The organism is Azospirillum mesophilum (genome assembly GCF_053470405.2).
This window is the reverse complement of the sequence record NZ_JBPXMQ020000008.1, coordinates 1-57,671: the sequence shown is the minus strand read 5'-3', so window position 1 is coordinate 57,671 and position 57,671 is coordinate 1. Positions and strand designations below refer to the sequence as shown.

25 protein-coding genes (1 of these 25 running past the window's edge) are annotated in these 57,671 nt (G+C 69.1%); 4 read left to right on the top strand and 21 right to left on the bottom strand.

The genetic code is table 11. The annotated features are described in order from the left end of the window. The 3 genes from ACSVC7_RS10710 to ACSVC7_RS10700 all read right to left on the bottom strand — a co-directional run. Positions 1 to 23,315 carry the 5' portion of an Ig-like domain-containing protein gene (locus ACSVC7_RS10710; RefSeq protein ID WP_483508265.1) on the bottom strand. 22,954 nt of this gene lie to the left of the window's left edge, so 23,315 of the gene's 46,269 nt are visible here — the first part of the coding sequence; the start codon lies at positions 23,313 to 23,315; the stop codon falls past the left edge of the window. A 358-nt stretch (positions 23,316 to 23,673) separates the two neighbouring features. Next, entirely contained in the window at positions 23,674 to 24,879 is a 1,206-nt protein-coding gene (locus ACSVC7_RS10705) for a DNA polymerase IV (RefSeq protein ID WP_448204290.1), read from the bottom strand. Between the two features lie 111 nt (positions 24,880 to 24,990). Next, a complete protein-coding gene (locus ACSVC7_RS10700; protein ID WP_448204291.1) occupies positions 24,991 to 25,653 on the bottom strand; it encodes a ChrR family anti-sigma-E factor in 663 nt (220 codons plus the stop codon). Positions 25,654 to 25,841: 188 nt separating this feature from the next. Here ACSVC7_RS10700 and ACSVC7_RS10695 point away from each other — a divergent pair, with 188 nt between their 5' ends. Further along, a complete protein-coding gene (locus tag ACSVC7_RS10695; RefSeq protein WP_448204292.1) occupies positions 25,842 to 27,290 on the top strand; it encodes a sigma-54 interaction domain-containing protein in 1,449 nt (482 codons plus the stop codon). 108 nt (positions 27,291 to 27,398) lie between these two features. Here the strand turns inward: ACSVC7_RS10695 and pflB are convergent, their stop codons facing one another. The 8 genes from pflB to ACSVC7_RS10655 form a co-directional block, all read right to left on the bottom strand. Continuing rightward, positions 27,399 to 29,681, bottom strand: coding sequence for a formate C-acetyltransferase (pflB, locus tag ACSVC7_RS10690; RefSeq protein ID WP_448204293.1), 2,283 nt, complete (start codon positions 29,679 to 29,681; stop codon positions 27,399 to 27,401). 291 nt (positions 29,682 to 29,972) lie between these two features. After that, positions 29,973 to 30,563 (bottom strand): PqiC family protein, encoded by a 591-nt coding sequence (locus ACSVC7_RS10685; protein WP_448204294.1) that lies wholly within the window; start codon positions 30,561 to 30,563, stop codon positions 29,973 to 29,975. Positions 30,564 to 30,574: 11 nt separating this feature from the next. Then, positions 30,575 to 32,278, bottom strand: coding sequence for a PqiB family protein (locus tag ACSVC7_RS10680; protein WP_448204295.1), 1,704 nt, complete (start codon positions 32,276 to 32,278; stop codon positions 30,575 to 30,577). Then, a complete protein-coding gene (locus ACSVC7_RS10675; RefSeq protein ID WP_483508261.1) occupies positions 32,271 to 33,524 on the bottom strand; it encodes a PqiA/YebS family transporter subunit in 1,254 nt (417 codons plus the stop codon). Before ACSVC7_RS10675 ends, ACSVC7_RS10680 begins: the two co-directional genes overlap by 8 nt. Positions 33,525 to 33,639: 115 nt before the next feature. Then, positions 33,640 to 34,341 (bottom strand): hypothetical protein, encoded by a 702-nt coding sequence (locus tag ACSVC7_RS10670; protein WP_448204297.1) that lies wholly within the window; start codon positions 34,339 to 34,341, stop codon positions 33,640 to 33,642. A 73-nt stretch (positions 34,342 to 34,414) separates the two neighbouring features. Beyond that, complete coding sequence (locus ACSVC7_RS10665; RefSeq protein WP_448204298.1) at positions 34,415 to 36,109, bottom strand: tetratricopeptide repeat protein; 1,695 nt, start codon at positions 36,107 to 36,109, stop codon at positions 34,415 to 34,417. Positions 36,110 to 36,234: 125 nt separating this feature from the next. After that, positions 36,235 to 38,553: an NADP-dependent malic enzyme gene (locus ACSVC7_RS10660; RefSeq protein ID WP_448204299.1), complete on the bottom strand. Its 2,319-nt coding sequence runs from the start codon at positions 38,551 to 38,553 to the stop codon at positions 36,235 to 36,237. 306 nt (positions 38,554 to 38,859) lie between these two features. Beyond that, entirely contained in the window at positions 38,860 to 40,161 is a 1,302-nt protein-coding gene (locus tag ACSVC7_RS10655; protein ID WP_448204300.1) for a dicarboxylate/amino acid:cation symporter, read from the bottom strand. 275 nt (positions 40,162 to 40,436) lie between these two features. Here ACSVC7_RS10655 and ACSVC7_RS10650 point away from each other — a divergent pair, with 275 nt between their 5' ends. Both ACSVC7_RS10650 and ACSVC7_RS10645 read left to right on the top strand, forming a co-directional pair. Next, complete coding sequence (locus ACSVC7_RS10650) at positions 40,437 to 42,272, top strand: sensor histidine kinase (protein ID WP_448204301.1); 1,836 nt, start codon at positions 40,437 to 40,439, stop codon at positions 42,270 to 42,272. Next, positions 42,269 to 43,627: a sigma-54-dependent transcriptional regulator gene (locus tag ACSVC7_RS10645; protein ID WP_448204302.1), complete on the top strand. Its 1,359-nt coding sequence runs from the start codon at positions 42,269 to 42,271 to the stop codon at positions 43,625 to 43,627. The genes ACSVC7_RS10650 and ACSVC7_RS10645 overlap by 4 nt, the downstream gene beginning before the upstream one ends. Positions 43,628 to 43,806: 179 nt before the next feature. On the opposite strand, the gene ACSVC7_RS10640 is transcribed toward ACSVC7_RS10645, so the two are convergent. The 6 genes from ACSVC7_RS10640 to ACSVC7_RS10615 all read right to left on the bottom strand — a co-directional run bounded on the left by ACSVC7_RS10640 (position 43,807) and on the right by ACSVC7_RS10615 (position 52,277). Next, positions 43,807 to 44,562 (bottom strand): FRG domain-containing protein, encoded by a 756-nt coding sequence (locus ACSVC7_RS10640; protein WP_483508259.1) that lies wholly within the window; start codon positions 44,560 to 44,562, stop codon positions 43,807 to 43,809. Positions 44,563 to 44,847: 285 nt separating this feature from the next. Continuing rightward, complete coding sequence (locus ACSVC7_RS10635) at positions 44,848 to 45,540, bottom strand: DUF2161 domain-containing phosphodiesterase (RefSeq protein ID WP_448204304.1); 693 nt, start codon at positions 45,538 to 45,540, stop codon at positions 44,848 to 44,850. A gap of 207 nt (positions 45,541 to 45,747) precedes the next feature. Further along, entirely contained in the window at positions 45,748 to 47,901 is a 2,154-nt protein-coding gene (scpA, locus tag ACSVC7_RS10630; RefSeq protein ID WP_448204305.1) for a methylmalonyl-CoA mutase, read from the bottom strand. Positions 47,902 to 48,072: 171 nt separating this feature from the next. Then, complete coding sequence (locus ACSVC7_RS10625; protein ID WP_448204306.1) at positions 48,073 to 48,666, bottom strand: biotin transporter BioY; 594 nt, start codon at positions 48,664 to 48,666, stop codon at positions 48,073 to 48,075. Between the two features lie 55 nt (positions 48,667 to 48,721). Further along, positions 48,722 to 50,722 carry an acetyl-CoA carboxylase biotin carboxylase subunit gene (locus ACSVC7_RS10620; RefSeq protein WP_448204338.1) on the bottom strand — a complete coding sequence of 667 codons (2,001 nt, stop codon included), beginning with the start codon at positions 50,720 to 50,722 and terminating at the stop codon, positions 48,722 to 48,724. Positions 50,723 to 50,744: 22 nt separating this feature from the next. Continuing rightward, on the bottom strand, positions 50,745 to 52,277 hold the full coding sequence (locus tag ACSVC7_RS10615; protein ID WP_448204307.1) for an acyl-CoA carboxylase subunit beta: 1,533 nt from the start codon (positions 52,275 to 52,277) through the stop codon (positions 50,745 to 50,747). A gap of 213 nt (positions 52,278 to 52,490) precedes the next feature. On the opposite strand from ACSVC7_RS10615, the gene ACSVC7_RS10610 reads away from it, so the two are divergent. Then, a complete protein-coding gene (locus ACSVC7_RS10610) occupies positions 52,491 to 53,939 on the top strand; it encodes a helix-turn-helix domain-containing protein (protein ID WP_448204308.1) in 1,449 nt (482 codons plus the stop codon). Between the two features lie 47 nt (positions 53,940 to 53,986). On the opposite strand, the gene ACSVC7_RS10605 is transcribed toward ACSVC7_RS10610, so the two are convergent. The 4 genes from ACSVC7_RS10605 to ACSVC7_RS10590 all read right to left on the bottom strand — a co-directional run. Beyond that, positions 53,987 to 54,529 (bottom strand): SRPBCC family protein, encoded by a 543-nt coding sequence (locus tag ACSVC7_RS10605; RefSeq protein WP_448204309.1) that lies wholly within the window; start codon positions 54,527 to 54,529, stop codon positions 53,987 to 53,989. 166 nt (positions 54,530 to 54,695) lie between these two features. Then, on the bottom strand, positions 54,696 to 55,442 hold the full coding sequence (locus ACSVC7_RS10600) for a TlyA family RNA methyltransferase (RefSeq protein ID WP_448204310.1): 747 nt from the start codon (positions 55,440 to 55,442) through the stop codon (positions 54,696 to 54,698). Between the two features lie 13 nt (positions 55,443 to 55,455). Continuing rightward, positions 55,456 to 56,454, bottom strand: a complete 999-nt coding sequence (locus ACSVC7_RS10595; RefSeq protein ID WP_448204311.1) for a histidine kinase dimerization/phosphoacceptor domain -containing protein — start codon at positions 56,452 to 56,454, stop codon at positions 55,456 to 55,458. Positions 56,455 to 56,656: 202 nt separating this feature from the next. Continuing rightward, a partial coding sequence (locus ACSVC7_RS10590; protein WP_483508255.1) for a transketolase C-terminal domain-containing protein occupies positions 56,657 to 57,671 on the bottom strand: 1,015 nt, incomplete at its 5' end.

The window sequence follows — 57,671 nt, the reverse complement described above, 5'->3', positions numbered from 1 at the left end:
ACGAGGAAGGCGTTGATGAGCCCCAGCGGCGTGGCGTCGCCGCCCAGCATGGAGGCGAACTCCATGCCCGGAATCGGCTTGGTCAGGAAGTCGATGAAGGGCTTCACCGGCTCCAGCGTGCCGGCGATCTTCTGCGTGATCGGCAGCAGCAGGTCCTTCACCAGCGACCCGATGTCGATGCGCAGCCGCTCCAGCGACACCTGCGGGGCGCTCGCCTTCTGGCCCAGCGCCCAGTCCCAGTTGATGACGAGGTCGGCGGCCATCTTCGGCACGCCCGGAATGCCCGGTGCGTCGAGCACGAGGCCAAGCCGCAGGTCGGCGTTGACGGTGAAGGAGGCCGCGAACGCCATCTTGAAGATGGGCATGCGGTCGCGGCTGTTGCCCTTGAAGTCGATGCCCAGCGTGGCGAGCACCCCGCCCGGCTGGAAGCCGGCGGCGTTGGGGTCGCTGTCCATGTCGGTGACGCGGGCGCGGAAGAACAGCAGCTTGCCTTCGGCGGCGAAGGGCGTCAGCAGGTTCGGGTCGTTCGGCGCGCCGTCCAGGTAGGCGTGGGCCGTCAGACGGATCTCGGGCGTCGTCCCATGGTTGGTGACGAGGTAGAGCCCCTCCGCCATGGAGATGCCGAAACCGAAGTCGAAGAACCAGTTGATGTCCAGCGCGAAGCCGCCGTTCACGTCCAGCGAGAAGCCGGGCAGGTCCAGCGCCAGCGGAATGTCGATGCCCGTGGCGACCAGCCGCTGGCCGAGCGGCAGCTCGAACTGGATGGAATCGGCGTTCTTCGGCAGGTCCTGCCCGATGATCCAGACGCCCAGGTCGGTGCCGGCCTTGTCGTACCAGTGGATGCGGATGTCGTCGGCGGTGATCCGGCCGTCGTGGTTGCCGTCCAGCAGCATGCCGGCCTTGTCCGGCCCCAGCAGGCCGAACAGCGAATCCCGGATGATCAGGATGGTCGAGCCGTTGGCCGACAGCTTGTGCCGCAGGTCGGCCAGCAGGCCGACGCGGATGTCCTGCGCGAAGTTGCCGACGGTGGCGAGCTTGCTGCCGATGAAGGGGATCGACTGGCTGAGGTTGTCGCCCAGCTTGTCCTGGACGAAGCCCAGCGCGTCGTCCAGACCGTCGAGGATGCGGCTGGGGTTGTTCAGCACGCCGAGCAGCGAGAAGTCGCTGACCATGTCCTGGACGATCTGCTTCACGTCCGGAACCTTGACGTTCAGCACCTTGCCCAGGCTGGCCTTGCCCGCCGCCACGTCCATCAGCGCCTTCACGCCGCCGGACGCGGTGGAGATCGTCAGGTCGCCGACGTTCATGTCGAAGCCGGCCAGTTCCACCCGCAGCGGCAGGTCGACGCCGAAGGCGCCCTCCAGTTCATAGCCGAAGTTGTCCGACAGGCGCTCGCGGCCGATGTAGAAGCGGCCGTCGTCCTTCATCGTGCCGCGAATCTGGTCCAGCTTGACGGTCAGGGTGGCGTAGTCGCTGGTGCTGGCCTTGCCGTCGCGGTCGAAGGCGACCCAGCCCTTGGACACGCCCATCTCGATCGGCCCGGCGTGGAAGCCGAGGTCGAGGTCGCTGCCCTGCACCTGCACGCCCAGCACGGCGCGCGTGCCGCCCGCCTGTTCCGGCGGGACGCTGACGCTGCGCTCCACCGTCACGTCGCGGAAGGTGCGGACGCTGGCCGGGTCGGCCACGGTCAGCTGCTTGCCGGCGAAGAGCTGCACCTCGACGCCGAGGTCGGCGGTGAGGCGCGAGGCCAGCGCCATGATCGCCGCCTGACGGCGTCCGTTCAGCTGCCCGGCGCCGAAATCGGCGTCGCTGTCGGCGGCTTCCGTCGCGGCGTCGATGACGCTGTCCACGGTCGCGCGGACGCGCTGCACGCCGGTGCCGGCGCTCGCCACGGCCGAGCGGAACTGAGTCAGAATCCGGGCGTATTCACTGTCACTGACCGCGCTGCGGTTCTGCGCGAAGCCCACCGCGCCGAAGGCGGCCAGCGCCACTGTCTGGAGGCGCGTGGGGTTGTAGTCGTAGAGGAAGATCTCCGGCTTGCCGTTCGCGAAGCGGATGCCCGCCTCGACCTGAAGGCTCGCCAGCGCCGACAGGGTGATCTTGCCCGACGCGCCCACGTCGAACAGCGACGTGATGAAGTCCAGCCCGTCCAGCCCGCCGCCGGCCATCTGGGCGAGGCTTTCCAGATCCAGGTTGAAGCCGAACTTCTTGGTGAAGACCTCGGTCAGGTTGAAGTGGATGTCCAGCGTGTCGCCGTGCAGCGCCAACGCGAAGATCTGGTCCTCATAACGCTTGGTGTTGTCGTCGTGGATGCCCAGCGCGTTCTCGATGATGCGCTCCACGTCGCCGATGGCGCCGGCCGGATTCTTGGCGGCGTCCTCCAGCTTGCCCAGCAGCGTGTCGACGAACGGGAAGGCGTCGGCCAGCGAGGTGCCGATGACCGGCAGTTCCGTGGTGTAGAAGGGCTGCGTGGACAGCGTGTTGCCGACGAACTCCACGCCCTCGCGCAGGGCGCCGACGATGTCGCCGAAGCTCAGGTTCTTGAAATTGAAGGCGCTGCCGAGATCCGGAAGGATCACGACGATGCTGTTGGACTTGATCGTGCCCGCCTTCAGCAGGGCCTGGAAGTCGGGCGCGAAGCTCGGGTTCTGGTTGATGACGGTGACCGATCCGGGGTGGAACGGATCCATCATGCGGATCGACAGCTCGATGTTCGGGGCCAGCGGAATGTCGCTGCCCACACCCGGATTGACCCGCAGCCCGCGCAGGACCGCGTAGGCCTCCCCGTTGATCGAGAAGCGGATGGCCGAGCCGGAAATCTCGTTGAAGGCGAAACGCCGGTCGAGCGGGTTGTTGGAACCCGGATTGCGATCCAGCGCCACCGTGGCGTTGGCCGCGACATGCACGCCCGACCCGGTGCCGACACCGCCCGCCTTGGCGCCGAGGAAGCCGAGCTGCACCGCGACTTCCAAATCCTTTACGTCCAGGCTGATGCCGCCGCTGAGCGCGACGTTCTCCACGCCCATGGTGAACTTGTTCTGGCGCAGCGTGAACCCGCCCTGCTCCAGCGCCACGGCGGCGTGGTCGAGGCGGACGGTGTGCGCGTCGGCCAGCCCGACGATGGTAAACCTCTCCCCGCCCACCTCAAGCTGGTAGCCCAGCATGGTGGTGTCGAAGAGGAAGGTCCCGTCGGAGAAGAGGTTGGAGCCAACGGCGACCTTGCCCGACTTGCCGAGCAGAGTCCGCCCGTCGAGGTCGAAGAAGAAGCCGAAGCTGCCCTGCACGAAGGCGGTCAGGCTGCCCTGGGCCGAGGTGGACAGGCTGAAGGCGTCGTTGCCCACGTCCAGGTTCAGCGGCAGGGAGACCGGCGTGAAGTCCTGGCGGAAGCTGAGGGGGACGCTGAAGGCGCGCTGGATCGGGTCGAAGGTGATCTGCATGCCCAGCGGCAGCACGCCGGAGCGGTTCACCGCCGCGACGAACTCCTGCAGCGTGGTGATCTGCTCGCGCGCCTTGTGGACAATGGCGGTGACGCCCTTCAGCCCGACGGGCGGGGTGCCCGACAGGACCAGCGACGTGCCGTTCAGCACCGCGCTGACCCCGTAGGTGCCGATGACCACCTCCACGCCGTTGACGCGCGCGGTGAGCGTGACCTGCGCGTCGGCCAGCGCCGCCGCGTCGAAGCCGCCGAACGGGTTGACCAGCACGGCCACCGTGCGGCCGTCGATGGTCGCCGCACCCACGCTGGCCGAGGCGACCGTCATCAGGTCGACGCGCGGCTTGTAGAAGTCGATGCGGTTGTAGACCTGCTGCTGGAAGCCCGTGGCGAAGTCCAGCACCGTGTCCAGGCTGCTGTCCACGAACGGGATCGCGGTCAGGAAGTTGTCGCCCTCCGCGACGCTTTGCAGCGTCTCGACGAACTGCGGGAACATCTGGATCAGGTCGACGACCGACATGCTCTTGAAGTCGGCGAGCTTGTCGAAATTCTCCGTCGTGACCGAGATGCCCTTGCCGGTCAGCGGGTTGCCGCTCATCCGGATGGTCGGCGTCTTGCCGGCGGACAGGTCGAGCCCGGCCAGAGAGGCGTAGACCGGCAGCACCGCCTGCACGCTGTCCTGCGTGGTGGTGTAGGTGAAGCCGCCCGTCGCGGTCTGCGTGACGCTGCCGGCCAGGGTGATGGACAGGCTGCCGGTCTGGCGCGCCTTGTCGCCCAGGCTGACCTCCAGCGGCCCGAGTGCCGCACCCAGGTCGATGTCGTCGACCGCCGCCTTCGCCGTGAAGTTCAGCGTGTCCAGCTTGAAGCTGGCGCTGCCCTTCTTCCAGTCGATGGCGATCTTGAAGCCAAGCTCCGCCGCGACGTTCAGGTTCACGTTCAGCGCGCCGTCGAGCTTCAGGCCGATGGCGTCCACCGACGCGCCGAAATCGACCTTGATGGTGGAGCTGGCGCGCAGCGTGTCGTGGAAGACGATCTCCAGCCCCGTGTCGCTCATCGAGAGCGCCAGCGCACCGGAGCCGACGCCCGGCAGGGTCGGCAGCCAGTTGGCCTGGAGATAGCTCATCAGGCCGCGCAGCGTCGGCGCCTCCGCCGTCGGGGCGGGGGTGCCGGTGCGGATCGTCTGGGTGGCCTTCTCCTCGCCCAGCGCCGCCGAGACCTTCAGACCGACGGGGGTGGAGGCGAGGCCGGCGGCCTGCCGGATCTCGTCCCAGCCGTTGAAGCCGTCGCGCACCGACCCGGCGCGCAGGACAACCTCGCTGCCGTCGGCCAGGATGGCGGTCCAGGTCAGGGTGGTGTTGGGGTTGTCGATGGTGACGCGCACGCCGTCGTCCGCCGCGTCGAACGGGTTGGCGCCGCCGTCGAAGGCCAGACGGACGGAGTGCGCGGCCTGATAGCGCTGAACGTACTGGCCGATGCCCGTCACCTTGTCCAGGCCCAGCATCTCGGTCACCGAGACGTTGAGCACCGGCAGGGCCTTGGCCAGCAGGTTGTCGTTGGTCGGCTGGCCCTGCTGGTCGTAGGCCGGGGTGAGGTCGGCGTGGATGTCGTTGAGCTTGTCGGAAACGCTGTCGATGGCGTTGCCGAGGATGCCCGTCAGCATCGCGTCGAGCTGGCTGAGGTTGAACCGCGGCGCCAGCACGGCCGCACCGTAGTTCAGCGTGATCGGCTGGCCCGACACGATCAGCGTCTGGTTGATCGCCTCGCCCAGCGTGTTGGCCTCGGCGAAGACCTGCCCGGTCATGGTCAGGTTGATCGGCGTGATGACGTTGACCGTGCCCGTGCCGCGCAGGGCGTAGCCGCTCGTGCCGTCGGCCTTGCGCATGACGATGACGGCGATGCGCCCGTCGGTCAGCTGCGCGCCCGCCCCGTCCACGCCGATGAAGGCGGTGACGCCGTCGGCGGCGACGGCGATCTGCTCCCGCCCGCCGACAACGCTCTTCTGCACCAGGAAGTTGCCGGACAGCGTGGCGACCCCGGCGATGCCGAGGTCCGCGTGGCCGCCCAGCGTGATGTTGCCCTGCGCGTCGAAGCTGGCGGCCATGGTGCCGGTCAGCGACAGCGCGTCCAGGCCCGTCACCGTGACCGTGCCCATGATGGAGCCGCTGCGCGCGCTGCCGGGGCCGAGCACCAGCGTGCCGGAGCCGTGCGTCAGGCCGAAGCTGGCGCCCGCGACGGACACGCCGATCTGCACGTCGGTCGCGTGCAGCTCCCACTGGCGGGAGCCGGAAACGTCCTTCAGCGACAGGTCGAAGGCGCCCGACAGCCGGGCGGAGCCAACCTGCACCGTGCCGCTGACCGCCAGATCGGTGACGACCGTGCCGGCGCTCAGCTCGATGGATGTCGCCGGGGTCACCTGGACCGCGCGGCGGGCCGAGGACCAGTCGATGACCGCCGCACCCGTCGGGGCGGCGACGCCGGTCGCCGAGGACAGGGCTTGGTTGAGGTCGAGGCTGGCGGAGTCCAGATCCAGCAGGCGCGTGCCCGCGACCGTGGCGCTGCCCACCGTCGCCTTGCCGGTCAGCCAACGGCGGCGGTCGCCGCCGGTCTCGCCGCTGACGACGATGGCGAGGTTGACCCCCGCCATGACGAGGCCCAGCCCCTCCCCGCCCGCGCGCAGCGCCGCCGCGAGACCGGCGCCGCCCAGGACGAGCTGATTCACGACAGCCGTGCTGCCGTCGGTCAGGGCGACCGTGCGGTTCGTCAGCGCCTCGACGAACAGGTCGCCTTCGGCGGTGATGACGTTGGCGACGTTGGCCGACATATGGCCGCGCAGGCGCGTCTCGTCCGCGACGAGCTTCATGTCGTAGCGGCCGGTCGCCGTGGCGACGCTGGTCTCCACCGCGCCGCCCCAGCGGTTGTAGGCGATTTGCAGTTGGTCGGCCTGGATCGACACGGCGCCGCCCGCATCGAACGCCACCGAGCCTTCGGCCTGCACCGCGTAGCGGGTGGTGATCGCGCCGTCCGCCGCACGCTCGTGCCGCAGGATCAGCGCGCCCTTGCCGGACGCCAGCGTGGCGCCGAGCGCCCCGCCCAGCGTGACGAAGCCGGTGACGTTCTCCAGCCCGATGCGCAGGTCGGTGACGGTGACGCCCGCCTCCACCCGCTGCTCGACCCGCAGGGCGAGCGAACCGGACAGGGTGCCGAGGCCGCTGATGGCGATGTCGCCCTGGCGGATCACCACGTCCTGCACACGGGTGCCGTCGGCGAAGGTGACCTGACGCGGCGGCGTGGTCAGGCCGGTGCGCACGGCGATGTCAATGGCGCGACCCAGCGTGTTGATCTGAATCGTCGCGTCTGCCCGCATCGTCACCGCGCCGTCGAAGCCGCGCAGTTCCGCGATGCCGGAGGCGTAGAGCGCGTAGCCGCGCTCCCCACCCGCCGTGCGCGACAGGACGAGGCCGACCGTGACGTTGCTCAGCGACACGCCCGCCTCGCCGCTGCCCACCGTCGCGTTGACGTTGGCGGCACCGATCAGCAGGTAGGACGGCGGCTGCTCCACCGCCCGCGACAGGCCGAGCGTCAGCGCCGGCACGCCGTTGCCGGCCAGCGCGCCGACGCCGACGATGCGGAACTGCCCCGACGAGCCGGCGACCGCATAGACCGCGACGTTCCCCGCGCCAACGCCCGGAAGCTGCTCCAGCGCGCTTTGCAGCGCGGCCCGCTGCGCCTCCGCCGACAGGCCGGTGAGGGTGGCGGAAAGCGCCCAATCCGCACCGTTGCCGAGGCGCAGGCGCGCCACGTCGGCGACCTTGCCGTCGGCCAGACGCAGATCGACCGTCTGCACGGGCGACAGCGCCAGCGTGGCGATGTCCTTGCCCTTCAGGGCGTTGGTGAAGGTGACGGTCCACAGGCCCGCCGCGTTGCGCGTCACGGTGACGTTGCCGACGCCGATGCCCGGCAGGCCTTCCAGGGCGGTGCGGATCGCGTCGGCGCTGGCGTCCAGCGACAGCGGCGCGGTGGTGGCCGCGCCCAGGCTGATGGCGAAGCTGCCGGACGTCGTGGACCGCAGGTCAAGGCGCTGCACCTCCGACGTGGTGGCGCCGGTGCGGGTGGTGGTGAGGGAGGCCGCCGGCGCGCGCACCGGATCGACCACGCCGTCCATGACCGGGATGGTCTGGCCGAGCGCCGCGCCGCCGAACGCCACGCGCCACTGCTGCGCCGCGCTGTCCAGCGTCACCGTCACGTCGCCGCCGAAGGACGCGAAGCTCTTGCTCGCTGCGTTGGTCGCGTTCAGCAGGGCGCTGCGAACCGTCTCCGGCGCGGCGTGCAGGTCGAAGGCGGCGGTGGTGAAGGTCGCACCCTTGAACTCGAACGCCAGGGTGAAGGTGCCGGACAGCTCCGCGCCGAAGGTGTCGATGCGGTGCACGGCCCCGGTCGCCTGCCCGCCCATGGCGGTCTGGGCAAGGCTGTAGGTGACGTCGTGCTGGCTGCCGCTGTCGATGACGGTCAGCGAGCCCCGCCCTGCCGCGGCGGCGGTCAGCTTGATCGTGTAGCCCTGGATCATCAGGCCGGTGGCCGGGTCGCGCGTGACGGTTGCGCCGTCGCCGACCAGGGTATTCAGGGCCTCCTGGATGTACCGGGTCTGGTTGGTGATGTCGTGCACGTAGCGCACGGCCACCGACTTGCCGCCGAAGCTGAGCGTGAAGAGGTTGCCGCTGCGGTCGGGCTGCGCGACCTGGGCGTTCAGCGTCAGGTAATAGCCGGACGCCGTGGCCTGCGTGCCCTGGCTTTCGACGTGAGTCTGGCCCCAGTCGGTGCGGTCGGCCGGATCGGCGGGCGGGACCATCGTCGGGGCGGCGACGGCCTGCCCGTCCAGCGCGCCGACAAAGCGGATCTCGAATCCCTGCGCGCGGTCGCCGGTGACCTGGACGTTGCCGGCGCCATACAGCGTCTGCAAGCCGGTCTGGAGCGCCGCCGCGAAGTCGGAGTCCGAGCGCGGAATCCCGTTGACGGCCGACGCGACGGTGACGCTGGCGGTCCCGACGGTGAACTTATAGTCGCCCTCGCGGAAGCGCGTGCCGTCGGCGCTCGCCGCCTTCAGCGCGATGGTGGTGCTGGTCTTCACGCCGCCCTGGGTCAGCGTGTCGACCGCGCCGCTCGCCCCCTGCTGCGCGTTGACGGTGACGACCTGCGGCACGACCAGCGGGACCGACTGCTTGGTCACCGCGAACTCGCCCGACAGGCTGGCGAAGCCGTCGATGCCGACGTTCACCGCACCGGCCAGTTCCAGGTTGCCGCTGCTGTCGAAGCGGGTCGCGAGCACGCCGTTCAGGGTCAGCCCCTGCACGCCGGTGACCGACGCCGTGCCGCTGATGCTGCCCGACCGCTGCCCGTTCGGCCCGAGCACGAGGATGCCCGCGCCGTCGGTGATGGCGACGCGCGCCCCTTCCGCCTCCAGCGCCGCGTAGGCGCGGGACGCGGTGACCGTCCAGGTGCGGCTGCCGTCCGCCCCCTGGACCAGCGCGATGTCGAACGCGCCGCCCATCGTTGCCGGGCCGAAGGCCAGCGCGCCGTCCAGCGTGACGTGGAACACCGGCCCGCCGTCGGCCAGCCGAACGGCCTTGGACGCGTTGAGCGTCACGGGCAGATTGCGCGCCGCCCAGTTCACCACCGGGCCGCTGGTGCCGAGCGCGTCGCCCGACACGCCCAGCGCGCGGTTGACCGCCAGGGTCGCGCTGCGGATATCGGCGGTCGCGTAGCCCTGGACCGTGAAGCCGTGCAGATCCGCCATGCTGGACAGCCAGCGCCGGCCGGCGCCGCCGACTTCGCGGCTGATGACCACGGCGATGTCGGCGTCGGTCAGGCTGGCGCCCACGCTGGCCGTACCGACCGCGCCATGCACCCCGGCACCGCCGAAGATCAGCTGGTCGACCGCGACCGTGCTGCCGTCCGTCAGGGTGACCGACTGGCCGGTGCGGCTTTCGATGAACATGTCGCCGCCGACGCTCAGCGCGCCCGCGAGGTCCACCTCCATCCGGCCGCGCAGGCGCGTCTCGTTGTCGATCATGCGCAGCGCGTAGGAGCCGTTGGCCGTCGCCACCGTGGTGTCGAGCGCGCCGCCCCAGCGGTTCCAGGCGATCTGGAGCGTGTCGGCCTTCAGCGTCACGCCGCTGACGCCGTCCAGCGCCACGTTGCCCTCCGCCGCCAGCGCGTAGCGCTTGGTGACGGTGCCGCCCGCCTCCTCGTTGCGCAGGATCAGCGCGCCGCGCCCGCCCGTGACCGTCGCGGCCACGCCGCCGAGGCCGAGCGAACCCGTGACCGTCTCCAGCCCGATGGACAGATCCGTGACGGTGACGCCGTTCTCCACCCGCTTGGTGGAGATCAGACGCAGGCTGCCCGACAGGGTGCCGAGGCCGGCGACGCCCACGTCGCCCTGCGAGATCGTAATGTCGCGGACCTGATCGCCGGTGGCGAAGGTCACCTGACGGTTCGGCGTGGTCAGGCCGGTCTTCACCGACAGATCGACCGCGCGGCCCAGCGTGTTGATGCGGATCGCCGCGTCGGCGTTCAACGTGACGGCGCTGTCAAACCCGTTCAGATGCGCCGTGCCGGTGGCGTAAAGGGCGTAGCCGGCCGCCGGCAACGTCGCCGTGGCGCGCGACAGGACGAGGCCCAGCGCGGCATCGTTGATCGCGACACCGGTCGTCGCCGTGCCCACCGAGGCGTTGACGTTGGCGGCACCGATCAGCAGGTAGGACGGCGGCTGCTCCACCGCCCGCGACAGACCCAGCGTGAAGGCCGGCAGGCTCTTGCCCGCCAACGTCCCCGTGCCCAGCACGCGGAACTGGCCGGGTGCGCCCTCGACCGCCACGACGGCAACGTTGCCGCGCCCGACGCCTGGCAGAGCCTCCAGCGCGTGCAGCAGGGCGGTGCGCTGCTGTTCTGCGGTCAGGCCGGTCAGCGCGACGGTGCCGTTCCAGTCGGTGGAACCCGACGCGCGCAGGCGCAGCTCGTCGGCGGTCTTACCGTCCGCCAGCACCAGATCGACCGTCCGCACCTCCACGGCGCGGAGCGTCGCGACGGCCTTGCCGGCCAGCGCGCCCTGGAAGCGGATGTCCCAGCCGCCGCCCGACAGGGCGGTGACGCGGACGTTGCCGGCGCCGATGCCGGCCAGCCCCTCCAGCGCGGTTTGCAGAGTCCGGGCGGAGAGACCCTCCGCCGACAGCGGGGCGGTCACCTGCGCGCCGAAGGCGATGGCGAAGGCGCCCGTCGCGGCGTCCAGCGTCAGGCGTTGCGCTTCGGAGCTGGTGGCGCCCGTGCGGATCGTGGTCAGGGATGCCGTGGGGGCGGGCACCGGGTCGAAGACCACGGTCATGACCGGGATGGTCTGCCCGACCGCCGCGCCGCCGAACGCGATGCGCCACTGGTTGGTGGTGCCGTCCAGCGTCACGGTGGCCGTCGCGCCGGTCGCGGCGAAGGTGGCGCCGCTGGCATCCACGGCGTTCAGGATGGCCGTCTGCACGGCCTGGGCGCCCGCGTGGAAGTCGATGGCGCCGGTGGTGTAGGTGCCGGCACCGGCGGTCTTGCCCGACACCAGCACCGTCAACCGCGCGGCCGGGGCCAGCAGCGGCGTGACCGTGCGGGTCATCGGCTGGATGGCCTGCCCGACCGCCGCCCCGCCGAAGCTGACGCGCCACTTGCCGAGTGCTGCGTCCAGCACCACCGACACCGTCGCCCCGGTCGCGCCGAAGCGGACGCCGTCCGCCGCCGTCGCCTTCAGAATCGCGGCGGCGAGGTCGGCGGAGGCCGCGTGCAGGTCGATGGCGCCGGTGCGGTAGGCCTTGCCCGCGAAGGCGAAGGACAGGGTGAAGCTGCCCTGCGTGCCTGCGGGGAACGTGTCCACCAGATGGACGGCCCCGGTCGCGGCCGTGCCGCCGGCCGGCGGCTGGGCGGTCAGTGTGTAGGTGACCTCCGCCAGACCGCTGTTGGCGACCGACATGCGGCCCAGCGCCAGCGCCGGATCCTTGAAGCTGATCCGGTAGAGCTGCGCGCTCATCGGCGACGGGATTTCCGTCACCGTGACGTTGCCGATGCCGACGATGGCCTCCAGCGCGTCGCGGATCTGGCGCGGCTGGGAGAACTGGATGTCGACGAACTTCACCTGCGCCGTTCGGGCGCTGTTGGCGAAGGAGAAGGTGAAGGTGTTGAGGTTGCGCGACGCCCCTTCCGGACGCTCGATCAGCAGGACGTAGTCGTTGCTCGGCGCCTCGGCCGACGCCTGCTTCTCCACATAGGTGCCGCCGCTGGTCGCCAGACCGGCCGAGGGATCGGCCGGCGGCGCCATCCAGAGCCCGGCTCCGCCCGCGCTGGCCGCGAGCGGAATGTCGGTGCCGGACAGAGTGCCGACGAACTCGATGGTGTAGCCGGTGGCGCGGTTGCCAGTGACCAGCAGGTTGCCGGTGCCGAACAGCAGGCCCAGCGCGCCGCTCAGCCGGTCGGCGAAGACGGCGTCGGACACCGGCGTTCCGCCAGCGGTCAGGCTGCTGGCGCTCGCCTGCTTGCCGCCGTAGGCGAAGCCGTAGACGCCCTCCCGGAAGCTGCCGTCGCTGCCGGTGGCCGTCAGCCGAAGCTTGGTGTTGGTCTTGACGTTGTAGTCGAAGGACAGGGTGAAGCTGCCCTGCGTCCCGTCGGGGAAGCCGTCCAGCAGATGCACGGCACCGGTGCCGGCGCTCGCCTGCCGCTCCACATAGGCGCTGCCCCAGTCGGCGTTCTCCGCCGGGTCGGCGGGCGGGGTCATGGTCAGGCCGGTAACCGCCTGGCCCGCGAGCGCGCCGGTGAACTCGACATCGAAGCCCGCCGCGCGGCTGCCCGTCACCGTCACGGTGCCCGCGCCGAACAGCAGTTGCAGCGCGTTCTGGAGCTTGAAGGCGAAGGCCTCGTCGGTGCTGTTCTCCGTGCCGTTCAGCGCCTTGGAGCTGACCGTGACGGTCGTGCCGTTGCGGGTGAAGCCGTAGGTGCCCTCGCGGAAGCGGGTGCCGTCCGCACTGGCCCCGGCCAGCCGTACAACCGTGTTGGTCTTGACCCCGCCGGCTGTCGTCTCCGTCACCGTGCCGGACGGGCCGGCGGACGGCGTGCGCGTGACCACGTCGGGCAGCAGGACCACCGGCGCCTGCTTCGACACCGCGAATTCGCCATTCAGCGTGGCGTAGCCGGCCACGTCGATGGCGACGGCGCCCGCCAGTTCCAGGTTGCCGGCGCTGTCGAAGCGGGTGACCAGCGTGCCGGTCAGCGTCAGCCCGTCGACGCCCGTGACCGAACCGGTGCCGGAGATCGTGCCGCTGCGCTGGCCGTTGGGGCCGAGCAGCAGGTTGCCCGCCGCGTTGTCGATGCCGACCCTGGCACCACCGGCTTCCAGCGCGACATGAACGCCGCTGGCGACGACGATCCAGGTCCGGCCGCCGTCGGCCGCCTGATCGAGCTGCACGTCGAAGCTGCCGCCCAGCGAGGCCGGGCCGAACTGCATCGCGCCGTCCACGGCCACCTTGAAGACCGGGCCGGCGTCGTCGATGCGAACGGACTTCGTGGCGTCCAGCGCGATGTCGGCCGCCGCCGCACCGCTCCAGTTCACCACCGGGTCGATCGTGCCCAGCGCGTCGCCGGTGACGCCCAGCGCGCGGTTGACCTCCAGCGTCGCGCTGTGGATGTCGGCCAGCGCGTAGCCCTGGACCGTCGCCCCGCCCAGCGCCGCCTTGGCGGTCAGCCAGCGGCGGGAGCCGTTGGCCTCGCTGCTCAGCACCACGGCGATGTCGGCGTCGGTCAGGTTGGCGCCGACGGAGGCCGTGCCGAGCGCCGCCGAAACCGCCGCGCCGCCGAAGACGAGCTGGTTCACCGCCACGGCACTGCCGTCGGTCAGCATCACCGTGCGGCCGGTCCGGCTTTCGATGAACATCTCGCCGTCGATGGACAGCGCGCCGGCCACGTCGGCGTGCATCTGGCCGCGCAGGCGCGTCTCGTTGTCGATCAGCGACAGGTGGAAGCTGCTGTTTGCCCCCTCGACCACCGTGTCGAGGTCGGAGCCCCAGCGGTTGTAGGCGATTTGCAGGTTGGTCGCGGTCAGCGACACGCCCGACACGCCGGTCAGCGCGACCGAGCCCTCCGCGACCAGCGCGTAGCGCGTGCGGATGCTGCTGTCGGCGGCGATCTCCTGCCGCAGCACGATGGCGCCGCTGCCCTGCGACAGGCTGGCCGCCACGCCGCCCAGGCCCAGCGAGCCGTCCAGCGCGTCGAGCCCGATGCGCAGGTCGGTGACGCGCGTGCCGTTCTCCACCGTCGTGCTGCTGACCAGCTTCAGCCGGCCGGAGACGGTGCCGAGGCCCGCGACCGTCAAGGCACCCTGGTTGACCGTCACCTCGCGCAGCAGGGCGCCGTCGGCGAAGCTGAGGGTGATCGGCGCGCCGCCCGTGGCGATCTGTTGGCTGATCGCCATGCCCAGCGTGTTGATGCGCACGCGCGCGTCGGCGACGAGGCTGATGTCCCCGCCGAAGCCGCGCAGCGCCGCCGTGCCGGCGGCCTCCAGAGCGTAGCCGTTCTCGCCTGCGATGGTCTTCGCCAGGATCAGGCCCAGGCTGCCGTTGGCGATCTCGACACCGGCGGTGCCACCGCCCAGCAGCGCGTTGACGCCCGTCGCCCCGACGAGGATGCGCCCGTTGGCGCCGGCCTCGCGCACCACGCTGAACTGGCCGGACAGCGCGCCAAGGCCCGCCACGGCGAGGCTGGCGGAACCGGTCAGGGTCAGGCCGCCCTGCGCGTCGAAGCTGGTCTGGAAGGTGCCGTCGAAGCCGAGGCCGTCGACGCCGCTGACCAGCGCACGGCCGGTGATCGTGCCGCTGCGGTTGTTGCCCGCCAGCAGCAGCGTGCCGTTGCCCTCCGTCAGCCCGACCTCGACGCCCGCCGCGGCGATGCCGACGCGCGCGTCGTGCGCCGAAACGGCCCAGGCGACCGCACCGTTGGATTCGGTCAGGACGATATCGAAGGCGCCGCCCAGCCGCGCCGGACCCATGGCGATGGCGCCGTCCACCGACAGCGCGAAGGTGACCAGCTTCTGATCCATGACCGCATTGCGGTCCGCCGACAGGGCGACCGCGCGCGCCGCACCGCTCCAGTCGATGACCGCGCCGGACCCGGCCAGCCCGGCGCCGTCGAGCGCGCGGTTGATGGACAGGCTGGCGCTGGCGATGTCGGCCAGGGCGTAGCCGCTGACCGTGGCGCCACCGACCGACGCCTTGCCGGTCAGCCAGCGGCGGCCCGTGCCGCCCCGCTCCGTGCTCAGCACCAGGGCGATGTTGGTGTCGGTCAGGCTGGCCCCGACCGAGCCGTTGCCCAGCAACGCGCCGACCCCGGCGCCGCCGAAGACCAGCTGGTCGACATGGACCGCCGTGCCGTCGCTCAGGCTGACGGTGCTGTCGGTGACCGTCTCCAGGAACAGCTCGCCGTTGACCGACAGGACGCCGGCCACCGCTGCGGTCGCCTGACCGCGCAGGCGCGTCTCGTTGTCGATCAGGGAGACGGTGTAGCTGCCGAGACCCGTGCTGACCGTGGTCGCCTCCACCGCGCGGCCGAGGCGGTTGTAGGCGATCTGCAAGTGCTCGGCGGTCAGGGTGATGGCCCCGGCGCCGGTCAGGCTGACCGAGCCTTCCGCCTGCACGGCGTAGCCGCTGCCCTGCGCGTCCTTGCGCAGCAGGACCGCCCCCTTGCCGCTGGTGAGGCTGGCGCCCATGCCGCCCAGGCCCAGCGTGCCCTGCACGCCCTCCAGCCCGATCTGCATGGTGGTGACCTGCGCCGCACCCGTCCCCGTCGTCTCCGACCGGATGGCGAGGGCGCCGCTGACCGTGCCCAGCCCGGCAACGGTCAGGTCGCCATGGGTGACGCTGACCTCCTGCACCGACGCGCGGTCGGCGAAGCGGATGGCCAGCGGCTGGCCGGCAACGGTGATGCTCTGATCGACCGCGCGGCCCAGCGTGTTGATGCGCACCGTCGCGGCGGCGGACAGGCTGACCCCGCCGAAGCCCTGGAGGCTCGCCGTGCCCGAGGCCACCAGCGCGTAGCCGCTGGTCGTCTCCGTCAGCGCCGCCACATAGAGTCCGAGTGTCGCACCGCCGACGGCGATGCCGGCCCCACCCGCGCCGAAGCTGGCGTTGACGCCCGTCGCCCCGATCAGGATGGAACGGTCGGCCCCACGGGTGACGGCGAAGTTGCCGGACAGCGTGCCGAAGCCGGCGACCGTCAGGTCGACGCCGGTGCCCTCGAAGACAATAGAACCGTCCGCCCCGAAGGACGCGGCGAAGCGCCCGGACAGGCTGAGGCCACCGAGGCCGCCCACCACCGCCGTGCCCGACAGGCTGCCGCCGCGCGCCCCGTTGGGCGCGAGCACGAGGGAACCGCCCGCCCCCTCGATCCCGACAAAGGCCGGGCCGGCTTCCAGTCCAAGCTGGGCGTCGGCGGCGTTGATGGTCCAGGTGCGGGCGCCGGCCCCGTCCTGCGTGACCACGATTTCGAACGCGCCGCCCAACCGCGCCGGGCCGAGCTGAAGGCTGCCGCTGACGGGCAGGGCGAAGCGCGGCCCCGCCATGGACAGCGTCAGGGTCTTCGCGTTCTCCAGCGTGATCGTCTTCGACGCCGCGTCAGCCCACTGGATGGCGACGGCGTTGGCGGTGTTCAGCGCGCCCGACACGGCGTCGAGGGCGCCGTTGATCTCCACCCGCGCGCTGTCCAGGTCCTTCAGCGTGTAGCCGCCGATGGAGGCCGCACCGATGCTCGCCTGCGTGGTCAGCCAGCGGCGCGCCGTGCCGTTGGCCGTACGCTCGCTGTTCAGCACCACGGCGATGTCGATGTCGCCGAACTCGGCCCCAAGCCCGCCGGCACCGCCGCTGATCGCCGCGCGCACGCCCGACCCGCCGAGGATCAGCTGATCCACGCGAACCGCGCTGCCGTCGGTCAGCGTGACCGCCTGGTTGGTGACGCTCTCGATGAACAGGTCGCCATCGACGCTCAGGAGGTTCGCGACCTCCGCGTGGATGGTGCCGGAAAGCCGCGTCTCGTCCTTCAGCAACTTGACCGTGTAGTCGCCGGTCGCCGTCGCGACCGTGCTTTCCACGGCATCGCCCCAACGGTTGACGCCGATGCGCAGATTCGTGGCGTTGAGCGTGATGCCGCTGACGCCGGTCAGCGCGACCGCACCTTCCGCCTGCACCGCGTAGCGGCGCGTGGCGATGCCGTCGCTGGTCAGCTCGCTGCGCAGGACCACGGCACCACGGCCGCCGGCCAGGGCAGCGCCGACGCCGCCCAGCGCCAGGGTGCCCGACACCTCGTCCAGGCCGATGCGCAGATCCGTGACGCTGGTGCCGTTCACCACCTGCACGGTGCTGACCAGCTTCAGCGCGCCGGAGATCGTGCCGACGTTCGCGACGGTCAGGTTGCCCTGGGTGATGGTGACGTCCTGGCGGGCGATGCCATCGGCGAACTCCACCAGCACCGTGCCGGCGGTCAGGCCGGCGCGGACGGGGATCGACACGGCCTCGCCCAGCCTGTTGACGCGGACCAGCGCCGTCGCCGACAGGCTGACCATGCCGTCGAAGCCGGTCAGCGTGCCGGTGCCGCTTGCCACCAGCGCGTAGCCGGTCTGCCCCGCCGCATTGCGCTGGAGCACCAGCCCCAGGCTGCCGTTGGTCAGCGACACGCCCGCAGTGCCGCCGCCGAGCGAGCCGTTGACCTGCGACGCGCCGATCAGGATGCGTTCGCTGCGGACGAGGTCGGTGCGGCTGCTCAGCACCTCCAGCGTGCCGAGGTCGGCGCCGATGAGGGTGTTGGTGAAGTCGATGTCGAAGGTCGAGGGCTGGCCGTCGCGCGCGGTGACCTTGACGTTGCCCTGGCCGAAACCCACCCCCGGCAGCAGCGAGATCAGGCTGGCGAGGTTGCTCGCCACCACGTCCTGACTGCGGCCGGCAACGTTCAGCTCGACGCTCCAGCCGGCAGTGCCGCCGAAGCGCACGGCGACCTCCGTCGGCTCCCGCCCGTCGGCGAGCAGGAGGGAGACGGTCTGCACGCGGCTGACCACCAGCGACGCCACGTCCATCCCGGCCTTGGCGCCCTGGAAGGCGATGTCGAAGCCGCCGCCCGCGGAGGCCGTCACGCGGACGTTGCCGGCGCCGATCTCCGGCAGGGTTTCCAGCGCCGCCTGGAGGCCGGCGGTGGTCAGGCCGGCGGCGGACAGGATGCCGGTCTGCACCGTGCCGTCGCCCACCGACAGGCGGAAGCGCCCGGTGCCGTCCAGGACAAGGCGTTGCGTCTCCGACGTGGTGGCGCCCATCTGCACCCCGGCCAATGCCGCGTCGGGGGCCGTGACGGTGCTGGTGATGCGGCCCTGCATGACCGCGATGTCGGCGGTCGCGGCGGCCCCGCCGAAGACGACCTGCCAGACATGCGTGCCGGCCAGGCCGGCGAGCAGGCTGACCTCGGCGTCCGCGCCCTCAATGCCGAAGACGCTGCCGTCGGCGGCGCGGGCCGACAGCAGGGCGTGCCGCACCTGCGCGGCGCTGGCGTTGAAGGCGATGTCGGCGGTGGTGTAGGTCTTGCCGGCGAAGGTGACGCTCAGTTCGAAGCTGCCTTCGACGCGCTCGTCATAGAGGTTCACCGTCTGGACGGTGCCGCGCGCCGCACTGCCGTCGCGCAGCGTGGCGACGGTCAGGCCGATGCCGGTGCTGGCCGTCCGCGCGACAAGCGTGTCGAGGTTCTGACCGCCCAGCGCTTGCGCAAAGTCGATGACATAGCGCGCGCTGCCGGGGGGGGAGGCGGAATCGTAGCGGACCGACACGCTGCCCGCGCCCAGCGTCGCTTCCAGCGCCGACTGGATGCGGGCCGCCTGATCCTGGACGCTGTAGCCCTGCGTCCCCTGCCGCTCCGTCGCGACCTTGAAGGTGATGGCCGGGTTGTTCGCGGCGACGACAAGCTGGGACAGGTTGATGCCGGCCAGATCGCCCCGGAAATCGACGATGTAGTCGATGGAGTTGTTGCCGGTGTAGGCGGTCTTGTAGGTGACCTTGACGTTGCCGACGCCGACGATGTCTTCCAGCACCGCCTGCATCTTGGCCGCCATGGCGAGCGGGCCGGTGCCGAAGGTGACCTTGGCCGTCGGCTTGCCGCCCAGCGTCATCCAGAACTGGCCGACGGCGTTCGGGTCGCCGGTGACGGTCAGCACCTGCCGCTCGTTCACCGCCGTGCCGTTGGTCAGCACCGGGATTGCCGCCGTGGTCTGCCCGCCCAGCGACAGGGTGAAGGTCGCGCCCGTGACACCGCTGTTCGTCAGGGTCAGGGCTTGGGATTCGTTGACGGAAGCGGTGGCGCGCGCGGTGCGCTCGATCACGCCCCAATCGGACTTGTCCGCCGGGTCGTCGGGCTGGGTCACAGTCAGGCCGACGACCGGCTTGCCGGTCAGGGCGCCGATGAACTCGATGGTGAAACCGTCGGCGCGCGTCCCGGTGACGCGCACATTGCCGTCGCCGATGACGGGAAGCTGCGCCAGCGCCGCCGCCATGTTGGCGGCGAAGGCGGCATCGGACAGCGGAACGGCGGACGCGCCGGTGCCGTCCAGGGACGTGGCGGTGACCGCCTGCCCGTCCAGCGTGAAGGTGTAGACGCCCTCGCGCGCAAGGCGGCCGGTGGCGTCGCTGACGGTCAGCTTCAGGACGGTGTTGGTCGTCTGGCCGCCGCGCACCACCTCGGTGATCGTCCCGGTCGCGCCGGGGGTGGCGAGGTTGACCGTCTCGACCGGCAGCGAAGTCACCGCCGGCTCGCGCAGGATCGCGAACTGGCCGCTGAGCGACCCGAAGCCGTCCACGCCCAGCGCGATGTCGCCGGCCAGCGCCAGCCCGCCGTTGCCGTCGAAGGCGGCGGCGAGCGCGCCGGCCACCGTCAGCCCGTCGATGCCCGTGACCGACCCGACGCCGGAGATCTGCCCGCTGCGCGCCCCGTTCGGCCCGATGAAGAGGGAGCCCGCGCCATTCTCGATCGCGACGCGCGCTGTGCCCGCCGAGAAGGCGACGGTGACGCCGGACGCCTGGAGTTCCCAGCTGCGTGTCCCGTCGGCGGCGCGGTTCAGCACGACCTCGAAGGAGCCGGCGATGGTCGCCTGCCCCAGCGTCACGCTGCCCGTGACCGGCACGGCGAAGCGCGGGCCGACGGCGTCCAGCACCACCGACTTGACGCCGTTCAGCGCCACGGCGCCGACGTTCTTCGACCAGTCGATGACGGCGGCGTTGGCGTTCGCAAGCGCGTCGCCGGCCGTGTCCGCGGCGCTGGCGAGCGCGCGGTTGATGTCGATGCGGGCGCTCGACAGACCGTTGAGGCGGTAACCGGCGACGGTGGCGCCGCCCAGCGTCGCCTCGCTGGTCAGCCAGCGGCGGCTGCCGCCGCGCTCGCTGGACAGGACCACGGCGATGTCCACGTCGCTCAGGGACGTGTCGATGCCGCTGTCCCCGGCGGACAGGACGGCGGACAGGCCGGCGCCGCCGACCACGAGTTGATCGACCGCGACCGTGCTGCCGTCGGACAGGGTGACGCTGCGGTTCGGGACGGATTCGACGAAGATGTCGCCGGCGATCGACAGGACGCCCGCGATCTCCGCGCGCGCGGTGCCGTAGACGCGCGCCTCGTCGGCGATCATGCCGACGCCGTACCAGCCGGCCCCGGTCGCGACCTGGGTGTCGACCGCCACGCCCATCCGGTTCAGCGACACGCGCATGTCGGTGGCGGACAGGGTGATGCCGTTCACCCCGGTCAGGGCGACGTCGCCGTTCGCCTGCACGGCGTAATGGGTGCCGGTCGCGTCCGTGCGCAGCAGCACCGCACCCCGGCCGTTGGTCAGCGCGGCGGCCGCCCCGCCCAGAGTCAGGCTGGCGGAGACGGATTCCAGGCCGATGCTGAGATCCGTCACCTCCGTGTTGCCGCTCATCGAACGCACGGCGTGGATGGCGAGCGAACCGGTGACGGAGCCGGCGCCGTCGATGGACAGCGTGCCGTTGGCGATGCGGATCGCCTCCACCGCGCGGTCGTCGGCGAAGCTCACGCGGAGCGTGGTGCCGCCGACCGTGATCGTTTGGTCGATGGCGGCGCCCAGCCGGTTGACCTCCACCCGTGCGTCGGCCGTCAGGTGGGCCGTGCCGCCGAAGCCGACGAGGCTCGCCGAGCCCGCCGCGACCAGCGCGTAGCCGCCCTGCCCCAGCGCGTCCGTGCCCAGCACGAGGCCGAGCGAGGCGCCGCTGACGCTGACCGCGTTGCCCGGCGCGCCGAAGCGGCCGGACACGTTCGTCGCCCCGATCAGCACGCGCGGCCCTTCGGCCGTCACCTGACGCACGGCGCTGACCTGCGCCGTCAGCGTTCCGAAGGAACCGAGGCCGAGTTCGACCTGACCGGACACCGCCAGCTCGCCGTCCGCGCCGAAGCTCGCCTGCGCGTCACCCGACAGCGACAGGCCGGCCACGCCGCCCACCTCGAACTTGCCGGCCAGCGTGCCGGAGCGGGTGCGGTCGTCCTTCAGCCGCAGCGAGCCGGAGGCGTTGCTCATGCGCAGGAAGGCCGGCCCCGCGGCCAGCAGAAGCTGCGCGTCGGCGGCGGTCAGCGACCAGCCCTTGACGCCGTCCTCTTCGAAGCGGGCCAGTTGCAGGGCACCGGACAGGGTGTTCTGGCCGATCTGGATGCTGCCCTGCACCGGCAGGACCAGCGTGTCGGTCAGCTGGTCCAGCTGCAGGCTGCGCCCGGTGGCGAGCGTGAAGGCCTTCGCCTGCTGCCACGCGATCACCGCGCCGTCGGTGCCCGACACCTCGCGGTTCAGCGACAGGGCGGCGTCCGTCACGTCGGCGAGGCGGTAGCCGGCGACGGTCAGAGCGCCGGGAACGGCCTTCGCGCTGACCCAGGAGCGCGATCCGTCGACCTCGCGCGCGTAGACCAGCGCGATGTCGGTGCCGGACAGGGTGGCCGTGGCGGCCCCGCCGGCGGTCAGGCTGACCATGGCGTTCAGGCCAGTGATGGCAATCTGCCGGACATCGACGGCGTGCCCGTCCGACAGGGTCACCACGCCGCGGTCGAGCGACAGGCGGAAGTCGCCGCTGGCGGTGGCGACACCCGCGATGCTGACCGTGAAGTGGCCTTCGATCTGCGCCGCGCCGGCGCCGAGCACCACGGCAATGGCCTCGCCTTCCGCCGGGACCAGCGCCGACACGGCGTCGGTGCCGCTGTTGATGCGGATGACGACCCGCTGGCCGTTGAGTGACACGGCGGAATCCACCGTGACCGCCACGTCGGCCACCGCCTGCAGGGCGAAGCTGGTGCGCCCGGCCCCGCCCGCGATGGGGGTGCGGGTGGAGAGGACGAGGCCCGCGCTGGCGTTCGTCGCCTGGACGGTCAGGTCGCCGACCGCCAGCCCGGCGGACAGATTCCGGATCCCGACCAGCAGGTCCGACACGCGGTCGGTCCCGTCGACCGTGCTGCGGGTGTCGAAGGCGAAGTCACCGCGCAGCGCGCCCAGCCCCGCCACGTCCAGCAGGGCGTTCGTCGCGGCATAGCGGTGGACCGCCTCCCCCGACGTGAAGCGCAGCGTGTCGCTGACGCCGCCGGCCGAGACGCTCAGGTCCACGGCGTGGCCCAGCGTGTTCGCCTCGTACCGCAGATCGCCGGACAGGCTGGCGCCGCCGAAGCCCTGGAGCAGGCCGGCGCCGTGCGCGCTGATGGCGTAATTGTCGCCCTCCGTCACCATGACGAGGCGACCGGCGCTCAGCGCCAGCGCCGCACCCTCGCCCGGATCGCCCAGCCGCGCGCCGACGTTCGTCGCCGCGATGCGCAGCCCGTTGGTGCCGCTGTCGGCGGACACGGCGAAATCGCCGGAGAGAGCCGCACCGCCCCCAAAATCAAGCTGCCCCTTGCCGCTCAGCGCCACCGCGTAGCGGTCGCCGGTCAGGGCGACGGAGCCGGTCATGCCCGTCAGGCCGCCGCTCACACCACCAACGGTCCAGGTCGCGCTGACGTCCCGCAGGCCGAGCGTGAGGGAGGCCTCTCCGCCCGTCCGGCTGACCGTGATGTCCCATCGTCCGGTCAGGTGCAGGCCCGCCAGATCGGCGGAGGCGTCCAGCGTCACCGTCCCCTGGCCGGTCGGGTTGGACAGCCATGTGAAGGCTTGGTCGAGCTTGGCGACCGCGTCCTGCGTCTGGGTGATCGCGAAATCGACCAAGCCCGGCAGGCGCGCCACGACCAGTTGCAGACGGTCGGCCTGATAGACCGGGAGCCCGTAAAGGCCCTGGCCGAAATACAGCCCCTTGTAGGAGGTGAAGGTGCCGCTGCGCTGCCCCCAGGTCATCACGTCGTAGACCTGACCGGACGTCGGCGTGAAGTTGTCGATCAGCGACAGGTCCAGCGTACCGGCCAGCGTGGCCTGCCCGGCCACCTGCACCTGATCGAACCCGCCGGAGCCGCCGCCCGCCCGGGTGCCGCCGATCTGGATCTGGAGGGTGCCGCCGTCCGTCTGGGTGAAGGCGTTCACCTGCAACAGGCCGGGCGAGTTGCCCGGCGCCACCGTGCCACCGTTGGTCAGGGTGCCGCTGAGCGTGCCATTGCCCGTCAGCGTCTCCGACCCGTCGATGACAACCTGCGGCGCGCCGAGGTCGGTGGCGTCCAGCGTCCGCGCGGCCCCCGTCGGCGAATGGATCGTCAGATCCGGGGTGGTCGTCGGCGCGACCAGATCCGACGACGGAGAAGCAACCGTCGGCTGAGTGGTCGTGGTCGATGCCGCCACATTGATGGTGGCCGTGGTGGTGGCCGCCCCGCTCTGCGCCAGCAACAGGTCTGCCGTCAGCAGAACTCTCGGCTCAAGAGCCTCGATCTTTGCGGCTTTGCGCCGGACTGCGCCCTTAGCTTGCTTCTTTTCGTCAAACGGTGACACGTTGTCACTATCCTTTAGAAAAATCTTATGGCGCAGCCGACTTACCACTTGGGTATAATCGATCGGCCGAATTTATATCCAATTGTAGAAGTTAAGGCACGAACTTTCCTGGTAGCGTAGTACGTGCATAATTCTTTTCAGAAAACGCTAATTATTGTTTTCCGGTTGCAAAAGTTACGGCGCCGGACAGCAAGTAAGCTTCGAAAGTGCGCTTATTGCGAGCATGCAGGCGAAAGACGATCGCCTGACGGGCGGTTCAGCGCAGGGCGCCGTCCTCGTCGCCAAGGCCGTCGAAGAGGCCCGGTTCCGGCTCGTTCTCGGGGTCGAGCAGGTCGGTGCAGCCGATGCCGATCAGGCGGATCGGCCGGCCGTCGGCTTCCGTCTCCAGCATCTCGCAGCCGGTCTGCCAGATCGCCTCCGCCTTGCGGGCGGGAGGATCAACGCGGCGGGACCGGGTGATCGTCTGGAAGTCGGCGGTCTTCAGCTTCAGGACGACGCTGCGCCCCTGAAGGCCGGCGGCGGCGAGGCGGCGCGCGACCGTCTCGCTCAACGGGCGCAAGGCGTCCTTCAGGGCGCCCGCGTCGGCGGTGTCCCAATCGAAGGTCGTCTCCGCCGAAATGCTCTTGCTGGGGGCTTCGGGCTCCACGCGGCGGTCGTCCTGGCCGCGCGCGAAGCGGTGGAGCAGGCGGCCCATCTTTCCGTGGCGGCGGACGAGGTCGATCTCCTGCCAGCCGCGCAGGTCACCCACGGTACGGATGCCGTCCGATTGCAGCTTGCGCTGGAGCACCGGCCCGACGCCCCAGAGGATCGACACCGGTTTCGGCGCCAGGAAATCCAGCGCCTGCGCCCGCCCCACGACCGAGAAGCCGCGCGGCTTTTCCAGGTCCGACGCGATCTTCGCGAACAGCTTGTTGTAGCTGAGCCCCACCGACGCCGTGATGCCCAGCTGGCTTTCGAACCGGCGGACCAGTTCCACCAGCGCCTGCGCCGGGCTGATGCTCAAGCGGTCCCCCACCCCGGAGAGGTCGAGGAAGGCCTCGTCGATGGACAGCGGCTCGACCAGGGGCGTGAAGGCCTGCATCAACGCCCGCGCCTGCCGGCCCACCGCCTTGTACTTCGCCATGTCCGGCGGCAGCACGACGGCGTCCGGGCAGGCCTCCAGCGCCTGCCAGATCGGCATGGCGGACCGCACGCCGGCCATCCGCGCCACGTAGCAGCAGGCCGCGACCACGCCCCGCCGGTCGCCGCCGATGATCAGCGGGCGGCTGACCAGCTCCGGCCGGTCGCGCTTCTCCACCGTGGCGTAGAAGGCGTCGCAGTCGATGTGGCCGATGGGCAGCGCGTGCAGTTCGTCGTGCCGGACCAGCCGCCGGCTGCCGCACTTCGGGCAGCGGGGTTCGGCGCCGCGCAACGCGGCCGCGCAGTCGCGGCACAGAGTCTTGTGGTCGGACAGGGCGAGCATGGCGGCAGTCTAGCAGCCCGTTGCCCACCCCGTCAGCGCACGAAGACGGCGGAATTCGGCCGCGACCAGGCGTGCCCTGTGACAAGCGCGGCGATGACCGACCCGGCCTCTCTAAAACCGGAAACCCCGGTTCAGAAGCCAGCCGAGCGGGCCGGTGAAGACCAGCGGCTTTTCCTGCACCAGCAGGCACAGACACTCCCCATCCCGGTCGGCAACGGCGTGGTGGGGCGAGTGCGCTTCGTAACAGGCCACGTCGCCCACCCGGTATTGGCCGGTCTCGTCCGAAAAGCCGCCCTTCAGGACCAGCAGCATCTCGCTGTCCGTGTGGCGGTGCGCCGGCACGCGGTGGCCGGAGGCCATCCGCAGCAGGCAGGCCGAGGCCGTCCCGGCGCCGATGGCCCAGGCCGAGAGATGGATGCCGGGCACGACGCGCACCCATTCGATGCGGTCCGGATCATCCCCAACGGCGCGCCCCAGCGGGCCGGGCAGCAGGCCGCGCGCCATGGTGGGCGAGGCTTTCGATGCGGGCACCCCGGCGGCTGTTTCCTGGGCCTCGGGCAGCCGCGCCATCACGGCGTCCAGCAGCCCTTCGGACAGCGGCTCGGCCGGAAGCTCGTCCAGCAGGGCGCCGCCGCAGGCTTCCAGTTCCGCCACCTTGCGGCGGCAGTCGGGGCAATAGGGCAGGTGCGAGGCGATCAGGAGCGCCGGCACCTCCCGCAGGCTGCCGGCGGCATAGTCGAGCAGCAGTTCGGGCGAAGGGTGATGGGCCGGCATGGTCACGACAACTGAAAATCGCGTCTATACTTGACCGATACGCTGCGGGAGGGAAGAAGTTTCCGCCCTCGCGCCCGAACGGTCACGGGACCACCGCGTCTTCGCCGTGGCTGGACAGGCCGCGCCGAAAACCCCACCTGTTGCATGGTCCGCCGGCCAAGGAAGGCCGCGGCAAGAAGGAAGAAGGCATGAGCCTCGAACCGAACTTCGAACATCTGCGGGCACGGGCGGTCGAAACGCTGTTCCAGCACCTTGCGGACGCCTGCGTCGGGCTGATCGTCGTCGACAAGGACGCGCGCATCGCCTGGATCGGCGACCGCTACCTGGAATTGCTGAACCATCCCAAGGACCCGCTCGGCAAGCCGGTGGAGGAGGTCATCCCCAACAGCCAGATGCGCCATGTGGTGGAGAGCGGGCAGCCGATGCTGCTCGACCTCATGGAGGTCGGCCGGCGCACCATCGTCGTCACCCGCCTGCCCCTGCGCGACGACGACGGCACGCTGATCGGGGCCATCGGCTTCGCGCTGTTCGACCGGGCGGAGCATCTGCGCCCGCTGATGTCCAAGTATCAGAAGCTCCAGGAGGAGCTGACCCGCGCCCGGCAGGAACTGGCGAACGAGCGGCGCGCCAAATACTCCCTGTCGCAGATGATCGGCAACAGCGACGCGATGCGCGAGGTGAAGCGGCTCGCCCGCCGCGCGGCGCAGATGGACAGCACCGTGCTGCTGCTGGGCGAGACCGGCACCGGCAAGGAGCTGCTGGCCCACGGCATCCACGCCGCCAGCCCGCGCGCCGACCGCGCCTTCGTCGGGGTGAATGTGGCGGCCATCCCGGAAAACCTGCTGGAGGCGGAGCTGTTCGGCGTCGCCCCCGGCGCCTTCACCGGCGCCGACCGGCGGATGCGGGAAGGCAAGTTCCAGCTCGCCAACGGCGGCACGCTGTTCCTGGATGAGATCGGCGACATGCCCCTGCCGCTCCAGGCCAAGCTGCTGCGTGTCTTGCAGGAGCGGGAGTTCGAGGCTGTCGGCTCCAACAAGGTGGTGCGCGTCGATCTGCGCATCATCGCCGCAACCAGCCGCGACCTCGACGCGCTGGTGCGCGACAAGCAGTTCCGGGCCGACCTATACTACCGCCTGAACGTCGTGCCGATCACCCTGCCCCCGTTGCGCGACCGGACGGAGGACATCGGCAGCATCGCCGACCGCATCCTGGACGATCTCGCCATGTCGGCGCTCTCCCCCTCGCGCGAGCTGACGGCGGAGGCCATCGCGGCGCTGGAGGCCTACGACTGGCCGGGCAACGTCCGTGAGTTGCGCAACGTGCTGGAACGGGTCGTGGCGATGACCGACGATTTGGCCCTGACCGCCGCCCATATCCGCGCCGCCCTGCCCCGCGCGCCCCAAGCCGGGCTGGACGCCACGGAGGCCGGTCTGGTCCCCGCCGGCCTTCTGCGCTCCGTCAGCGGCAGCCCCCGCCCCCTCACCGACGTCCTGAAGGACACCGAGCGCGCCGCCATCGTCAGCGCCCTGACCCGCACCGGCGGCGTCAAGGCGCAAGCCGCCAAGCTGCTGGGCATCTCCCGCGCCTCGCTCTACGAGCGCATGCAGGCGTTGGGGATAAGGGAAGAAACGCAATGACAGCAATGCCGTAGGTTGGGTTAAGCGCCAGCGCAACCCAACACACCCCGCCTCGGGAGCATGTTGGGTTGCGCTGGCGCTTAACCCAACCTACGGTTCATCGTCCCATCAATGCGCGCCGTGGAAGGTGCGGTTGATGACGTCCATCTGCTGCTCGCGGGTCAACTTGATGAAGTTCACCGCGTAGCCGGACACCCGGATGGTCAGCTGCGGGTACAGCTCCGGATGGTCCATGGCGTGCAGCAGGGTTTCACGGTCGAAGACGTTGACGTTGATGTGGTGCCCGCCCTGGCCGAAGTAGCCGTCGAGTAGCCCGACCAGATTGTCCACCCGCTCACCCTCCGTCGGGCCGAGCGCGCCGGGCACGATGGTGAAGGTGTAGCTGATCCCGTCCTGCGCGTGCGCATAGGGCAGCTTCGCCACGCTCGCCATCGAGGCCAGGGCCCCCTTCCTGTCGCGGCCGTGCATCGGGTTGGCGCCGGGCGCGAAGGGCTGGCCGGCCTTGCGGCCGTCCGGCGTGTTGCCGGTCTTCTTGCCGTAGACCACGTTCGACGTGATCGTCAGCACTGACTGCGTCGGCACGGCATCCCGGTAAGCCTTCTGCCGGCGCAGCATGCCCATAAAGGTCTCGACCAGCCACACGGCGATGCCGTCCACGCGGTCGTCGTTGTTGCCGAAGGCCGGATACTCGCCCTCGATCGCGAAATCGGTGGCGAGGCCGCGCTCGTCCCGGATGACGTTGACCTTGGCGTGCTTGATCGCCGAAAGGCTGTCCGCGACCACGCTGAGCCCGGCGATGCCGCAGGCCATGGTGCGCAGGATGTCGCGGTCGTGCAGCGCCATTTCCAGCCGCTCGTACATGTACTTGTCGTGCATGTAGTGGATGGCGTTCAGCGTGTTCATGTAGGCCTTGGACAGCCACTCCATCATGGGGAGCAACCGACTGACGACCTCGTCATAGTCCAGCACGTCGCCGGTGACCGGCGCGAAGGCAGGGCCAACCTGTTCGCCCGACACCTCGTCCCGGCCGCCGTTGATGGCGTAGAGCAGCGTCTTGGCGAGGTTGGCGCGGGCGCCGAAGAACTGCATCTGCTTGCCGATGCGCATCGCCGACACGCAGCAGGCGATTCCGTAGTCGTCGCCCCAGAAGGGCCGCATCAGGTCGTCGTTCTCATACTGAACGGAGCAGGTCTTGATGGAGGTCTCCGCGCAGAACTTCTTGAAGCCTTCGGGCAGCTGTTCCGACCACAGCACGGTCAGGTTCGGCTCCGGCGCCGGGCCGAGGTTCACCAGCGTGTGCATCATGCGGAAGCTGTTCTTGGTGACCAGCGTCCGCCCGTCCAGGCTCATGCCGCCGATGCATTCCGTGACCCAGGTCGGGTCGCCAGAGAACAGCTGGTCGTATTCCGGCGTCCGCAGGAAGCGCACCATGCGGAGCTTGATGACGAACTGGTCCATCAACTCCTGCGCTTCCGCCTCGTCGATGCGGCCTTCGCGCAGGTCGCGCTCGATGTAGACGTCCAGGAAGCTGGACACGCGGCCCAGCGACATGGCGGCCCCGTTGGCTTCCTTCACCGCCGCCAGATAGGCGAGGTAGGTCCACTGCACAGCCTCGAAAGCCGTCGCGGCGGGGCGGGTCACGTCGAAGCCGTAGCCGGCAGCCATCGTCACGAGGTCGCGGAGCGCGCGGATCTGCTCCGTGATCTCCTCGCGCAGGCGCAGGGTGTTCTCGTCGATGCGGTCGAGTTCGAGGCTCTTGAACTGGGCCTGCTTGTCCGTGATGAGGATGTCGGCGCCGTAGAGGGCAAGGCGACGGTAGTCGCCGATGATGCGGCCGCGCCCGTAGGCGTCCGGCAGGCCGGTGATGACGCCGGACTTGCGGCAGCGCAGCATCTCCTCGGTGTAGACGTCGAATACGCCGTCGTTGTGCGTCTTGCGCAGCGTCGGGAAGATCTCGTCCAGCTTCGGCGACGGCGTGAACCCGTAGGCCTCCAGCCCCGCCTTGACCATGCGGTAGCCGCCGAAGGGCATGATGGCGCGCTTCAGCGGCTTGTCGGTCTGCAGGCCGACGATGACTTCCAGGTCGCGGTCGATGTAGCCGGGCGCGTGGCTGACGATGGAAGAGAAGACCTCCGTGTCGGCATCCAGCACCCCGCCCTTGGACGCGCGCTCCTCCTTCAGCAGGTCACGGACCTTGCCCCAGAGCTTCGCCGTGCGGTCGCTGGCCGGGGCCAGGAAGGCGCCGTCGCCCTCGTAACCGTGCACGTTCTTGACGAGGAAATCGCGCAGATTGACCTCGGTCCGCCAGGCGCCGGGCGCGAAGCCGCGCCAGGGTTCCAGCGCCGACGCGTCGGTCATCGGGGATTTCGGTTCGATCATCAGGGTGTCCATGACTCGCCTCTTTGCCTTCGGCGGCCGGCCCTGCCCTCCCCGGCGGACCGTGCTGCGGCGTCCGGCGCCAGACCCGACACCGAACTTGCCCACCCAGTAGGCGCCAAATCGACCCTGAAGCTCATTGATCCCGGTCAACCATTCTTTGCGAAAAACGCAAGCCACCCGTCAAATCATCGCAGAGATGTCCAGCGAAGGCGCGGCAATTATTTCGCACCGCATCATTACCTCTTTTGCGCTGCCGTTGAACGAATTTTCAAAATTTGCATTTCCAGATAAACATCATTTCCCTTACCGCAGCACCGCCGCAAGATCGCCAGCCAACCGCGCCAGCGTGCGGCTGAGAGCGTCGGCCACGCTGCCGAGGTCGCCGGGGGTCGCCACCGGTTCCTGCGCCGAGGTGCGCCCCATGCGCTTCAGATGGTCGCCGCCGCGGTCGAAGATGCGCCAGCGCGCCTCCAGCACCGCCGGACCGTTCTCCGCCGCGTCGAAACGGTCCAGCGCGACCTCCACGACCTGATCGAGCGGAAAGTCCCGCGACAGCGGCAGTTCGACCACCTCCATCTGCGGAAGCTGGCCTTCCAGGTCCTGGGCCAGCGTGCGGGTCACCATCTCGTCCATCGGACCGCCCCAGCGGTCGAACTCCTTCACCACCAGCCGGCTGCCGGTCGCGCGCAGCACCATTTCCGGGCGGTCGAGGTAACCGGGGATGCTCACGCTGTCCAACCCCACCACCCGCCGGTTCGCCGTCGCCGCCGGAACGGCGGGCGCCTCGGCCACGGGGACGGCGCTGAGGTGGTAGAAGCGGCTGGGTTGCGTGCCACAGGCGGCGAGCAGGGATAAGGACAGAAGGAGCAGCGGGCGGGTCAGCAGGTGGGTCATGGGGAGGGGCCTCAACCGCGTTTGCCTCGGATCAGGGCTTCGGGGTGTCGTTCCAGATAGTCGGTCAGGCCACGGATCGAGCGGGCCGTGGAGGTCAGCTCGCGCACCAGCGCCTGGAGGTCGTAGGCGACCGGCTTGGTGGTGGCAATCACGCTGTCCGTGGTGCCCAGCGTGCGCCGCGCCTGATCGACGAGGTTGCTGGTGCTCTCCGCCACCTGCCGCAGGGCGCGGATGGTCGGCGCGCCCTCCGTGCCGAGCGCCTGGGTGGTCTTTTCCAGCTCCGACAGGGATCGGTTGAGCGACACCAGCGACTGCGCCACCTCCGGCGAGCCGAGCAGGGCACCGGCCTTCTGGATGGTGTTGCGCAGCTCGCTCACCGTCTCCGCGATGGGGGCGCGGGCCAGCTCCTCCATCAGGTCGGTGGCGGTCTTGGTCGCGGTGTCCAGCACGTTGGGCCGGGACGGAAGCTCCGGATACTCGCCGCTCATGTCGAGCGTCGCCTTCGGCGCCTCGGGGAACAGGTCGAGCGCCACGATCAGCTCCCCCGTCAGCAGGTTGCCGGTGCGCAGCTGCGCCCGCAGGCCCTGCTCCACCATCGCCTTCATCGCGGCGTAGGCCGCATCGGCCTCCGTGGCACCGCCGCGGCCGGCGTCCAGCCGTTCCGGCTCGATGTTCAGCGTCACGGGGATGCGCGCGGCCCCTGTCACCGGGTCCACGTCCAGGCGGATGTCCGTCACCTCGCCCACCCGGATGCCCCGGAACTCCACGGCGGAGCCGTTGTGCAGTCCGCGCACGGACCCGTCGAAATGCACCATGAAGGGAACGCGCCGGGTGAAGCGCGCCTCGCTGGCCGCGCTGCGGCTTTCGTAGAGCGGAAAGTCGGTGCCCTCCGGCGCGGTGGTGCCGGAATCCGACGGGCTGCCGAGCCCCGGCGTCTCGAAGGCGATGCCGCCGGTCGCCAGCGCCTGGAGGGACTCCACGGACAGTGTCGGCCCCTGCGCACCGACCGAAACGGACAGGCCGCTGGCGTTCCAGAAGCGGGTGTTGGGCCGCACGATGCTGTCGTAGGGCGCGTGGATGAAGACGGGCAGGGTCAGGGCCTGCCAGTCCTTGGTGAATTCGTAGCCGACGACCTCGCCCACCTGGATGCCGCGGTAGTAGATCGGCGATCCGGGGCCGAGCCCGCCCAGCCGGTCGGCGCTCAGCGCGAAGCGCCGGCCGGGGGAGCTGGAGCGGATCAGCGGCGGCTCCTCCAGCCCGTGGAACTCGCCCGTCCGGTCGCCCTGGCCGGGGTCCATCCCGATGTAGGCGCCCGACACCAGCGTCCCGAGCCCCGACACCCCGCCAAAGCCGAGCCGCGGCTTCACCACCCAGAAGCGCGTGCCCTGGTTCAGGTAGTTGGCCGCCCCCTTCACCATGCGGACGGTGACGATGACGCCGTTCAGGTCCGGGGCGACCTCCACCCCCTGCACCGTCCCGACGTCCACGTCGCGGTAGCGCACCTTGCTCTTGCCGGCCTCCAGCCCCTCCGCCGTGTCGAAGGTGATGGTGATGCTCGGCCCGCGCTCGCTGAGCGTGCGCCAGGCGAGCCAGCCGCCGATCAGCGCCGCCACCAGCGGCACCAGCCAGACCAGCGGAAGCCCGCGCCGCTTGCGGATCACGGGGGTGGGCGGCTCGCCGTAGGGCGGCTCCGGCAAAGGGCGCTGCTCATCCATGCCGCACCTCCTGCCCCGCAGTGTCCCAGATCAGGCGGGGGTCGAAGGCCTCCGAGGCCAGCATGGTGATGACGACGACGCTGGCGAAGGCGATCGCCCCCAGTTCCGCCTCGACGCTGGCGATGGCGCCGAGTTGGACCAGGGCCGCCAGCAGCGAGATCATGAAGATGTCCACCATCGACCAGCGCCCCACCCCCTCGATCAGGCGGTAGAGCCGCGTGCGGTCGCGCCGCCGCCGGGGGGAGCGCCGCTGCACCGTCACCAGCAGGTAGCCAAGGCCGATCAGCTTCAGCACCGGCACGGTGATGCTGGCGAAGAAGACCAGGATCGCCACCGGCCACATCTCCGCCGCGACCAGCGATTCCACGCCGGACAGGATGGTGTCGGGCTTGCCCGCCCCGAAATAGATCACCGTCATGATCGGCAGCAGGTTGGCCGGAATGTAGAGGATGGTCGCGGAGACGATCAGCGCCCAGCTTCGCCGCACGCTGTCCGGCTTGCGCCGGTGCAGCCCGGCGCCGCAGCGCGGGCAGTCGCCTTCGTCCCCCGCCACGACCTGCTGGCAGTCGTGGCAGGCGGTCAGGCGCGCGTGGCCGACGTGGGCGGGGTTTTCCACGCGGGTCTGCGGGGCCACGCGCTCCCACAGGTCGAAGGGGCTGAGCGTCGCATCGCCCCAGGCCTGGACCAGGATGAAGCCGACCAGCGCCCCCAGCGACGGTCCCGGCGCCAGCGACGCGAGGTCGGACAGCTTCACATAGGCGACGATCAGGCCCAGCAGGAAGACCTCCGCCATCGCCCAGCGGCGCAGGCGGGTGACCATCCGGAGCACCCGGGCCACGCCCGGCGGGCGCCCTCCGAAGGCCAGCGGCATCACCACATAGAGCGTGCCCAGCAACTCCAGCGACGGCGCCGCGAACAGCACGAAGAACACCAGCACGGCCAGCCCTTCGTAGCCCCCCTGCCACAGCGCCAGCGACCCGCTGAGGAGCGACGCGGACTGGGCGCGCCCCTCCAGCTCGAAGGTCAGGATCGGGAACAGGTTGGCGACCACGAACAGGATCAGCGCGGCGATGGTGAGCGCCGCACCACGCTCCAGATCGCCGGAGCGGAAGTGCCGCAGGACGGCGCCGCACCGCGCGCATTCCGCCCGGTGGCCGGGCTTTGGCGGCGGCAAGGCGTGGGGCAGCCCGCAATCGTGGCAGAGAATGAGGGGGCAGAGGATGAGGGGACGGTCTGAAACGGTCATAGCGTTGACTGAACGTTTCCAGACCGGGAAAGGTTCGCGCCCCCAAAGCCATACGAAAAAGCCCTTCCCCCATGCGGAAGGGAAGGGCTTCGATTCTGACCGGTAAGGGGCGCGCTTAGACGAAGAGGTTGAAGCTTCCCATCAGCTTCTGCGTGCCGGACTGACCGAAGGAGATGCTGGCCGCGCTGTTCGCCGCCGAGTTCAACCCGTCGATCATGGTCTGCGTGGCCTGCGACGGGGCATAGGGGGTGTCGCTCTTGCGCGGGGCCTTCGCCACCGTGTCGTAATCCTGGGTGAAGCTGCCCATACTCAACTGGATGGCGTAGTTCTTGGCATCCTTCGGCGACTGGCCCTTTTCACGGGTGAGCCGCAGCGTGTAGTCGCCACGGTCGAGCGTGAAGTCGCCCTGCATCATGCTTTTGAAATTGTCGTAGTCCTTGCCGGCGTCCTTGTTGCTGTCCGCGACGACGGTGCCGAACTTGGACATGACCTGGACGCGCAGCCCCTCGTCGCCGATCTGGCCGAGCGTGACTTCGCCCTTGGTGGTGACGCGGAACTTGTAGAAATCGACCGGGTCGTTGGCGCCCAGAGCGCCGACGACGTTGAGGCGCGTCACGTTCTTGGCCAGCACGCCGATATCGGTGGCAGCGCCGATGGTGTTCGAGGCGGACTTGCGGACGTCCTTGCGGAATTCCTGGGCGTTGGCCGAGGCCGCCTTTTCAGCGTCCTTCTGAGCCTGGAGACGTTCGACGGCAGCGCTGATGGACTTGTTAAGGTCCGACACCATCTGGCCGACGCCGGCCAATGCGTCCGACATGGCACCCTCTCCCCTTAACGGCGCGACTGGTTCTCTGCAAGGTTACGTTACGACATGCAGCGTTAATTGACCATTAATTTTTCGCCGAAAGTTCGGCGAGCTTGCACGCCATCCGGGTGAGCGCACCCTCCAGTTTTTCGCGTCCGCGTGGCTGGAAAAGACGTTGGGTCGGAAACCACGGCCGCACGCCGGTTCCCAACTGCGTCCAGTCGCGGCGGCCAAAGCGCCAGACCGGCACGCCCAGCGCGCCGGCCAGTTCGCTCACCGCCGTGGCCGGCGACAGGACAAGGTCCAGGTTGACCATCAGCGCCGCGATGCCGTCGAAATCATCCTTGAGGTCCAGGTCTTCCCAGCGGTGGATCGGCAGGCCGAAGCGCTCTTCCGCGGCTTCCAGCTCGGCGGCGCAGTCGCCGTACTGCAGGTTCACGAAGGTGATGCCCGGCACGCCGAACACCGCCCCCCACTGGTCGAGCGCCGTGTAGGAGGCCCGGCGCTCCTGGGTAAGGAGCTGGCTGCGCCACGCGATGCCCACCTTCAGGCCCGGACCGAGCGCCGCCACCCGCGCCCGCCAGTCCGCCACCCGCGCGGGGTCGGGGACCAGCCAGCCGGCCCGCGCCGGGAAGTCCCCGAGCGCAGTGCGGAACACCCGCGCCAGGGAGCCCATGGGGGCATGCAGGTCGGCGTCGGTCGCGGGCATCGTCTCCCGCCCCCGCGCATCGACGCTCGGCGCCCGCACGGTTGCGCCCGGAAAGGATCGGGCGAACAGCGGCACCATGCGCCGGTCCACCTCGATCACCACGGCGCGGGCGCGGGCCACGGCCTCCGCGATCAGGGAGGCGAAGAGGATCGTATCCCCCACCCCCTGCTCCGCCCAGATCAGCAGGCGCTTGCCCGTCAGGTCCTCGCCGCGCCACGCCGGCGTGGGTGGCTGCCGCCCCGTGCCCACCCGGCCCGAGGCGAACCGCCAACCATAGCCCGGCCAGCCGCCCGCCAGATCGCCCCGCTCCAGCCGCAGAAGCGCGCGGTTGAAATGGGCCAACGCCAGATCGGGACGAAGCGCCAGCGCGCGCCCGTAGAGACCCTCCGCCTCGTCCATGCGGCCCAGCCGCTGCACGGCAAGCCCCAGGTTGGTCAACGCCTCGGGGTAAGCGGGATCGAGCGCCAGCGCGCGGCGGAAGCAGTGCGCCGCCTCGGCGTGGCGCAACCGCCCTTGCAGCGCGTGTCCGTAGTTGTTGTTGGCCGCCGCCCGCGCCGGGGTCAGCAGCAGGGCGCGCCGGTGCCAGCGTTCGGCCTCCGCGAAGGCTTCCCGGTCACGCAGGGCGTTGCCGAGGTTGGACAGGCTCTCCGCCCGGTCCGGTTCCAGCAGCGCCGCACGCCGCCACGCCGCCAGGGCCTCGTCCGCCCGCCCCTGCGCCTGGACGGCGATGGCGAGGTTGTTCCAGGCCGCCGCAAGGTCGTCCCGCCGGGCCAGCGCCGCGCGGTGGCAGTCTTCCGCCTCCGCCATATGGCCCTGCGCCGCCAGCAGCGCGCCCAGATTGTCGTAGGCTTCAGCGAAGTCCGGCCGGACCGCGAAGGCCGCTTCGAAGCAGGCCGCCGCGTCCCGCGCCCGCCCGAGATCCCGCAGAAGGAGCCCAAAGTCGTTGAGCAGCGCAGGGTTGCGCCCGTCCGTCCGCAGCGCCTCGGCATAAGCGTCGGCCGCGTCGGTCAGGCGCCCGGCGGCGTGCAGCGACGCGGCCCGCGCCCAGGAAAAGGGATCGTCGGAGGTCATCCGTACAGCATTACCCGCAGGGCGGGTTGCGCGCACGCGAAACCCAGCACACCCCACATGGCAAGGTGTGCTGGGTTTCGGCGGCGCTTCAGCCCAACCTACAGACGACGACCAGACGGCTCCGATCAATCCTCCCCGGCCTGCATGACCGGCGGGCGCGGGGCGGCGTTGACCGGGGCGGCGAGCTGGGCGTCCACCACGGCCACCGCCGTCATGTTGACCAGACCGCGCGTGGTCACCGACGGGGTCACGATGTGCACGGGGCGCGCGACCCCCAGCAGCACCGGCCCGACATTCTGCGCGTCGGCCAGGATCTTCAGCATGTTGAAGGCGATGTTCGCGGCGTCCAGGGTCGGCATGACCAGCAGGTTCGCCTCGCCCTTCAGCTTGCTGTCGGGCAGGACGCCCTTGCGCAGCACCTCCGACAGGGCGGCGTCGGCGTGCATCTCGCCGTCGACCTCCAGATCGGGCATCTCGGCGGAGACCAGCTCGTAGGCGGTGCGCATCTTGCGCGCCGACGGCGTGTCGGCCGTGCCGAAGTTGGAATGCGACAGCAGCGCCACCTTCGGCTCGATGCCGAAGCGCTTGACCTCCTCCGCCGCCAGCCGGGCGATCTCGGCCACCTCATCGGCGGTCGGGTCGGGGTTGACGTAGGTGTCGCAGATGAAGTGCGTGCCCTTCTGCGAGATCAGGCCGTTCATCGCGGCGGCGACCTTCACGCCCTTGCGCAGGCCGATCACCCCCAGGATGTGGGCGAAATGGTCGCCGTAGCGGCCGGACGTGCCGCAGACCATCGCGTCGGCCTCGCCCCGGCGGACCATCAGCGCGCCGAAGACGGTCGGCTGGGTGCGCACGATGTTCAGCGCGTTGACCGGCGACACGCCGCGCCGGCCCATCAGCTGCCGGTACAGCTCGGCGTATTTGTGGTAGCGCAGGTCGCGGATGACCTCGATCACCTCCACGTCCTTGCCGGGGCGGATGCGCAGGCTCATCTCCGCGATCAGGCGGTCGATCACCTCGCGCCGGCCGAGCAGGATCGGCTGGGCGATGCCGTCGTCCACCACCACCTGGGCGCAGCGCAGCACGCGCGGGTCCTCGCCCTCGGCGTAGACGACGCGCTTGGGCGCCGCCTTGGCCTTGGTGATGACCGGCTTCATGACGAGGCCAGAGCGGAACACATACTGGCCGAGCTGGTCGCGGTAGGCGCGGAAGTCGGCGATGGGCCGGGTCGCCACACCGGAATCCATGGCCGCCTTGGCCACCGCCGACGACACCTCGATCACGAGGCGCGGGTCGAAGGGCTTGGGCAGGATGTAGTCGGGGCCGAAGCGCAGGTTCTCACCCACATAGGCCGCGGCCACCACGTCCGACGGCTCCGCCTGGGCGAGGCTGGCCATGGCGTGGGTGGCGGCGATCTTCATCGCCTCGTTCACGGTGGTGGCGCCGACGTCCAGCGCGCCGCGGAAGATGAAGGGGAAGCACAGGACGTTGTTGACCTGGTTGGGGAAGTCCGACCGGCCGGTGGCGATGATGGCGTCCGGGCGCGCCTGCCGGGCGAGGTCCGGCATGATCTCCGGCTCCGGGTTGGCGAGCGCCAGGATCAGCGGCTTGTCGGCCATGCGCGCCAGCAGTTCCGGCTTCAGCACCTTGGCGCCCGACAGGCCCAGGAAGATGTCCGCCCCGTCGATCACGTCGGCCAGCACGCGGGCGTCGGTCTCCTGCGCGTAGGCGTCCTTGTAGGGGTTCATCTCCTCGTTGCGGCCCTTGTGGACGACGCCGATGCGGTCCACCAGCCAGACGTTCTCGCGCTTGACGCCCAGGCTGAGCATCAGGTCCAGGCAGGCGATGCCCGCCGCACCGCCGCCGGTGGAGACGACCTTGACCGTGGAGATGTCCTTGCCGACCAGCGCCAAGCCGTTCAGGACGGCCGCACCCACCACGATGGCGGTGCCGTGCTGGTCGTCGTGGAAGACGGGGATCTTCATCCGCTCGCGGCAGCGGCGTTCCACCTCGAAGCAGGCGGGGGCGGCGATGTCTTCCAGATTGATGGCGCCGAAGGTCGGCTCCAGCCGCACGATGGTGTCGACCAGCGCGTCGACGTCCTTCTCGTTCAGCTCCAGGTCGAAGCAGTCGATGCCGGCGAACTTCTTGAAGAGGACGGCCTTGCCCTCCATAACCGGCTTGGCGGCCATCGGACCGATGTCGCCGAGGCCCAGCACCGCCGTGCCGTTGGTGACCACGGCGACGAGGTTGGCGCGCGAGGTCAGCTCGGCCGCCTGGGCCGGGTCGGCGGCGATGGCGGTGGATGCCGCGGCCACGCCCGGCGAATAGGCGAGCGCAAGGTCGCGCTGGTTCGCCATGGGCTTGGTGGCGACGATCGCCAACTTACCGGGCTTCGGGTTCCGGTGGTACTCAAGCGCCATCGCGTCGAAGTCGCCGGACATACGTCCTCTCCCCTTTAACTTGATTTCAGTTAATTTGCCAAGCAATCATTGCCTTCCCCCCGGTTTATACCCGAATTGACCGAGTACCGGAATGGGGAAAGGGGCGGCTCGACGTGAGCCACCCCTTCCTTTTTCAGCAGGTTCGGACCTTGAACCGGTCTCAAACTTGGTAACGGCCGCGACGGCGGCCGCGCGGGCTCGTGCCCGCGAAGCCAAGGTCCGCGGCCCGATCAAAGCCATGGGACCGCCCGGCGTCTGAGGGTACGGAAAGTTCCGACCGAAGGTCGGAACTTTCTGAAAAGAGTCTCAGATGCGGGCGAGCGCCGGTTCCTTGAAGTGCTGCTGATACTCGGCGACGGCCTTGGACTCGTCGAACTCACCTTCCATCTTTGCAACAACGATGGTGGCCACACCGTTGCCGATCAGGTTGGTGATGGCGCGGGCTTCCGACATGAAGCGGTCGACGCCCAGCAGCAGGGCCAGACCCTCGATGGGCAGCTGGCCGGTCGCCGACAGGGTGGCGGCCAGCGTCACGAAGCCGCCGCCGGTCACCGCCGCCGCACCCTTGGAGGTCAGCATCAGCAGGCCGAGGATGGTCAGCTGCTGCCAGATCGTCAGGTCGATGTTGAAGGCCTGGGCGATGAAGATCGCGGCCATCGACAGGTAGATGGAGGTGCCGTCCAGGTTGAAGGAGTAGCCGGTCGGGATGACCAGACCCACGACATGCTTGGAGCAGCCGAACTTCTGCATCTTCTCCATCATGCGCGGCAGCACCGATTCCGACGAGGAGGTGCCGAGCACGATCAGCAGCTCGTCCTTGATGTAGCGCAGGAAGGTCCACAGGCTGAACTTGTACAGCCGCGCGATGGTGCCCAGCACCAGGAAGACGAACAGCGCCATCGTGACGTAGACGGCGGCCATCAGCTGGCCCAGCGAGGTCAGGGACGCCACGCCGTACTTGCCGATGGTGAAGGACATCGCACCGAAGGCACCGAGCGGGGCGACGCGCATCAGGATGCCGATCACGCCGAACAGGGCGTGCGACACCTTCTCGAACACGTCCTCGACCAGCTTGCCCTTCTGGCCCATGGCCGACAGCGCGACGCCGAAGATCACCGCGAAGAACAGGATCTGCAGCATGTCGCCCTTGACGAAGGCGCCGACCACGTTGTCCGGGACGATGTTGGACAGGAACTCCACCGTGGTGTGGTTCTTCGCCTCGGTCGCGTACTTGGCGACGGCGTCGGCCTTCAGCGAGCCGGCCTGGATGTTCATGCCGCCGCCCGGCTTCAGCACGTTGACGACCAGCAGGCCGAGGCCCAGCGCGAAGGTGGTGACGATCTCGAAATACAGGATCGCCTTGCCGCCGACCTTGCCGACCTTCTTCATGTCGCCGATGGACGAGATGCCGGTGACGACCGTCAGGAAGACGATCGGGCCGATGACCATCTTGATCATCTTGATGAAGACGTCGCCCAGCGGCTTCATCTCCACGGCGATGGCCGGATAGAAGTGGCCGAGCAGAATGCCGATCGTGATGGCGGTCAGCACCTGGACGGTCAGGTTCTTGTAGAAAGGCTTCTTTTGGGGTTGCCCGTGGGCGGTCATCTTCGTCTCCTCGCGGCGTTCCTTGGAGGGCGCTCCCGCTCTTTCTCTTTTCGGAAGGTCGGCGGTCGGCCCGGTCATGCCCCCCTTACAGCAATCCGTGTGCCAACGAACGAAGCGAGGATTCGCAGCGCTCTTAAGCCGGCCCTGGGTGAAAATCCGCACGACAAGCCCGGAACCGGTGTGCGAAAATCCGCACACGTCGGTAATCCGCGACCGGTTGTTGCGATGCAGCATGGTTTCAGAGAACGTTGCTTAAGATCGGCCTTCTCCATCGGATGTTTTCCACCGCGCCCGAGCCCCGGACGACGGAGCCTCCCGCTCCCGCCGCTCCCTTTCCGGGGCTGAGCGCGGCGCTGTCCGCGCGGCCGCGCCGGATGATGCTGGTGGCCATCGTGCTGGGCGTGCCGGTCGCCGCCGCGCTGGCGGCCGGCTGGACCGCCTCCGTGGCGCACGAATCCCTGCGCGACCAGGGGCGCGCGCAGCTTGAGCTGTACGAGGCCAGCCTGCGCGCGGAGCTGGAGCGGCACGCCGCCGTCCCCATGGTGATGGCCGGCGACACGGAGGTGGCGGCCCTGCTGGCCTCCCCCACGCCGGACCGCGTGAACCGCATGAACCGCAAGCTGGAGGTGTTCGCGCAGGAGCTGGGCGCCTCCGCGCTCTACGTCATGGACGCCGGCGGCACCACGGTGGCGGCCAGCAACTGGAACAGCGCCGCCAGCTTCGTCGGGCAGAATTTCTCCTACCGCTCCTACTTCCGCGCTGCCATGGAGCGGGGGGAAGGGCATCTCTTCGCGCTCGGCACCACCTCACTCGTCCCCGGCTATTACACCGCGCGGCGGGTCGAGGCGCCCCAGGGTGCGGAAATCCGCACAGGCGGCGCGGCGCTCGGCGCCGTGGTGCTGAAGGTGGGGTTCGAGGCTCTGGAGACCGCCTGGTCGCACGCCCGTGAAAAGGTGCTGGTGACCGATCGCGACGGCGTCGTCTTCATCACAAACACGCCGGCTTGGCGCTACAACGCCCTGCCGCAACGCCTGCCGGTGACCCTGCCCCGCACGCCCGAACCGCCGACCGAGGATGTCCCCACCCTGCCCTGGGCCTTCGGCGGCGCCGGCGACCGCATCGCCCTGCGGGAGGACGGGGAGGAGCGCCGCTTTCTCCTGCAATCGGGCGCCGTGCCCGGCGGCGACTGGACCATCCACGTCCTGACAAACCTGGAGCCGGCCAGCACCCGCGCCCAGCAGGCCGGGCTGCTCGCCGCCGCGGTGGTGGCCCTGACGGCGCTGGCCGGCTACGCGCTGGCGCAGCGGCGGCTGGCGCTGGTCGAGCGGCTGGCAATCCAGGAGGAAGCGCGGGCCGAGTTGGAACGCCGCGTCGCCGAGGCCACCGCCGAGTTGCGCGCCGCCGAAAACGAGCTGACCCAGGCGGCTAAGCTGGCGGCACTGGGCCAGATGTCGGCGGGCATCGCGCACGAGATCAACCAGCCGCTGGCCGCCATCCGCAGCTTCGCCGACAACGCCGTCGTGCTGCTGGAGCGCGACCGGCCCGACGCGGTGCGCGACAATCTGGCGGAAATCGCCGACCTGACCGACCGCATGGCCTCCATCACCCGCCAGTTGAAGGGCTTCGCCCGGCGGGCGTCCGGCACGCTCGGCCCCGTGTCGGTGCAGGCGGCGGTCGGACAGGCGCTCGCCCTGCTGGAGTCGCGCCTGCGCCGGGACGACGTGGCCGTGCAGAGCGACCTGCCGCCGGACCCCGTCTGGGTCATGGGCGAGGACGTGCGGCTTCAGCAGGTGCTGGTCAACCTGATCGGCAACGCCGCCGACGCCATGCGCACCGTGCGCCGCCGCTCGCTGACCATCGCCCTGGCGCTGGAGAGCGAGGACGCCTTGCTGACCGTCCGCGACGTCGGCAGCGGCATCGCGGAGGCCGACCTGCCGCGCCTGTTCGTGCCCTTCTTCACCACCAAGGAGGCCGGCGACGGGCTGGGTCTCGGCCTGTCGATCAGCCACGGCATCGTTGAGGATTTCGGCGGCAGCCTGACCGCCGCCAACCACCCGGACGGCGGCGCCGTCTTCACCATCCGCCTCAAGCGCACGGAGTCCCCCGCATGACGACCGCCGCCGGAACCGTCCTTTTCGTGGATGACGAGCGCGCCGTCCGCCTTGCCGGCCAGCAGGCCCTGGAGCTGGCCGGCTTCGAGGTCACCGCCTGCGACGGGGCGGAGCGCGCCCTGCGGCACCTCGGCCGCGACTGGCCCGGCTGCCTCGTCACCGACGTGCGCATGCCGCAGATGGACGGGCTGGAGCTGATGGAGCGCGCGCTGGCGCTGGACCCGGAGCTGCCGGTCATCCTCATCACCGGCCACGGCGACGTTCCCATGGCGGTGGAAGCGATGCGCCGGGGCGCCTACGATTTCCTGGAAAAGCCCTTCCCGTCCGACCGGCTGGTCGAGGTGGCGCGACGGGCGGTGGAGAAGCGCCGGCTGGTGCTGGAGAACAGGCGCCTGCGCGACCAACTGGCCGGCATTCCCGCGGGCGAGAGCTATCCCATCATCGGTCGCACGCCGGGCATCGAGCGGCTGCGCGCCACCATCGCGACGGTGGCGGACACCGACGCCGACGTGCTGGTGCTGGGCGAGACCGGCACCGGCAAGGAGCTGGTCGCCCGCGCCCTGCACGCCGGCAGCGCGCGCCGCAAGCACCCCTTCGTGGCCCTGAACTGCGGCGCCATGCCCGAATCCATCATCGAGAGCGAGCTGTTCGGCCACGAGGCCGGCGCCTTCACCGGCGCTGCCAAGCGCCGCGTCGGCCGCATCGAGCACGCCAGCGGCGGCACCCTGTTCCTGGACGAGATCGAGAGCATGCCGCTGTCGCTCCAGGTCAAGCTGCTGCGTGTGATCCAGGAACGCGTGGTGGAGCCGCTGGGCTCCAACGAGCTGGTGCCGGTGGACCTGCGCGTCGTCGCCGCGACCAAGGTCGACCTGCGCAAGGCCGCCAGCGCCGGCACCTTCCGCGAAGACCTCTACTACCGCCTGAACGTCGTCGTCGTGACCATCCCGCCCCTGCGCGAGCGCCGCGACGACATCCCCCTGCTGTTCCAGCATTTCGTTTTGCAAGCCGCCGCCCGCTACAACCGCGCCCCACGCGCCCCGACCCCCGCGCAGACCCAACGCCTGATGACCCACGACTGGCCCGGCAACGTCCGCGAACTCCGCAACGCCGCCGACCGCTTCGTCCTGGGCCTGGACGACGCCCTGGCCGTCCCGTCCGGCGGCGCGGCGAGCGGCGGCACCGGCCTGTCGCTGGCCGAGCAGGTGGACCTGTTCGAAAAAAGCCTGATCGAAAGCGAACTCGCCCGCCACAAGGGCAGCGTCAAAGCCACCATCGAAGCGCTGAACGTGCCGAGAAAGACGTTTTACGACAAGTTGAAGCGGTATGGCCTGAGCCGGGAGGACTTTGTGGAGTAGGGAGCGGATGAGACGCTATGAAGCGCTGTGCGACGTGGAAAGGTGTGGTGTTATACGGTTTGCGCGCGAACAAATGGTCGCAAGGACATCAGCAACACGCACCCGAACTTGCCGCGGAATTTCTGACTCCGAATGTTTGGTTCCGACAAGTCAACAAATGACCAGCTACCGACGGTCATTTAGAAATCCGTGATCCGTTCCTGTATATCGCGCGCGAGACCGTCGAGGTCGGCATAAATGAAGGCATCATTGATCCCGAACAGTCGAAGCTCCTGGCGTAGGGATTTTCGGGCTTCGTAAGGGATCACATAACGGCTGCCGCGAAGCGCGAATGACTCGTGTGGCGCCTTTTGGATTGAGAACAGTCCGCCCTGCGCTGGAATCCGCGGCGATAGGTGCGTTGGAAAGAAATAGCCCTCGCTATCAAAGGGGTTGGCGGTGGTCGTGTCTATTGGCGCTTCTTTAACGCGCCAAATATAGAAAGCAGCTGCTCCGGTATAAGCGGGCGTATCAACCTGCTCGCGTTTGAGCCAAGCCTCGTCAGCTTTATCACAGACTGCGAAGTACAGGGCTACAAGCGGGTTGGTCGTCCAGTCCAGAAGTCGCGTGGGTAGAGAGTGGTGTTGGGCCAGCGCCATCCAGTCCCAGTCGTTATCCGGAACCTTGTTCAGAAACGGGAGGGCTGCTGCCTTAAAACGAGCAAGGGCGCCTCGTTCGTCGACGATTTCGCTGCTGTATCGCAGGTTTAAGACGAGCTTCCCGGGCTTGGGGACCTGTGGAGCGGTGGTAATGCGGCCAATCTTTGGAAGCAGCTTCCAATCGTCACGCTTTTCCCCCCTAAAAAAGTAACCACTGTCTGGCATGAACCGACACATGATCTCGCGAAATTGGCTAAAATTTTCGATTGCGCCACCTTCATACAATCTCGCCATCATACATTCCCTTATATCGTTGCCCCACAGGGACTCACACCCCCTTTATAATCTGTAGCATGCTTATACGTCACCAACGACAGTTGCATAAAGTTTCATTTGAAATGCCTATTCCGGCATATCGCCGCACAATATCCCGCCTGAGACGTGTTGAAGCACTGGGCGCGCGGAAAGCGCGATAAAAACAGAACATTGAGGGCGCGTTTTGGTGGCTAAATGAGATCGTACACTCGCCAAGGCGCACATCCGCACTTGACACAAAACAAATTTTTAGAATTGATCAGTCGCTCATTCCGCAGCGAGAGCATGGGCAAAACTCTCCACGCCCTGCCGCCCCTCATCCGTCAGCCCGTAACTCCCCTTCACCACACGCTCGAACCACCCGTACACGTTCCGCTGGAGGATTGCCGCCACATCCCTCGGTGCCCCGGCCGCGCGCATGGCCTTCAGCGTCATCGGGCCGTCCTTCAGCAGGCGGGCGCAGCGCAGGGCGTCCTGGCGGTAGGCGGTGACGATGGGGACGCGGGTGGAGCCGCCGCGGTTGGGGTCGCCTTTGCGCTTTCGGTGTTCGCCGAGCAGGCGGGTGGTACGCTTCTTGTCTTTGCGGGGGGTGTAGGGGGTGGGGTCGAGCAGGACCTCCACCTGATGGCCCTCGACGCGGCCGGGGTCCACGATCAGCAGGCCGACGCCGAGGCGGCGGCAGAGCTTTTTCACGCCGCTGTCGTAGGGGGACGGGCCGGTGGCTTTTCGGCCGGGCTGGGGGACGGCGAGGTAGACGGTGTCGGTGAGGCTGAGCCGGTCCACGCCCTGGAGCAGCAGGTCCAGGGTGAAGCGCTTCTTCAGTTCGACGATCAGCGGCGGCTCGTCGCCGCGCAGGGCGACGATGTCGCAGCCCTGGACTTCGGCTTTGACGTCGTAGCCCTGGGATTCGAGGAAGGCTTTGACGGGGGCGTAGAGGTCGGTTTCGGCGGTAATGGGCACGGGGCTTTGTCGAGTGGGAGAACCCTCACCCGGCGCTTCGCGCCACCCTCTCCCGGGGCGGGAGAGGGGATTGTCCCGAAGGGCCGCGCGATGCCGGACCCCCTCACCCTACCCTCTCCCCAGAGGAAGAGGGGAAAAAAGTGGGGTCCAGGGGCCGTCAGGCCCCTGGCTGGGGGCGCGAGGGGACAGGGTCCCCTCGCTTTACCGTCACGCCGCGGCCTTCTGCTTGCGCAAGATGCCCAGGATGTCCGAGGCGGCCTTGGGGATGTTGGTGCCGGGGCCGTAGATGGCGGCGGCGCCGGCCTTGTAGAGGTAGTCGTAGTCCTGGGGCGGGATGACGCCACCGCAGACGACCAGGATGTCGCCGGCGCCCTGCTTGCGCAGTTCCTCGACGAGCTGCGGGACCAGCGTCTTGTGGCCCGCCGCCTGCGACGACACACCGATGACGTGCACGTCGTTCTCGATGGCCTGGCGGGCGGCTTCCTCCGGGGTCTGGAACAGCGGACCGATGTCCACGTCGAAGCCGATGTCGGCGAAGCTGGTGGCGATCACCTTGGCGCCGCGGTCGTGGCCGTCCTGGCCCATCTTCACGACGAGGATGCGCGGGCGGCGGCCTTCCTCGGCGGCGAAGACGGACACCTCCTCCTGGATGCGCTTGAAGCCCTCATCGCCCTCATAGGCGGCGCCGTAGACGCCGGAGACGGAGCGGATGACCGCCACATGGCGGGTGAAGGCCTTTTCCAGCGCGTCGGAGATCTCGCCGACGGTGGCGCGGGCGCGGGTGGCCTCGACCGACAGGGCCAGCAGGTTGCCGGACTTCTCGGTTGCCGCCTTGGTCAGAGCCTCCAGGGCGGCGCGGCACTTGGCCTCGTCGCGGGTCGAGCGGACCTTTTGCAGGCGGGCGATCTGCGCCTCGCGGACGGCGGTGTTGTCGATGTCCAGCACGTCGACCATCTCGGGGTTTTCCGGACGGTACTTGTTGACGCCGACGATGACTTCCTCGCCCCGGTCGATGCAGGCCTGACGGCGGGCGGCGGCCTCCTCGATCAGCAGCTTGGGCATGCCGGACTCGACGGCCTTGGTCATGCCGCCCATGTCCTCGACCTTGTTGATGAGGTCGAGCGCGGCCTTGGCGAGGCTGTGGGTCAGGTGCTCGATGTAGTAGGAGCCGCCGAGCGGATCGACCACGTTGGTCACGCCCGATTCCTCGGCGATGATCAGCTGCGTGTTGCGGGCGATGCGGGCGGAGAACTTGGTCGGCAGGCCCAGCGCCTCGTCGAAGGCGTTGGTGTGCAGCGACTGGGTGCCGCCCAGCACCGCTGCCATCGCCTCGATGGTGGTGCGGATGACGTTGTTGTAGGGGTCCTGCTCCGTCAGCGACACGCCGGAGGTCTGGCAGTGGGTGCGCAGGGCCAGCGAGCGGGCGTCCTTCGGCTCGAACTTCTGCTTCATCAGGGTGGACCACAGCAGGCGCGCGGCGCGCAGCTTGGCGATCTCCATGAAGAAGTTCATGCCGATGGAGAAGAAGAAGGACAGGCGCGGCGCGAACTTGTCGACCGGCAGCCCCTTCGACATGGCGGCGCGGACGTATTCCAGGCCGTCGGCGATGGTGAAGGCCAGTTCCTGCACCGCCGTCGCGCCGGCCTCCTGCATGTGGTAGCCGGAGATCGAGATCGAGTTGAACTTCGGCATGTTCAGCGCCGTGTACTCGATGATGTCCGCAATGATCCGCATCGAGGGTTCGGGCGGATAGATGTAGGTGTTGCGGACCATGAACTCCTTGAGGATATCGTTCTGGATGGTGCCGCTGAGCTTGTCCTGGCTGACGCCCTGCTCTTCCGCCGCGACGATGTAACCGGCGAGGATCGGCAGCACGGCGCCGTTCATGGTCATCGACACCGACATCTTGTCGAGCGGGATGCCGTCGAAGAGGATCTTCATGTCCTCGACGCTGTCGATGGCGACACCGGCCTTGCCCACATCGCCGACGACGCGCGGGTGGTCGCTGTCATAGCCGCGGTGGGTGGCGAGGTCGAAGGCGACCGACAGGCCCATCTGGCCGGCCTTCAGGTTCGCCTTGTAGAAGGCGTTTGACTCCTCGGCGGTGGAGAAGCCGGCGTACTGGCGGATGGTCCAGGGCTTCACCGCGTACATCGTCGCGCGCGGGCCGCGCGTGAAGGGCGGGAAGCCGGGCAGGCTGTCGAGTTCCAGCCCTTCCAGATCTTCGGCGGTGTAGAGCGCCTTGACGTCCAGGCCTTCCGGCGTCTGCCAGATCAGGTCGTCGAGTTTCCCGTCGGCTCCGATGTCCTTGGCCGCGAGGGCCTGCCAGTCGGCCAGGGTCTTCTTCGGGAAATCGCTCATGGGACGCCTCCTCGACACCGCGTGATTTGAAATTCTTGATGAGGATGAATAAGTGGCGGGGTGTTGCCCCCTCCCCGACCCTCCCCCGCTGTCGCGGGAGAGGGGGCTTAGAGTTCCCTCCACCGCCAAGGGCGGGGGAGGGTTAGGGAGGGGGCAAGACCCTCGCCGAAATTACGCCTGCGACCGGCGGGCGACGACCTTCCAGGCGGCCTGCATGATGGCGGCACCCAGGGCGGTCTTCAGGATCGTGGCGGCCCAGAAGGGCGTCAGGCCCAGGGCGATCGCCTTCTCGACACCGAACAGGGTGGCCATCCAGGCCACGCCCGGCACGAAGACCAGCGCGTGGCCCAGCGTCAGGGCGGCCAGCGCCTTCGCCGGGGTGCGGTCCCAGCCGCGCTCGGCGAGCCAGCCGGTGACGCCGGCGGCCAGAACGAAGCCCAGCAGGTAGCCGGCGGTCGGGCCCGCCATGTAGGCCGGGCCGGCGCCCGCACCGGCGAAGACCGGCAGACCGGCCAGACCCTCGGCCAGATACAGCAGAACCGTCGCCGTGGCGAGGCGACTGCCGTAGGCCATGCCCAGCAGGATGACGACCATGGACTGCATGGTCATCGGCACCGGCCAGAACGGGACCTGCACCTTGGCCGAAACCGCCAGCAGCGCGCTGCCGAGAACCGCGGCCGCGACGGCCTTGAGCAGGCCGCCCTTCGGGGCGACCGTTTCAAGAAGCGAAGCCGAACGGTCCGAAAGCGTGATTCCGTAAGCCATCGTCACTCAACCTTTCCCTTTGTCGGAGCGTCGGACATGAGCCAGCAACCGGGGCTCACGCGAACTCCAGGATTTTCTGATCGACCGCCAGGCTGGAGCCCGGCGTCGCGTGCACTTTGGACACCACGCCATCCTGCGCCGCGCGCAGAATGTTTTCCATCTTCATCGCTTCGACCACGGCCAGCACCTCGCCGGCCTTGACCTCCTGCCCTTCGGTCACGGCGACCGAGACGAGCAGGCCGGGCATCGGCGACAGCAGGAACTTGGACATGTCCGGCGGCGCCTTCACCGGCATCAGCGCATCGTACTTCGCCGCCTTCGGGGTCAGCACCTTCACCAGGGCCTGCGAACCGGCGTGGAACAGGCGGTAGCCGACGCCCACACGGTCGACCTGGATGCAGACATGCTCGCCGTTCACGGTGCCGCGGAACAGCGGCTCGCCCAGGTTCCAGTCGCTCCACACCGCGTGGTGCTTGCCGGCGATGTCGACGGTGTAGCCGACGCGCTGCGGGCTGCCCTCGCTCGGGTGCAGGTGCACCGGATGCTGCTCGCCGTTGATCACCACGACCCAGTCGTCGCGGACGCGGATCTTGTTGCCCGGCATCTTGCCGCTGATCTGGATGTCGCGGTCGTTCAGGCAGCGGTGGATCACCGCGGCCACCGCGATCAGGATCGCCGGGTCTTCCGGCGGCAAATCGGAAGCGTGGAAGCCATCCGGATATTCCTCGGCGATGAAGTTGGTGGTCAGCCGGCCTTCGACGAAGCGCTGGTTGGCCATCAGGGAGGCGAGGAACGGAATGTTGTGGCTGACGCCGCGGATGTAATACTGGTCCAGCGCCTCACGCATGCGGGCGATGGCGGCATCGCGCGTGGAACCCCAGGTGCACAGCTTGGCGATCATGGGGTCGTAGAACATGGAGATCTCGCCGCCCTCATACACGCCGGTGTCGACGCGGACGTGCGGGTCCTCGGTCGGCGGGCGGTAGTGGGTCAGGCGGCCGGTGGACGGCAGGAAGTTGCGGAACGGATCCTCGGCGTAGACGCGGGCCTCGATGGACCAGCCGTGCAGGCGGACGTCTTCCTGCTTGATGGTCAGCTTCTCGCCCGCCGCGACGCGGATCATCAGCTCGACGAGGTCGAAGCCGGTGATCAGTTCGGTGACCGGATGTTCCACCTGGAGGCGGGTGTTCATCTCCAGGAAGTAGAAGTTGCGCTCCGCGTCCACGATGAACTCGACCGTACCGGCGGACTTGTAGTCCACGGCGCGGGCGAGCGCCACGGCCTGCTCGCCCATCGCCTTGCGGGTGGCGGCGTCGAGGAAGGGCGACGGCGCCTCCTCGATGACCTTCTGGTGGCGGCGCTGGATCGAGCATTCACGCTCGCCCAGGTACAGGGCCGTGCCCTGCCCGTCGGCCAGCACCTGGATTTCGATGTGGCGCGGCTGCTGGATGTACTTCTCGACGAAGACGCGGTCGTCCGCGAAGGAGGAGCGCGCCTCGTTCTGGGCTGAGCGGAAGCCTTCGCGGGCCTCCTCGTCGTTCCAGGCCACGCGCATGCCCTTGCCGCCGCCGCCGGCCGAGGCCTTGATCATCACCGGGTAGCCGATGTCGCGGGCGATGGTGACCGCCTCGTTGTCGTCGGCGATGACGCCCAGATAGCCGGGCACGGTCGAGACGCCGGCGGCCTTGGCCAGCTTCTTCGACTCGATCTTGTCGCCCATGGCCTGGATGGCGTGGGCGTCCGGACCGATGAAGGCGATGCCGGCGGCGGCCAGCGCCTCCTGGAACTCACGCTTTTCCGACAGGAAGCCATAGCCGGGGTGGACGGCCTGGGCGCCGGTCTTCTTGCAGGCCTCGACGATGCGGTCGACCAGCAGATAGCTCTGGGCAGAAGGAGCGGCGCCGATGTGGACGGCCTCGTCGGCCATCTCGACGTGCAGGGCGTTCTTGTCGGCGTCCGAATAGACGGCCACCGTCTTGATGCCCATGCGGCGCGCCGTGCGGATGACGCGGCAGGCGATTTCGCCGCGGTTCGCGATCAGGATCTTCGAAAACATGTTCGTCATTGGGCGGCGCGCCTTAGAGCGGGATGTTGTCGTGCTTGCGCCAGGGATTCTGGAGCTGCTTGTTCTTCAGCATGGACAGCGCCTTGATGACGCGGCGGCGGGTGCCGTGCGGCATGATGACGTCGTCGATGTAGCCGCGGGAGGCCGCCACGAACGGGTTGGCGAACTTCTGACGGTATTCCTCGGTGCGCGCCTCGATCTTCGCGGCGTCGCCGATGTCGCCGCGGAAGATGATCTCCACCGCGCCCTTCGGACCCATCACCGCGATTTCCGCCGAGGGCCAGGCGTAGTTGATGTCGCCGCGCAGGTGCTTGGACGCCATGACGTCGTAGGCGCCGCCGTAGGCCTTGCGGGTGATGACGGTGATCTTCGGCACGGTGGCCTCGGCGTAGGCGAACAGCAGCTTGGCGCCGTGCTTGATGATGCCGCCGTACTCCTGAGAGGTGCCGGGCATGAAGCCGGGGACGTCCACCAGGGTCAGGATCGGGATCTCGAAGGCGTCGCAGAAGCGCACGAAGCGCGCGGCCTTCTTGGAGCTGTCGATGTCCAGGCAGCCGGCGAGAACCATCGGCTGGTTGGCGACGATGCCGACCGTGGTGCCGTTCATGCGGCCGAAGCCGATGATGATGTTCTTGGCGTAGTCGGGCTGAAGCTCGAAGAAGTCGCCCTCGTCGACCGTCTTCAGGATCAGCTCCTTCATGTCGTAGGGCTTGTTCGGGTTCTCCGGCACCAGCGTGTCGAGCGAGAAGTCGTCGCGGTCGATCGGGTCGGTGCAGGGACGCTCCGGCGCCTTCTCACGGTTCGACGACGGCAGGAAGTCGATGAAGCGGCGCAGCTGAAGCAGCGCCTCCACGTCGTTCTCGAAGGCCATGTCGGACACGCCGGACTTGCTGGAGTGCGTGACCGCACCGCCCAGCTCTTCCGCCGTGACGACCTCGTGCGTGACGGTCTTCACCACGTCCGGACCGGTCACGAACATGTAGGAGCTGTCCTTCACCATAAAGATGAAGTCCGTCATGGCCGGCGAATACACCGCACCGCCCGCGCACGGCCCCATGATGAGGGAGATCTGCGGAATCACGCCCGACGCGTTGACGTTGCGCTGGAACACCTCGGCATAGCCGCCGAGCGAGGCAACACCTTCCTGGATGCGCGCGCCGCCGCTGTCGTTCAGGCCGATCACGGGCGCCCCGACCTTCATGGCCTGGTCCATAATCTTGCAGATCTTCTCCGCGTGCGCTTCCGACAGGGAGCCGCCGAAGACCGTGAAATCCTGGCTGAAGACGAAGACGAGGCGTCCGTTGACCGTGCCGTGGCCGGTCACCACGCCGTCGCCGGGAACCTTCTGGTCTTCCATGCCGAAGTCGTTGCAGCGGTGCTGAACGAACATGTCGAACTCTTCGAACGAGCCTTCGTCGAGGAACAGTTCGATGCGCTCGCGCGCGGTCAGCTTGCCCTTGGCATGCTGGGATGCGATGCGCTTTTCACCGCCGCCCAGACGCGCCCCGGCGCGCATGGATTCCAACTTGGCCAGAATTTCTTGCATCAGGCGATTCCCACTTTGGCGAGCGGCGGGGGGTTTGCGATTCTTGCGTCATGCCCTCGCCGGAACGCTTGGATTATTCACAAGATTTGCAACAGGGCAATTGGCCGGCGCTGAAAAATGTGCGAAGTTGCGAACAAGTTTGCAAAACCGAGTCATAGTTTGCCAAGGTTGCAAATATGCGGTCCGGCATAGCGCGCGGGTGGTAAGGATCCGATGCAGAAGCTCTATCTCGGCTATAAGCTCCGACGTCTGCGGGAGCAGCGCGGCCTGACCCAGGCGGCGCTCGCCAAGACGCTGGACCTGTCGCCCAGCTATTTGAATCAGCTGGAAAACAACCAGCGCCCGCTGACTCTTCCGGTGCTGCTGAAGATCTCCGCGGTGTTCGAGGTGGACCTGTCCAACTTCGTTGAGGACGAGGACAGTCGGCTCGTCGCCGACCTGCGCGAGGCGCTGGCCGACCCGCTGTTCGCCGGGGCGCCGCTGACCAACGCAGAACTTCGCAACGCCGTGGGCTCCAGCCCGGAACTGGCGCGCCGGGTGCTCAGCCTCCATCAGGCGTACCAGAAACTGCATGAGAAGGTTCAGTCGCTGGCCGACAGCCTGTCGAACCAGGAACAGGGCGACACCTTCGCCGGGCCGCAGTTCCCGTATGAAGAGGTGCGCGACTACTTCCACTACTGCAACAACTACATCGGCCCGCTGGACGAGGCGGCGGAACAGCTGTGGGACAAGGAGAAGATTCACTCCGGCGCCATGCTGAACGAGTTGGCCGCCTATTTGAAGCGCCGGCACGACGTGCGCGTGAAGATCGTCGCCGACGACGGCGAGACGGCCATGCGCAGCTATGACGAGACCACCGGCACGCTGCGCCTGTCCGCCCTGCTGAACGGGCCGAGCCGCGCCTTTCACATGGCGCACCAGATCGCCCTGCTGGGATTCGGCGACATGATCGAGAATCTGGTGGCCCAGGGCAAATTCTCCAGCGAGGACGCCCAGTCCATCTGCCGGGTCGGGCTTGCGAACTACTTCGCAGGCGCCCTGGTCATGCCCTACCGCGCCTTCGCCGCCCAGGCCCGCGCGCTGCGCCACGATGTGGAGCAGTTGCAAAGCCGCTTCGGCGCCAGCTTCGAACAGGTCTGCCACCGCCTGTCCACCCTGCAACGGCCGGGGGCGCGCGGCCTTCCCTTCTACTTCGTGCGGGTGGACATGGCGGGGAACATCACCAAGCGGCACTCCGCCACGCGCTTCCACTTCGCGCGCTTCGGCGGCGCCTGCCCACTGTGGAACGTGCACGAAGCCTTCGCCCAGCCCGGCAAGATCCTGGTGCAGTTCGCCAAGATGCCCGACCGCACCACCTACATCGGCATCGCCCGCACCGTGACCAAGCGCGGCGGCGCCTACCTGAAGCCGTCACGCCAGTTCGCGGTGGGGCTGGGCTGCGAGGCAACCTACGCCAGCGAGATCGTGTATGCGGCGGGCATCGACACCTCCAACGAGGCCGCCGCCGTGCCCATCGGCGTGAACTGCCGCATCTGCGAGCGCACCGACTGCCAGCAACGCGCCTTCCCGCCCATCGGCAGCCAGTTGTCGGTGGACGAGTCGCACCGCAGCTTCGTACCGTACCTCTTCACGCAGGCGGGGCGGGTGGAGGAGAGCGCGTAGGCGTGGGCGCCGCCCCTCCCCACCCTTGAAGGAAAACCTATCGCCGCTCAGGGCGCGGTGACGACCTTCGGCAGATTGTCCAGCCCACCGCGATAGACGCCGCGGATGGTCTTTTCCGCCGTCGCGCGGTCGGCGCCGGGAGCTGGGTCGAAGGTGGAACTCCAGACGACCGTGCTGCCCTTGCCCGACGGCTTCACCTGCATGGTCGAGACGTAGTTCGACACCGGCAGGATCTTCTGGTTGGTGCCATTGTCGAGGATCTTATAGGTGAGCTTCTGCGCCTTCGCGTCATGGCGCAGAAGCGTTTCGACCAGCACCGGACCTCCCAGGTTGATGTGGCGCTGGGAACCGCGCGCGTTGCCCTCCGACGTGGTCATGGACTTGACCGCCGGATGCCATTCCAGAGCGGCGAAGTTCCCGATCACGCTCCACACCTTGGCCGCCGGGACGTCGAGCTGGACGGTCTCCACAACCTTGATCTTATCGGCCGCCTGCGCGGTGGAGGCCGCCACAATCGCAAGGACGGAGGCCGCAGCCGCCATCTTGATGGCCTTTGTCGAACCGAGCGTTCCCCAAAATGCTTTTGCCATTGCGACCTCGCGTGAAAATTGACGAACACAGCGAAGGCGAACGTGCTGCAATGCACATGCGTCGTCCGCTGTGACACTGCGTCGTTATATTTGGTCTGTTGTCTCAGAAAAATTGTACTTAAGAACAGCAATTTCGCTTCGGAGGACGCTATGCGAAACCACAGTCTTACGAACTGCGATCCTTAACCGCGCCGATCAGGAATTCCTTGTTCCCCTCGGGACCGGTGATCGGGCTTTCGGTGATGTCGAGCACCCGCCAGCCGGGCAGCCCGTCGAGCCAGGCGCGGATGCGGTCGCAGACTTCCTGGTGAAGTTCCGGCTCGCGGACCACGCCGCCCTTGCCGACGCGGCCCTTGCCGACTTCGAACTGCGGCTTGATCAGCGCCACGAGGCGACCTCCGGGGACCGTAAGGGCGAGCGCCGCCGGCAGGACCACCTCCAGCCCGATGAAGCTGGCGTCGCAGACCACGAGGTCCACCGGGTCGGGAATCTCGGCCGCGGTCAGGTGGCGGGCGTTGGTCTTTTCCAGCACCACCACGCGTGGGTCGTTGCGCAGCTTCCAGGCCAACTGCCCGTGCCCGACATCCACGGCGTAGACCTTCGCGGCCCCGCGCGTCAGCAGCACGTCGGTGAAGCCACCCGTCGAGGCGCCCACATCGATGGCCGTCAGGCCGGTCGGGTCGATGCCGAAGGCATCCAGCCCCTTCACCAGCTTCAGCCCGCCGCGCGACACCCAAGGATGGTCCTGGCCCTTCAGCGACAGCGGCGCGTCCTCGGCGATCTGGTCGCCGGCCTTGTCGATGCGCCGGGTGTCGGAATAGACCAGCCCGGCGAGGATCAGCGCCTGCGCCTTGGCACGGCTTTCCGCCAGCCCGCGCTCCACCAGTGCCACATCCGCCCGCACCCGCGCCATCGCTCCCCCGGCCTCAGAACGGAAGGTCGATCACGAAGCGCACGCCGGGCTCGTTCGGCTCGGCGCGGAGCCGGCCCTTGAGCTGACCCGCGAAGGCCCGCGCCACCTTCATGCCCAACGTGTCGGCGCGCGCCACGTCCAGGCCCGGCGGCAGGCCGATTCCATGATCGGCGATGGTCAGGCGCCGGCCACCCTCGGGCAACGGCAGAAGGCCGACCTCGATCTCGCCGGGCGTGCCCGACGGGTAGGCGAACTTGATCGCGTTGCCGACCAACTCGTTCACGATGAGGGCGAGCGGGATGACCGAATCGACCGGCAGCATCGCCTCCTCCACCGACACGACGATCCGGCGGTTGGCGCCCGCGGCGGCGAAATTGCCTTCCAATTCCCGGCAGGCGTCCTTCAGGTAGGCCGCGAAGTCCACGAGGCTGCCGCGGCTGGCGCCATGGATGCGCTGGTGCGCCTGGGTCACGGTGCCGATGCGCCCGCAAGCCTCCTGAAAGGCGCGGCGCATCTCCGGATCCTTGGCGGACAGGGTCTGGAGGGTCATCAGGCTTGACACGAGCTGGAGCGTGTTTTTGACCCGGTGGCTGACCTCTCGAATCTGTTGGTCGGCCGACTCGGTGTTGTCCGGGGCGGCGGCGAGAAGGGTCACCAGCAGCGCCTGCGAGGCCCCGTTGAGGCGCTTCACGTCCATGTCCCACGCCTGCCGGTCCGGTCCGGTCACGCGGATGCGCTTGGGCTGGCCGGTGCGCGCGACTTCCGCAAACAGCGTCCCGTCGGCCGCCGAAAACAGCCCGGAGAGCGATTGCCCCGCGGCGATGCCGAGCGCCCGCAGGGCGGCGTTGGCGTAGCGGCAGGCTTGATTTGCGGCGTCGACCACGGCGGTGGGGGCCGGTGACTGCTCCACCACCTCGCGCAGCAGATCACCATCGATCGCGCCGAGGCCGGCCGACCGAAGCTGATCGTCCTCGGACCCGCGGCCGGCTCCCGCTGCGAACACCTGCGGCATTTTACGAAACACCCATCCCGCCATATTCGTTAATTTTCTATTGTTTTCGAATTGTAAGACAGAGGCTCCGACCACACCAGAAAAAGAAACCCGGGCCACGCCCTACAAACGGAGTATTCCATTGGACGTGGCTGCGAAAATCCGCTGATTGGAACGGCGGTGAGCCTTCCTGTTGGCTTCCACGATGCCGTGGGTTGCTCCCCTAGGCCCGCGCCGCGGCCGGCTCCATGCCCAGCGCCTGCAAGGCGGTGGCGACGATGTGGCGGGCGGAGAGCCCGGCCTCTTCGTACTGCTTGGCCGGGCTGTCGTGGTCGAGGAAGCGGTCGGGCAGCACCAGCGGGCGGATCTTCAGGCCGCCGTCGAGCAGGCCAGCGGTGGCCAGGAACTGCAGCACGAAGCTGCCAAAACCGCCGACCGAGCCCTCCTCGATGGTGATCAGCACCTCGTGGTGCAGGGCCAGCTGGCGCACGAGGTCCTCGTCCAGCGGCTTGGCGAAGCGCGCGTCGGCCACCGTGGTGGACAGGCCCCGCGCGGCCAGCTCGGCCGCCGCCTTGCGCGCCTCGCCCAGGCGGGTGCCGTAGCTGAGGATGGCCACCTTGCTGCCTTCCTGCACCACCCGGCCCTTGCCGATGGGCAGCACCAGCCCGCGCCCCGGCAGTTCCAGCCCGACGCCCTCGCCGCGCGGGTAGCGCAGCGCGGAGGCGCGGTCGTCGATGGCCGCGCTGGTCGCCACCATGTGCATCAGCTCCACCTCATCCGCCGCGGCCATCAGCACGATGTCGGGCAGGCAGCCCAGATAGGCCACGTCGAAGGAGCCGGCGTGGGTGGCCCCGTCCGCCCCGACCAGCCCGGCGCGGTCGAGCGCGAAGCGCACCGGCAGGTGCTGCAGCACGACGTCGTGCACCACCTGGTCGTAGGCGCGCTGGAGGAAGGTGGAGTAGATGGCGCAGAACGGCCGGAAGCCCTCGCAGGCCAGGCCGGCGGCGAAGGTCACCGCGTGCTGCTCGGCGATGCCGACGTCGAAGCAGCGGTCCGGGAAGCGCTGGGCGAACAGGTCGAGCCCGGTGCCGGACGGCATGGCCGCGGTGATGGCGAGCACGGACGGGTCGGCCTGGGCCTCGGCGATCAGGGCGTTGGCGAAGACGCGGGTGTAGGTCGGGGCGTTGGAGGCCGGCTTGGCCTGGGCGCCGGTGATGACGTCGAACTTGGCGACGGCG

Coding starts and splice junctions, on each gene's coding strand:
- ACSVC7_RS10695 (WP_448204292.1), top strand. CDS start 25,842: ATGAGCCTCGAACCGAACTTCGAACATCTGCGGGCACGGGCGGTCGAA.
- ACSVC7_RS10705 (WP_448204290.1), bottom strand. CDS start 24,879: ATGCTCGCCCTGTCCGACCACAAGACTCTGTGCCGCGACTGCGCGGCC.
- pflB (WP_448204293.1), bottom strand. CDS start 29,681: ATGGACACCCTGATGATCGAACCGAAATCCCCGATGACCGACGCGTCG.
- ACSVC7_RS10680 (WP_448204295.1), bottom strand. CDS start 32,278: ATGGATGAGCAGCGCCCTTTGCCGGAGCCGCCCTACGGCGAGCCGCCC.
- ACSVC7_RS10700 (WP_448204291.1), bottom strand. CDS start 25,653: ATGCCGGCCCATCACCCTTCGCCCGAACTGCTGCTCGACTATGCCGCC.
- ACSVC7_RS10600 (WP_448204310.1), bottom strand. CDS start 55,442: ATGGCGCGGGTGCGGGCGGATGTGGCACTGGTGGAGCGCGGGCTGGCG.
- ACSVC7_RS10645 (WP_448204302.1), top strand. CDS start 42,269: ATGACGACCGCCGCCGGAACCGTCCTTTTCGTGGATGACGAGCGCGCC.
- ACSVC7_RS10660 (WP_448204299.1), bottom strand. CDS start 38,553: ATGTCCGGCGACTTCGACGCGATGGCGCTTGAGTACCACCGGAACCCG.
- ACSVC7_RS10625 (WP_448204306.1), bottom strand. CDS start 48,666: ATGGCTTACGGAATCACGCTTTCGGACCGTTCGGCTTCGCTTCTTGAA.
- ACSVC7_RS10650 (WP_448204301.1), top strand. CDS start 40,437: ATGTTTTCCACCGCGCCCGAGCCCCGGACGACGGAGCCTCCCGCTCCC.
- ACSVC7_RS10670 (WP_448204297.1), bottom strand. CDS start 34,341: ATGTCGGACGCATTGGCCGGCGTCGGCCAGATGGTGTCGGACCTTAAC.
- ACSVC7_RS10685 (WP_448204294.1), bottom strand. CDS start 30,563: ATGACCCACCTGCTGACCCGCCCGCTGCTCCTTCTGTCCTTATCCCTG.
- ACSVC7_RS10595 (WP_448204311.1), bottom strand. CDS start 56,454: ATGCCGCAGGTGTTCGCAGCGGGAGCCGGCCGCGGGTCCGAGGACGAT.
- ACSVC7_RS10610 (WP_448204308.1), top strand. CDS start 52,491: ATGCAGAAGCTCTATCTCGGCTATAAGCTCCGACGTCTGCGGGAGCAG.
- ACSVC7_RS10615 (WP_448204307.1), bottom strand. CDS start 52,277: ATGCAAGAAATTCTGGCCAAGTTGGAATCCATGCGCGCCGGGGCGCGT.
- ACSVC7_RS10655 (WP_448204300.1), bottom strand. CDS start 40,161: ATGACCGCCCACGGGCAACCCCAAAAGAAGCCTTTCTACAAGAACCTG.
- ACSVC7_RS10640 (WP_483508259.1), bottom strand. CDS start 44,562: ATGATGGCGAGATTGTATGAAGGTGGCGCAATCGAAAATTTTAGCCAA.
- ACSVC7_RS10620 (WP_448204338.1), bottom strand. CDS start 50,722: ATGTTTTCGAAGATCCTGATCGCGAACCGCGGCGAAATCGCCTGCCGC.
- scpA (WP_448204305.1), bottom strand. CDS start 47,901: ATGAGCGATTTCCCGAAGAAGACCCTGGCCGACTGGCAGGCCCTCGCG.
- ACSVC7_RS10675 (WP_483508261.1), bottom strand. CDS start 33,524: ATGACCGTTTCAGACCGTCCCCTCATCCTCTGCCCCCTCATTCTCTGC.
- ACSVC7_RS10665 (WP_448204298.1), bottom strand. CDS start 36,109: ATGACCTCCGACGATCCCTTTTCCTGGGCGCGGGCCGCGTCGCTGCAC.
- ACSVC7_RS10605 (WP_448204309.1), bottom strand. CDS start 54,529: ATGGCAAAAGCATTTTGGGGAACGCTCGGTTCGACAAAGGCCATCAAG.